56 protein-coding genes (2 of these 56 running past the window's edge) are annotated in these 55,563 nt (G+C 66.9%); 13 read left to right on the top strand and 43 right to left on the bottom strand.

Features of this window, described 5'->3' with window-relative positions; all coding sequences use genetic code 11:
- The 10 genes from BXA00_RS06945 to BXA00_RS06900 form a co-directional block, all read right to left on the bottom strand.
- Positions 1–245 carry the 5' portion of a glutathione S-transferase gene (locus tag BXA00_RS06945; protein WP_076517405.1) on the bottom strand. It extends 355 nt beyond the left edge of the window, so 245 of the gene's 600 nt are visible here — the first part of the coding sequence; it begins with the start codon at positions 243–245; its stop codon lies beyond the left edge, outside the window.
- 24 nt (positions 246–269) lie between these two features.
- Positions 270–1,976, bottom strand: a complete 1,707-nt coding sequence (locus tag BXA00_RS06940) for an FAD-binding protein (RefSeq protein ID WP_076517403.1) — start codon at positions 1,974–1,976, stop codon at positions 270–272.
- Between the two features lie 5 nt (positions 1,977–1,981).
- Positions 1,982–2,710, bottom strand: coding sequence for an SDR family NAD(P)-dependent oxidoreductase (locus BXA00_RS06935; RefSeq protein WP_076517401.1), 729 nt, complete (start codon positions 2,708–2,710; stop codon positions 1,982–1,984).
- A gap of 9 nt (positions 2,711–2,719) precedes the next feature.
- Complete coding sequence (locus tag BXA00_RS06930; RefSeq protein ID WP_076517400.1) at positions 2,720–3,472, bottom strand: SDR family NAD(P)-dependent oxidoreductase; 753 nt, start codon at positions 3,470–3,472, stop codon at positions 2,720–2,722.
- A 19-nt stretch (positions 3,473–3,491) separates the two neighbouring features.
- On the bottom strand, positions 3,492–4,211 hold the full coding sequence (locus BXA00_RS06925) for an ABC transporter ATP-binding protein (protein ID WP_076517398.1): 720 nt from the start codon (positions 4,209–4,211) through the stop codon (positions 3,492–3,494).
- Positions 4,204–4,968: an ABC transporter ATP-binding protein gene (locus tag BXA00_RS06920; protein ID WP_076517396.1), complete on the bottom strand. Its 765-nt coding sequence runs from the start codon at positions 4,966–4,968 to the stop codon at positions 4,204–4,206. Before BXA00_RS06920 ends, BXA00_RS06925 begins: the two co-directional genes overlap by 8 nt.
- Complete coding sequence (locus BXA00_RS06915; protein WP_076517394.1) at positions 4,965–5,966, bottom strand: branched-chain amino acid ABC transporter permease; 1,002 nt, start codon at positions 5,964–5,966, stop codon at positions 4,965–4,967. Before BXA00_RS06915 ends, BXA00_RS06920 begins: the two co-directional genes overlap by 4 nt.
- Complete coding sequence (locus BXA00_RS06910; RefSeq protein ID WP_076517392.1) at positions 5,963–6,865, bottom strand: branched-chain amino acid ABC transporter permease; 903 nt, start codon at positions 6,863–6,865, stop codon at positions 5,963–5,965. The genes BXA00_RS06915 and BXA00_RS06910 overlap by 4 nt, the downstream gene beginning before the upstream one ends.
- Positions 6,866–6,932: 67 nt before the next feature.
- The gene (locus BXA00_RS06905) at positions 6,933–8,147 is read right to left on the bottom strand and encodes an ABC transporter substrate-binding protein (protein WP_076517390.1); all 1,215 of its coding nucleotides are present in this window, start codon (positions 8,145–8,147) and stop codon (positions 6,933–6,935) included.
- Positions 8,148–8,228: 81 nt separating this feature from the next.
- Positions 8,229–9,023 (bottom strand): SDR family NAD(P)-dependent oxidoreductase, encoded by a 795-nt coding sequence (locus tag BXA00_RS06900; RefSeq protein ID WP_076517388.1) that lies wholly within the window; start codon positions 9,021–9,023, stop codon positions 8,229–8,231.
- A gap of 205 nt (positions 9,024–9,228) precedes the next feature.
- Between BXA00_RS06900 and BXA00_RS06895 the strand changes: the two genes are divergently transcribed.
- Complete coding sequence (locus BXA00_RS06895; protein WP_076517386.1) at positions 9,229–9,906, top strand: GntR family transcriptional regulator; 678 nt, start codon at positions 9,229–9,231, stop codon at positions 9,904–9,906.
- A 51-nt stretch (positions 9,907–9,957) separates the two neighbouring features.
- Here the strand turns inward: BXA00_RS06895 and BXA00_RS06890 are convergent, their stop codons facing one another.
- On the bottom strand, positions 9,958–10,608 hold the full coding sequence (locus tag BXA00_RS06890) for a carbonic anhydrase (protein ID WP_076517384.1): 651 nt from the start codon (positions 10,606–10,608) through the stop codon (positions 9,958–9,960).
- A gap of 183 nt (positions 10,609–10,791) precedes the next feature.
- Complete coding sequence (locus BXA00_RS06885; RefSeq protein ID WP_076517383.1) at positions 10,792–11,142, bottom strand: FxLYD domain-containing protein; 351 nt, start codon at positions 11,140–11,142, stop codon at positions 10,792–10,794.
- Between the two features lie 241 nt (positions 11,143–11,383).
- On the opposite strand from BXA00_RS06885, the gene BXA00_RS06880 reads away from it, so the two are divergent.
- The 3 genes from BXA00_RS06880 (at position 11,384) to BXA00_RS06865 (ending at position 14,217) form a co-directional block, all read left to right on the top strand.
- On the top strand, positions 11,384–11,710 hold the full coding sequence (locus BXA00_RS06880; RefSeq protein ID WP_076517381.1) for a PsiF family protein: 327 nt from the start codon (positions 11,384–11,386) through the stop codon (positions 11,708–11,710).
- 109 nt (positions 11,711–11,819) lie between these two features.
- Positions 11,820–13,048 (top strand): IS3 family transposase gene (locus BXA00_RS06870; protein ID WP_092582907.1). Its coding sequence is split into 2 segments (ribosomal slippage): positions 11,820–12,167 and positions 12,170–13,048, totalling 1,227 coding nucleotides; the frame shifts between segments, so codons are not numbered across the junction.
- A gap of 77 nt (positions 13,049–13,125) precedes the next feature.
- A complete protein-coding gene (locus BXA00_RS06865) occupies positions 13,126–14,217 on the top strand; it encodes a YhcG family protein (RefSeq protein ID WP_369825610.1) in 1,092 nt (363 codons plus the stop codon).
- A gap of 156 nt (positions 14,218–14,373) precedes the next feature.
- On the opposite strand, the gene BXA00_RS06860 is transcribed toward BXA00_RS06865, so the two are convergent.
- The 6 genes from BXA00_RS06860 to BXA00_RS06835 form a co-directional block, all read right to left on the bottom strand.
- Positions 14,374–15,414, bottom strand: a complete 1,041-nt coding sequence (locus tag BXA00_RS06860) for a cyclase family protein (RefSeq protein ID WP_076517375.1) — start codon at positions 15,412–15,414, stop codon at positions 14,374–14,376.
- A gap of 5 nt (positions 15,415–15,419) precedes the next feature.
- Positions 15,420–16,199, bottom strand: a complete 780-nt coding sequence (pcaD, locus tag BXA00_RS06855; protein ID WP_076517373.1) for a 3-oxoadipate enol-lactonase — start codon at positions 16,197–16,199, stop codon at positions 15,420–15,422.
- A 52-nt stretch (positions 16,200–16,251) separates the two neighbouring features.
- Positions 16,252–16,548 carry a YciI family protein gene (locus BXA00_RS06850; RefSeq protein WP_076517371.1) on the bottom strand — a complete coding sequence of 99 codons (297 nt, stop codon included), beginning with the start codon at positions 16,546–16,548 and terminating at the stop codon, positions 16,252–16,254.
- A 12-nt stretch (positions 16,549–16,560) separates the two neighbouring features.
- Positions 16,561–16,836 carry a muconolactone Delta-isomerase gene (catC, locus tag BXA00_RS06845; protein WP_076517370.1) on the bottom strand — a complete coding sequence of 92 codons (276 nt, stop codon included), beginning with the start codon at positions 16,834–16,836 and terminating at the stop codon, positions 16,561–16,563.
- Positions 16,837–16,944: 108 nt separating this feature from the next.
- Entirely contained in the window at positions 16,945–17,589 is a 645-nt protein-coding gene (locus tag BXA00_RS06840; RefSeq protein ID WP_076517368.1) for a 3-oxoacid CoA-transferase subunit B, read from the bottom strand.
- Positions 17,586–18,275, bottom strand: a complete 690-nt coding sequence (locus BXA00_RS06835) for a 3-oxoacid CoA-transferase subunit A (RefSeq protein WP_008167144.1) — start codon at positions 18,273–18,275, stop codon at positions 17,586–17,588. Before BXA00_RS06835 ends, BXA00_RS06840 begins: the two co-directional genes overlap by 4 nt.
- Before the next feature lie 193 nt (positions 18,276–18,468).
- On the opposite strand from BXA00_RS06835, the gene BXA00_RS06830 reads away from it, so the two are divergent.
- Entirely contained in the window at positions 18,469–19,251 is a 783-nt protein-coding gene (locus BXA00_RS06830; RefSeq protein ID WP_076517367.1) for an IclR family transcriptional regulator, read from the top strand.
- A gap of 53 nt (positions 19,252–19,304) precedes the next feature.
- Here BXA00_RS06830 and BXA00_RS06825 read toward each other — a convergent pair whose 3' ends face one another.
- The 6 genes from BXA00_RS06825 to ppc form a co-directional block, all read right to left on the bottom strand.
- On the bottom strand, positions 19,305–20,033 hold the full coding sequence (locus BXA00_RS06825) for an SDR family NAD(P)-dependent oxidoreductase (protein ID WP_076517365.1): 729 nt from the start codon (positions 20,031–20,033) through the stop codon (positions 19,305–19,307).
- Between the two features lie 27 nt (positions 20,034–20,060).
- Positions 20,061–21,401 carry a short-chain fatty acid transporter gene (locus tag BXA00_RS06820; RefSeq protein ID WP_076517363.1) on the bottom strand — a complete coding sequence of 447 codons (1,341 nt, stop codon included), beginning with the start codon at positions 21,399–21,401 and terminating at the stop codon, positions 20,061–20,063.
- 175 nt (positions 21,402–21,576) lie between these two features.
- The gene (locus BXA00_RS06815) at positions 21,577–22,512 is read right to left on the bottom strand and encodes a 3-hydroxyacyl-CoA dehydrogenase family protein (protein WP_076521833.1); all 936 of its coding nucleotides are present in this window, start codon (positions 22,510–22,512) and stop codon (positions 21,577–21,579) included.
- Between the two features lie 670 nt (positions 22,513–23,182).
- Positions 23,183–23,581, bottom strand: coding sequence for a VOC family protein (locus BXA00_RS06810; protein WP_076517361.1), 399 nt, complete (start codon positions 23,579–23,581; stop codon positions 23,183–23,185).
- A 79-nt stretch (positions 23,582–23,660) separates the two neighbouring features.
- On the bottom strand, positions 23,661–24,473 hold the full coding sequence (locus BXA00_RS06805) for an alpha/beta fold hydrolase (RefSeq protein ID WP_076517359.1): 813 nt from the start codon (positions 24,471–24,473) through the stop codon (positions 23,661–23,663).
- Between the two features lie 11 nt (positions 24,474–24,484).
- Positions 24,485–27,334: a phosphoenolpyruvate carboxylase gene (ppc, locus tag BXA00_RS06800; RefSeq protein WP_076517357.1), complete on the bottom strand. Its 2,850-nt coding sequence runs from the start codon at positions 27,332–27,334 to the stop codon at positions 24,485–24,487.
- A 166-nt stretch (positions 27,335–27,500) separates the two neighbouring features.
- Between ppc and queC the strand changes: the two genes are divergently transcribed.
- Positions 27,501–28,220 (top strand): 7-cyano-7-deazaguanine synthase QueC, encoded by a 720-nt coding sequence (gene queC / locus BXA00_RS06795; protein WP_076517355.1) that lies wholly within the window; start codon positions 27,501–27,503, stop codon positions 28,218–28,220.
- 109 nt (positions 28,221–28,329) lie between these two features.
- On the opposite strand, the gene BXA00_RS06790 is transcribed toward queC, so the two are convergent.
- The 3 genes from BXA00_RS06790 to BXA00_RS06780 form a co-directional block, all read right to left on the bottom strand.
- The gene (locus BXA00_RS06790; protein WP_076517353.1) at positions 28,330–28,770 is read right to left on the bottom strand and encodes a lysozyme inhibitor LprI family protein; all 441 of its coding nucleotides are present in this window, start codon (positions 28,768–28,770) and stop codon (positions 28,330–28,332) included.
- Between the two features lie 187 nt (positions 28,771–28,957).
- Positions 28,958–30,196, bottom strand: a complete 1,239-nt coding sequence (locus tag BXA00_RS06785; RefSeq protein WP_076517351.1) for an MFS transporter — start codon at positions 30,194–30,196, stop codon at positions 28,958–28,960.
- The gene (locus BXA00_RS06780; RefSeq protein ID WP_076517349.1) at positions 30,193–30,738 is read right to left on the bottom strand and encodes a GNAT family N-acetyltransferase; all 546 of its coding nucleotides are present in this window, start codon (positions 30,736–30,738) and stop codon (positions 30,193–30,195) included. The genes BXA00_RS06785 and BXA00_RS06780 overlap by 4 nt, the downstream gene beginning before the upstream one ends.
- A gap of 158 nt (positions 30,739–30,896) precedes the next feature.
- On the opposite strand from BXA00_RS06780, the gene BXA00_RS06775 reads away from it, so the two are divergent.
- The 5 genes from BXA00_RS06775 to BXA00_RS06755 all read left to right on the top strand — a co-directional run bounded on the left by BXA00_RS06775 (position 30,897) and on the right by BXA00_RS06755 (position 36,556).
- A complete protein-coding gene (locus BXA00_RS06775; protein ID WP_076517347.1) occupies positions 30,897–31,796 on the top strand; it encodes a LysR family transcriptional regulator in 900 nt (299 codons plus the stop codon).
- Between the two features lie 174 nt (positions 31,797–31,970).
- Complete coding sequence (gene ilvD / locus BXA00_RS06770; protein ID WP_076517345.1) at positions 31,971–33,839, top strand: dihydroxy-acid dehydratase; 1,869 nt, start codon at positions 31,971–31,973, stop codon at positions 33,837–33,839.
- A gap of 197 nt (positions 33,840–34,036) precedes the next feature.
- Positions 34,037–34,297, top strand: a complete 261-nt coding sequence (locus tag BXA00_RS06765) for a helix-turn-helix domain-containing protein (RefSeq protein ID WP_076517343.1) — start codon at positions 34,037–34,039, stop codon at positions 34,295–34,297.
- Positions 34,298–34,299: 2 nt separating this feature from the next.
- Positions 34,300–35,655: a type II toxin-antitoxin system HipA family toxin gene (locus tag BXA00_RS06760; RefSeq protein ID WP_076517341.1), complete on the top strand. Its 1,356-nt coding sequence runs from the start codon at positions 34,300–34,302 to the stop codon at positions 35,653–35,655.
- A gap of 19 nt (positions 35,656–35,674) precedes the next feature.
- Positions 35,675–36,556, top strand: coding sequence for a LysR family transcriptional regulator (locus BXA00_RS06755; protein WP_076517339.1), 882 nt, complete (start codon positions 35,675–35,677; stop codon positions 36,554–36,556).
- 83 nt (positions 36,557–36,639) lie between these two features.
- Here the strand turns inward: BXA00_RS06755 and BXA00_RS06750 are convergent, their stop codons facing one another.
- The 11 genes from BXA00_RS06750 to BXA00_RS06700 all read right to left on the bottom strand — a co-directional run bounded on the left by BXA00_RS06750 (position 36,640) and on the right by BXA00_RS06700 (position 48,762).
- Positions 36,640–37,281, bottom strand: a complete 642-nt coding sequence (locus BXA00_RS06750) for a hypothetical protein (RefSeq protein WP_156902763.1) — start codon at positions 37,279–37,281, stop codon at positions 36,640–36,642.
- 121 nt (positions 37,282–37,402) lie between these two features.
- Positions 37,403–38,800 (bottom strand): dihydrolipoyl dehydrogenase, encoded by a 1,398-nt coding sequence (lpdA, locus tag BXA00_RS06745; protein WP_076517335.1) that lies wholly within the window; start codon positions 38,798–38,800, stop codon positions 37,403–37,405.
- A gap of 8 nt (positions 38,801–38,808) precedes the next feature.
- Entirely contained in the window at positions 38,809–40,128 is a 1,320-nt protein-coding gene (locus BXA00_RS06740; RefSeq protein WP_076517332.1) for a pyruvate dehydrogenase complex dihydrolipoamide acetyltransferase, read from the bottom strand.
- Between the two features lie 10 nt (positions 40,129–40,138).
- On the bottom strand, positions 40,139–40,627 hold the full coding sequence (locus tag BXA00_RS06735; protein ID WP_076517330.1) for a VOC family protein: 489 nt from the start codon (positions 40,625–40,627) through the stop codon (positions 40,139–40,141).
- Positions 40,624–42,807, bottom strand: coding sequence for a thiamine pyrophosphate-dependent enzyme (locus BXA00_RS06730; protein ID WP_076517328.1), 2,184 nt, complete (start codon positions 42,805–42,807; stop codon positions 40,624–40,626). The genes BXA00_RS06735 and BXA00_RS06730 overlap by 4 nt, the downstream gene beginning before the upstream one ends.
- Positions 42,808–42,848: 41 nt before the next feature.
- Entirely contained in the window at positions 42,849–43,661 is an 813-nt protein-coding gene (locus BXA00_RS06725) for an SDR family NAD(P)-dependent oxidoreductase (RefSeq protein ID WP_076517326.1), read from the bottom strand.
- A 35-nt stretch (positions 43,662–43,696) separates the two neighbouring features.
- Positions 43,697–44,416: an ABC transporter ATP-binding protein gene (locus BXA00_RS06720; RefSeq protein WP_076517323.1), complete on the bottom strand. Its 720-nt coding sequence runs from the start codon at positions 44,414–44,416 to the stop codon at positions 43,697–43,699.
- Positions 44,413–45,165, bottom strand: coding sequence for an ABC transporter ATP-binding protein (locus BXA00_RS06715; RefSeq protein ID WP_076517321.1), 753 nt, complete (start codon positions 45,163–45,165; stop codon positions 44,413–44,415). Before BXA00_RS06715 ends, BXA00_RS06720 begins: the two co-directional genes overlap by 4 nt.
- The gene (locus BXA00_RS06710) at positions 45,162–46,442 is read right to left on the bottom strand and encodes a branched-chain amino acid ABC transporter permease (RefSeq protein WP_076517318.1); all 1,281 of its coding nucleotides are present in this window, start codon (positions 46,440–46,442) and stop codon (positions 45,162–45,164) included. The genes BXA00_RS06715 and BXA00_RS06710 overlap by 4 nt, the downstream gene beginning before the upstream one ends.
- A complete protein-coding gene (locus BXA00_RS06705; RefSeq protein ID WP_076517316.1) occupies positions 46,439–47,380 on the bottom strand; it encodes a branched-chain amino acid ABC transporter permease in 942 nt (313 codons plus the stop codon). Before BXA00_RS06705 ends, BXA00_RS06710 begins: the two co-directional genes overlap by 4 nt.
- A 146-nt stretch (positions 47,381–47,526) precedes the next feature.
- A complete protein-coding gene (locus BXA00_RS06700; RefSeq protein ID WP_076517313.1) occupies positions 47,527–48,762 on the bottom strand; it encodes a branched-chain amino acid ABC transporter substrate-binding protein in 1,236 nt (411 codons plus the stop codon).
- A gap of 503 nt (positions 48,763–49,265) precedes the next feature.
- Here BXA00_RS06700 and BXA00_RS06695 point away from each other — a divergent pair.
- Together BXA00_RS06695 and BXA00_RS06690 are read left to right on the top strand one after the other, a co-directional pair.
- Positions 49,266–50,003, top strand: a complete 738-nt coding sequence (locus BXA00_RS06695; protein WP_076517310.1) for an SDR family NAD(P)-dependent oxidoreductase — start codon at positions 49,266–49,268, stop codon at positions 50,001–50,003.
- Between the two features lie 151 nt (positions 50,004–50,154).
- Positions 50,155–50,901 carry a FadR/GntR family transcriptional regulator gene (locus tag BXA00_RS06690; protein WP_076517307.1) on the top strand — a complete coding sequence of 249 codons (747 nt, stop codon included), beginning with the start codon at positions 50,155–50,157 and terminating at the stop codon, positions 50,899–50,901.
- Positions 50,902–50,926: 25 nt separating this feature from the next.
- Here BXA00_RS06690 and BXA00_RS06685 read toward each other — a convergent pair whose 3' ends face one another.
- The 5 genes from BXA00_RS06685 to BXA00_RS06665 all read right to left on the bottom strand — a co-directional run.
- Positions 50,927–52,264 carry an NAD(P)H-dependent oxidoreductase gene (locus BXA00_RS06685; RefSeq protein WP_076517305.1) on the bottom strand — a complete coding sequence of 446 codons (1,338 nt, stop codon included), beginning with the start codon at positions 52,262–52,264 and terminating at the stop codon, positions 50,927–50,929.
- Positions 52,265–52,345: 81 nt separating this feature from the next.
- Complete coding sequence (locus BXA00_RS06680; RefSeq protein WP_076517303.1) at positions 52,346–52,906, bottom strand: 5'-3'-deoxyribonucleotidase; 561 nt, start codon at positions 52,904–52,906, stop codon at positions 52,346–52,348.
- Between the two features lie 36 nt (positions 52,907–52,942).
- Positions 52,943–53,473 (bottom strand): RNA 2',3'-cyclic phosphodiesterase, encoded by a 531-nt coding sequence (thpR, locus tag BXA00_RS06675; RefSeq protein ID WP_076517301.1) that lies wholly within the window; start codon positions 53,471–53,473, stop codon positions 52,943–52,945.
- Positions 53,474–53,537: 64 nt separating this feature from the next.
- Positions 53,538–54,317, bottom strand: a complete 780-nt coding sequence (cheD, locus tag BXA00_RS06670) for a chemoreceptor glutamine deamidase CheD (RefSeq protein ID WP_076517299.1) — start codon at positions 54,315–54,317, stop codon at positions 53,538–53,540.
- Positions 54,318–54,676: 359 nt separating this feature from the next.
- Positions 54,677–55,563, bottom strand: partial view of an ABC transporter permease gene (locus tag BXA00_RS06665; protein ID WP_076517297.1) — the 3' portion only. It continues 22 nt past the right edge of the window; 887 of the gene's 909 nt are visible here — the last part of the coding sequence; the start codon falls outside the window, past its right edge; its stop codon occupies positions 54,677–54,679.

Below are 55,563 nucleotides of genomic sequence, written 5' to 3'. Positions count from 1 at the left end.
AACGAACCGCCGCCCAGGTCGTTCAGGTATTCGCAGACGACGCGGCTGTCGAACAGCGCCTGGCCTTCATCGGTGATGAAGGTGGGCACCTGGCCCAGCGGATTGCTCGGGATGATGGTCTGGTCGCGGGCGACGGGACCGGCGGCGCTGGGCAGCTTTTCAATGCGGTCGGCCAGGCCCAGTTCGTGGGCGATGACCATGCATTTGCGGACGAAGGGGGAAGCTGGCGAGAAGAAGATTTTCATGGGGTTCCCTGTCTGTGAGAGGCGTCAGTGTTGCGCATGGGCCAGGTGCTGTCCAGCCACCCAGCCAAAAGTCAAAGCGGGGCCGAGCGTAATGCCGGGCGCGGGGTACGCGCCGCCCATCACGGACTGCATGTCGTTGCCGGCCACGTAAAGTCCGGGTATTGGCGCTCCCGCTGGATCGAGCGCCTGCGCGTGCGCGTTGACCGCAATGCCGCAAGCGGTGCCGATGTCGCCCGGGTACACCTTGACGGCGTAATAAGGCCCGTCGCCCAGCGGTGCGAGGCATGGATTCGGCAGGTGTTCCGGATCGCCAAGGTAGCGGTTGTATGCGGTGCCGCCCTTGCCGAAGTCCGGGTCTGTTCCTTGCGAAGCGTGCCGGTTGTAGCGTTCGATGGTGGCCTGGAGCGCGTCGGCCGGCACGCCCATCTGGCTGGCCAGCGTGGCCAGCGAACGCGCTTGCAGCAGGTAACCCTGGTCGATCAGGTGCTGGCGCGGACGCCCGCCGGGAAGGGCCAGTCCCAGGCCCCACGTATCGATGAACCGCTGGTCGCAGATCAGGAATGCCGGGATGCTGGGCGTGGTCTCATTGCTGCGGTACATGGCCTGCACGAACTCATGGTAAGAGGTCGACTCGTTGACGAAACGTTCGCCCGCGCCATTGACGGCAATCAGGCCCGGTTTGGCGCGGTCCCAGACCAGATGCGGGTAATTGAGCGACGTGCCCCCGCCGGTGTCCAGGACGGACACGGGCGCCCAGAACGCCGGGCTGGCGTGGCCGCTTCCGAAGGCGGCCCCCGCCTGTTCCGACAGCCGGATGCCATCTCCCGTATTGCCGCGGGGCGACATCGACCAATCGCCAGTCGGCTGGGGAAAGGTCCGTGCGCGCCGCGCCGGATCCCACGGAAAGCCGCCGGTCGCCATCACGACGCCACGGCGCGTGCGGATGTTCAACGTCTTGCCTGCCCGCGACACCGCGGCGCCCTGCACCCGGCCGGCGGCGTCCCGGTGCAGCGCCACCGCAGGGGCCTGCAGCCAGTATTCGATGCTGCGCGTCGCCAAGCCGTGAAACAACTGGGCAGCCAGCGCATTGCCAAGCAGCAGCCGGGTGCCCCGGTGATAGCCGCGCGCACGGTCGGCGGCATAGCGCAGCACCAATCCCATACTGTGCCGCCAGGCTGCGAGCGAACGCGTGGCGCGCAGCAGATGCCGCACGTCCGTGATGTTGACCATCATGCCGCCCAGCACGGTGAACTCTTTCAGCGGGTCGCGCAGCAAGCGAAAGTGGCGGCCGAGCTTGCGGCCGTCGAATTCAACCGGGTCGAGCGAGCGCCCGCCCATGGCGGCACCCGGCCGGTCGGGGTAGTAGTCCGGCGAGGCGGTGCGCGCGGCAAGCTGCAATAGCCCGCGCGATACCAGGTAATCCATCATGCGCGGACCCGCGTCCAGATAGGCGCGCTTCATTTGCTCCGACGCCGCCGTGCCCACTGTCTGCTCCAGGTAGGTCCACACGTCGTCCATGCTGTCCGGGTGGCCCGCCTGTTCGGTCTGCGCGTTCAGCGGTATCCAAACCGCGCCGCCGGATATCGCAGTCGAACCGCCGATGCGGTCGGTCTTTTCGACCAGCAGCACTTCCAGGCCCTCTTCATGCGCCGTCAGTGCCGCCGCCATGCCGCCCGCGCCAGAACCGACGACGAGCGCATCCACTTCCTTGTTCCATACGATGCGGTCCATGCTGTCTACGCTCCCGAGCCGCCCAACGACTTGCCGCCGTCCACGAAGATGACCTGGCCCGTGATGAAGTCCATGTGCGGCGCCGCCAGGAACGACACGGCATTTGCGATGTCCTCGGGCCGACCTGCGCGGCCGGTGGGCTGCAGGGCCAACTGCGCGGCCATGCGCTCCGGCGTCAGGTTGCGCAGCAGCGGCGTGTCGATGAGACCCGGCGCGACGGCGTTGACCAGGATGCCGCGTTCGGCCAGCTCCATCGCGCATGCGCGGGTGTACCCCACCAGCGCCGCTTTCGACGCGACGTAATGGGGATGGTTTTTCGCGCCCAGATATGCCCGCGACGCGATGTTGACGATCTTCGCGCCCGGCTGCATGACCCGCGCGGCCTCCTGCGTCAGCGTGGCCACCGCCAGCAGGTTGACGTCGAACACGCGGCGGTAGTCTTCGCTCGTGACGTCGAAGAACTTGCGTTCGTCAAAGAGCCCCGCGTTGTTCACCAGCGCGGCCAGCGGCGGCAACGCGCGCACCAGTTCGCGCGCGGCGGCCTCGTCGGCGAGGTCCACGACGCGATGTTCCACGGTCAGCCCCCGGTCGGCAAATGCCCGCGATTCCTTGTCCGCCAGTTCCGCGTTGCGATCGGCCATCACGACGCGAAAGCCGTCGCGCGCCAACCGCTCCACGATCGCCAGGCCCATGCCGCTCGCGCCGCCCGTGACCATTGCCGTACCCAGACTCATGATTTCTCCTTAGACGGCCAGATAGCCGCCGTCCACCGGCAGCACCACGCCATTGACATAGCTGGCCAGATCGGAGGCCAGGAACAGGATGGGGCCGACGATCTCGTCGGCACGCCCCGCACGCGCCATGGGGGCGCGTCGCATGTACCAGTCGGTGCCTGCTGCCTGGGCGCGCTGGCCGGCGGTCATTTCGGTTTCCATCAGCCCTGGGGCGACGGCGTTGACCCGGACGCCGTGAGGCGCGAGGTCGCGGGCCAGCACTTCCGTGAACGAGCGCACTCCCCCCTTGGACACGACATAGCCAGCGGTCGAAATGCCGCAGCCATAGGCCACGATGGAACACAGGTTGATGATGGCGCCTCGCGTGGCCTTTAGCTGCTCGACAAAGGCATGCGTGACGTTGAACGTGCCTTGCAGGTTCACGCTCATCACGCGGTCCCAGATTTGCGGCGTGTGCGGATCGTCGAACGGCGCGCGCGCCGAGATCCCGGCGTTGTTGACCAGGACGTCCAGCGGCCCATGGCTGGCAGCGCAGCCGGCGGCAAAGGCGCGCACGGCGGCTGCATTGGTCACATCCAGCGCCGCATCTTGGGCCTTGCCGCCAGCCTCGATAATGGCCTGCGCCGACGCTGCGGCGAGCTCCGGGTCCAGGTCGGTCACGATCACGCGCGCGCCTTGCCGGGCGAAACCCTGCGCAATGGCGGCGCCCAGCCCGCGGCCGGCACCCGTCACCAGGACGCGCTTGTCTTGCATCGATATCATCGCTTTTCCTTACGGCGCGCTAGGCGCCAAGATAGGCGCGCTGCACGCCTTCGTCGCTGGCGAGCGCGGCCGACTCTCCGTCCAGCGCGATCTCGCCGTTTTCCAGGATGTACGCGTGGCTGGATACCGACAGCGCGAGCTTGACGTTCTGCTCCACCAGCAGAATCGTGATGCCCTGTTCCCGGTTCAGCCGCAGGATGATGTCGAAGATCTGCTCCACCACCAGCGGCGACAGCCCCATCGACGGTTCGTCCATCAGGATCATGCGGGGCCGCGCCATCATGGCGCGGCCGGTCGCCAGCATCTGTTGTTCGCCGCCGGAAAGCGTGGCGGCCTTCTGCTCGAAGCGTTCGCGCAGGCGAGGAAAGGTCTGGCAAACCATATCCATGTCCTGCCGGACCGCCGCTCGGTCGTTGCGCAGATAGGCCCCCATTTCCAGGTTCTCGCGCACGCTCATCTCGCGGAAGATCTCGCGGCCTTCCGGCACCTGAACGATCCCGCGTCCGACGATCGCATCGGCGGGCAGGCGATGGATGGGCTCGCCCGCGAAGCGCACGCTGCCCGCGGTCGGCGCGACGAGGCGTGAAATCACATTCAAGGTGGTGGATTTGCCCGCGCCGTTGGCGCCCAGCAGCGCCACGATGGCGCCTTGGGGCACCTTCAGTGAGACATCCTGCAATGCACGGATGTTGCCGTAGGCGGCCGACACCGCATCGACTTCAAGCAGAATTTCAGCCACCGGCGGCTCCCTTGCCCAGATAGGCCTCGATGACGCGGGGGTTGCTGCGCACCTCCGCGGGCGTGCCTTCAGCGATTTTTTCGCCAAACGACATGACGGTGATGCGATCCGATATCGACATCACCAGTTGCATCACGTGTTCCACCAGCAGCACGGTGATGCCGTCACGCTCGCATAGCTCGCTCAGGAGCCGGTCGAGCGTTTCGATTTCCCGGTTGCGCAGGCCCGCCGCGGGCTCGTCCAGCAGCAGCAGCCGGGGCGATATGGCCAGGGCACGCGCCAGTTCCAGCATCTTCTGGCGCCCGAAGTCCAGGCTGCACGCAGGCGTGTCCAGGAAGTCGGCCAGCCCCACGCGCTCGAGCAGGTGCTCGACCCGTTCGCGGGCCTCGGCGGCTGCCGGCCGCAACAGCTTCCCGGCGGTGTTGGCGCCGTGCGCGTACGTGCCCAGCAGCGCGTTCTCGCGCACACTGAGGGCGCCGAAAAGCTCCAGGTTCTGGAACGTGCGCGCCACGCCCAGCGCCGCCATCTCATGGGGCTTCTTGCTCGTGATGTCAGCGCCATCGAACCGGATGCTGCCGCTCGTGGGGCGGTAGTAGCGCGATATGCAATTGAAGGTGGTGGACTTGCCGGCGCCGTTCGGTCCGATCAGCGCATGGATGCGCCCACGCTCCACCTGCATGGACAGCCCGTTGATGGCGGTCAGGCCGCCGAACTTCACCGTCAGGCCCTGCACGTCCAGGTAGGGATGGGTGCTCATGCTGCGCTCCTTTGCGTGGACTTGGATGCGGTGGCCGAGGCCCGCGAGGCCGCCGGCAAGGGCGCGGCCGGCGGCGGCGCGCGACGCGCCGCACGGCTGGCGAACAGGCCCTTGGGCGCGAACATCATGAAGCCCATCAGGATGAAGCCGTAGATGATCTCCTGGAACGAAAGCGCCTGCCGCAGCAACTCGGAGATCAGGCCGAAGGCCAGCGCGCCGGCAATCGAGCCGCGCACCGATCCAATCCCGCCGACCACGACCATGGTCAGGATCAGGATGGTGGTCTGGAATCCCAGGCTCTCGGGGTGGATGAACGACGCAAACAACGTGTACATGCCGCCGGCGATGCCGGCATAGGCGGCGGACAAGGTGAAGGCGGTCCGCTTGATGGCGTTGACGTTCACGCCCATCGCCTGCGCCGCGATGTCGCTCTCGCGCACGGCGCGAAAGGCCGACCCCAGTTGCGAACGCGACAACGCCACGGTGGCCCACAGCAAAAGCGCAGCGATCAACACCACGAACGGGTAGGCCTTCACGTCCGACACCAGTTCGTAGCCGAACAGGGTGGCCGGCGATATGCGGAACCCATTGGATCCGTTGGTGACCGACTGCCAGTTCAGGAACACCCATTGCATGGCTTCACCGAATGCGAACGTGGACAGCGCCAGATAGATGTCCCGCATGCGCAGCGCCAGCGCGCCGATCAGGTAGCCCAGGGCGGCGGCCAGCAATCCGCCCGCGACGATCGAGATGAAGAACGGCGGATGCCAAAGGTTGTTGATGAGGCCGGCGGTATAGATGCCCACGCCATAGAAGGCCGCGTGCGACAGCGCAAACTGCCCGGTCTCGCCGATGACCAGGTGCAGGCCCAGCGCAAGCACGACGAACACCATCAGCAGATTGACGACGTAGACGACATAGCCGCTTGCCAGGAACGGAAGCGCGGCCAGCACGATGGCCATGAGCGCCAGCAGGACGCGATCGATCTTGTTGTTCATACTTTTTTCACCTGCAGTTTTCCGCCCAGCAGCCCTTGCGGACGCACCAGCAGCACGACCATGATTGCCACGAAGGGCGCCACCACGATGGCATTGGTGGAAATGAACAGTCCAACCAGGTTCTCGGCGATGCCGATCACGAAGCCGCCGACCACTGCGCCGGGCAGGCTGGTGATGCCGCCCACGATCGCGGCCGCGTAGGCCAGGATGGCGATGTGGCCGATGTCCGGCGTAATAAGGATCTTGGGCGTGATGAGCAGCGCCGCAACGGCCGAGATCAGGCCGGAAAGCGCCCATACCATCATGCGGATCCGTGTCAGGTTCACGCCCGCCAGCCGCGCGGCCTTGGGGTTCATGCCCACGGCGCGCATGGCCCGGCCGACGCGCGTGTAGGCGAACATCCCGAAGAGCAGCAGCATGACGGTGACCGCGACGGCAAAGATCAGCAGATCCAGCCGCGTGAGCACGGCGTCGCCGATGATGACGGCGTCGGTCGGCGCCAGCGGCGGCAGGGAGCGGGGCGTGTCGCCCAGTCCCGACGTCCGTACCAGCCCCTTTAGGGCATACGCCAGCCCGAGGGTGGCGATCACCATCTGCACGCCCACGCCCTTGGACGCGATGACGCGTTCCATGACCACGCGTTGGAAGAGGCCAGACAGCATGGCCACCGCGGCGAGCGTGACGGGGATGACCGCCAGGTACGGCCAGCCCATCACCAGGATCAGGAAAAGCGCGATATAGCCCCCCACCATGAAGATCTCGCCCTGGGCGAAATTCGGCACATCGGTGGTCTTGAAAATGATGACGACGGCGACGGCCAGCAGCGCATAGACGCTGCCCGTCACCAACCCTGACAGCACCCCCTGCTGCAGGAACAACCAGATATCGGCAAAGCTCATGATGTTCTCCGGCCGCCCGCGCGATGCTGCGCCACCGCGCGGGCACGGCCCGTGATGGGCCGCGGGTTTACTGCTGGTACTTCCAGGTGCTCTTGAAGGCGCCGGGTACGAGTGTCATGGTCGAACCGTCGAACTTGATGTAGATGGCTGCTTCCTGCGCCGCCCGGTCGCCCGGGCCGAATTCGATGGGTCCCGCCATCACGCCGGAATCGAATTTCATGGTTTCCAGCGCCTGCAGCACTTTTTCGCGCGTGGGTTGCGGGCCGGCCGCCTTCAGCGCGTTCACGACTGCCATCGCGGGCGGCAGGCCATAGGGCATGTAGGTCTGTGGATGTCCGGGCTTGGCGGCGAGGTCGGGATAGGACTGCTTGTACATGTCGTATACCCACGTCAGCTTCGGTCCGCCCGGCAGGTCGGCCAGCACGTCCTGGATATAGACATTCTTGAAGGCATCCTTGTTGCCGACGTTTTCCACAAGCTGCTTGAGGTCCGCGGTGCCGTTGACCGCCAGTACGATGGGCTTGTTCCAGCCCAGCTCGTGCGCCTTCTTGATGATGAGCGCGGCGGGGCGGGCGTAGGTGGTCAGCAGCAGGACATCGGGATTGGCGGCACGGATCTTCAGCATGGGCGCCGTCACATCGGTGATGTTCGGGTTCACCGACTGCACCTGCAACGCCGGATCGCCCAGCTGCTTGGCCTGCGCTTGGGCGGCCTCCAGATTCCAGCCGCCGTAGGCGTCGTCGTGATTGATGTAGCCGATCTTCTTCGCTTTCAGGTGTTCGGAGGCGAACTGCACCATCGACCCGCCGACGGCGTGCTGCGAGATGGAGAAGGCGCCGTAGATGTACTTGGACGGCGGATAGAGCGCCCCGTCGCCCGAAGCGTTCAACATGACCAGCGGCACTTTTTCGCGCTCGATGTATTCGCGCGACGCGACGACGGCTGCCGAGCAGGAACCGCCGTTCAGCAGAAAGACCTTGTCCTGCTCGGTCAGCTTCTTGACCGCGGCGACCAGATCGTTGGCATTGCAGCGGTCGTCTTCGACGACCAGTTCGATCTGGCGGCCGTTCACGCCGCCTTCCTTGTTGACCTTGGCGTACCACATCTTGGCCGCGTTCAGCACGTCAAAGCCATAGGCCATGCCGCTGCCCGACAGCGGCGCAAAGACGCCGATCTTGATGGTCTTGTCCGTGATCCCAGGTTCCTGCTGCGACTGCGCGACGGCCGAAAAGGCCAGCGCGCAAAGCGCGGCTGCGGCCGCATAGCGACGACGTTGTTTCATGCTTTGTCTCCCGTTTTTTTTGGATGCGCGTCTTTGGTGGATGACGCTTTGCTACGTTGACGGCCAGCCCGTCCTTGACCCTTACTGCATGCGGTATCCGCCGTTCACGTCGATGACGCTGCCGGTGATGTATCCCGCCTCCTCCGAAGCGAGAAACCGCACCGCTGCGGCAACGTCCCCCACGGTGCCGATGCGGCCCAGCGGGATGGCCTGCGCGGCCGCGGCCAGCGCGCCGCTGCTGGTGACGGTGCTGCGCAGCATGTCGGTGTCGATCAGTCCGGGCGCGATGCCGTTGACCGTGATGCCCAGATGGGCGGCTTCGCGCGCCATGGCCTTGGTCAGGCCCATTACGGCCGATTTGGCCGCAATGTACGAGGCGCTGGAGCGGTAGCCGCCGAGTTGCGCGGCAACCGAGGTGAAGGTGATGATCCGGCCGTGCTGCAGCGGAGCGGCTTCGCGCCGGCGCAGGTAGGCGCGTCCGCACAGGAACACGCCGCGTGCATTCACGGCAAAGCTGCGTTCCCAGATGTCGAGCGACGTGTCCTTGATGAGCGGCCGTTCGCCGTTTTCCTGGAACAGCAGCAGTCCGGCCGCGCTGACCAGCACGGCGATGGGGCCGTGCTGACTTTCGATCTGCTCAAACGCGCCCTCGACGGCCGCCTCGTCGCTGACGTCGAAGGCGTGCGCCGCATGCGGCGCACCCAGCTCGTCGGCCACGCGGCTCGCGCGCTTCGGGTCCACGTCCGACACCACCACACGCAGGCCGGCCTGGGCCAGTTCGTGGCAGATGGTGGCCCCGATACCGCCGCCACCGCCGGTCACGAGCGCGAGTCGGGAAGCGGGGCCGGGAGCATCCGGCTTGGATACATTGGACATGCTGTCTCCTCGGTGGCGAGGCGTCCGCCATGGGTATGACGTCGATCGCCGATTTAATTTTTTGCGATTATGTATACATGGCCTGGGCGCAGGTATAGGTGGTTACCCTAAACGACGTTCGATTTACAGCGAATTCACTAGGGGAAGCCCTGGGGGTGCGATCTTAGTGGCATCCGCATGTATTCTTCATGTATACAATTGGCGCATGGATACGCTATCTCAACATGTCACCGATACGCTGCGGGACTGGGTGCTCCACGGCAAATTCAGCCCGGGCGCGCGGCTGGAAGAAATCCCGCTGGCCGAGAAATTGGGGGTATCGCGCACGCCCGTACGCGCGGCGCTCGCCACGCTGGGCAACGAGGGGCTGCTGGAACACCTGCCCAAACGCGGCTACACCGTGCGGGCCTATGACATCGGGGAGATCGTGGCGGCGTATGAAGTGCGAGCCGCGTTGGAAGGCCTGGCCTGCCGCCAGGCGGCGCAGCGCGGACTGTCGAACGACGCGGTGGCGGTGCTGAAGAATTGCCTGGACGAGGGCGACCGGATTCTCGCCAAAGGCGAGCTGCTGCCCGACGATCACCTGCCGTACCAGCAGGTGAACATCACGTTGCATAACGCCATCCTGGAGGCGGCGGGCAATCCGTGGGTGAGGCGGTTCGCGACGCAGGCGCAGGCGATTCCGTATGCCTCCGACCGGATCATCCTGTGGGAGGACCACGGCATCATCCTGCGCTCACACGACGATCACCATCGTATCGTAAGCGCCATCATCGCCCGCGACGGCGCGCGGGCCGAGGACCTGATGCGCGAACACGTGTACTACGCGGGCATCATCCTGAAAAACAACTACGAGCGGCTCGCCCAGGCGTATCGGGTCTGAGCGACCCGACCCGCGCCTGCCGGCGAGCAGAACGGACGATCGGCGCGCCGCTTACTCCGTCACGCCCGTTTCCACGCAGGGATTGAATTCCCCCGTCGCCGGGTCGCGCAGGAACAGCACGCCGGTGGCCACGCCGAAGTACGTGCCGTGCAGTTCCAGTTCGCCCTTTTCGACGCGGCGGCGGATGGACGGGAACGTCATCAGGTTGTTCAGGCTGTGCTCGACGGTGGCCAGTTCCAGGCGCTTCAGGTTGGCCTGGCGGTCGCCGGTGCCGCGGTCCAGGCGCTTGGCGACGGGTTCGATCTGGGACATCCACTTGCCGATGAAGTCGGCCTTGGCCAGCGGCTTGGCGTCGTCAAAGAAGAAACGGATGCCGCCGCAGGACGCGTGGCCCAGCACGACGATGTGCTTGACGTTCAGGCCGCTGACCGCGAATTCGATGGCGGCGCTGGTGCCGTGGTACGACGATTCCGAGTCCGGATCACAGGGCGGAACGAGGTTGGCCACGTTGCGCACCACGAACATTTCGCCGGGGCCCGCGTCGAAGATGACTTCGGGCGACACGCGCGAGTCGCAACAGCCGATGATCAGGATTTCCGGGCTTTGGCCGATTTCGGCCAGCTTTTGATAGCGGCTGCTTTCCGTCTGGAAGCGGCCGTCCAGGAAAGATTGGTAGCCTTCAGAGAGTCTTTTGGGAAACATGATCTTCACTTCCTAGTATCGAGGCCAGGCTTGCTGGCGCGCCGGCAGACGCACGAAGGGGCTTCGTGTGGAAGCCCCTTTTATCGAGCCGGCAGCCAGGATTTTCCCATAACTGGCCTGATAGCCGCCTGTCTAGACCCTGATTCGAAAAGGGTTTTTTGATCCGTCCGGGCGCCGCCGGCGCTAGCGGGCGGCCACGTCCAGCGCGTTGACGCGGGTGAATTCCAGGGGCGTGATGGCCTTGACCACCTTGATCTGGCCGGGCGCCAGGGGGCCGACAACGTCCTCGCGCACCCGGCCCACTTCGCGGTCCTGCGCGTCGTAGAGGACGTAGGTCAGGAGCACGCTGTTGACGGCGCGGTCGGACTGGTTGGCAAGAAAGCCGGTGATGGTGGAGACGTTGCGGGTGGTGTCGCGCACGGCCTGGACGTTGCCGAGCGTGATGCCGTAGGCAAGACTCTGCGCGCCGGCGGAGCCGGACAGGCCGGTCAGGCCGGCCAGCAGGGCCAGCGTGGCAAGGACGAGTGGCTTCATGGTTGTCTCCTGAGGCGCGCGGTCTGGCGTTCGTGGCATGGCGCGGCGCGGGTTATGCGTATCTCACTCCTTTCCGGGCGGGGAGACAACGGGCCAGAGGGATGAATGGGTAACAGGTTGCGGCGGATGTTGCGAAGGCGCGGGGATTGTCCGATGATGACCGGGCCGGCGCCTTGGCCGGCGGACCGTGCCGCCCGCGTTGCGCGTGCCTCACGCTCGTGGGCGCTCAAGGGAGGAATTCATGCTTTCCCGTATCAGCCAGCTGGCTTCGGCCATTCTGTTGTCCGCATGTTTCGCCGGCGCGCAGGCGCAGACCCCCGCCGCCCCGTCAACCGCCAAGACGCCAACGCCGCAGCAGCAGCGCATGTCGGACTGCAACAAGGCCGCGGAGGGCAAGAAGGGCGATGACCGCAAGGCCTTCATGAGCAGTTGCCTGAAGGGCGAAGAGCCCGCCAAGCAACTGACGCCGCAGCAGCAGAAGATGAAGGACTGCAACGCCAAGGCCGCCGAGCAGAAACTCACCGGCGATGCGCGCAAGACGTTCATGAGCAACTGCCTGAAGGGCTGATGGCCCGGGAAGGAAAAAAGCGCCAGATTGCTGTCTGGCGCTTTTTTTTTGTTTCATGACCCGTCCTGGAATTGGTTGACACCTTTTTGAGAGAAAAAGGGAGAGTCAATTGGAATCAAGGATCAAGCGCACCCAGCGGGACTACAGCCTGGCTTTTAAACTGTCCGTTGTCGAGCAGGTGGAAAAAGGCGAGCTGACGTACAAAGAGGCTCAGCGCCGCTATGGAATCCAAGGTCGGTCGACGGTGCTGGTGTGGCTGCGCAAGCATGGTCGGCCGGGACTAAGCGGCTGGAGCCTGCCGACGGTCAGAGGAGTGGACATGGATCGTCAAGGCAAAGTGCTTACCCCCGAGCAGCGGATCAAGGAACTGGAGATTCAGCTCAAGGAAGCCCGCGAGAAGGCGCAGTTGTTTGAGGCCGTGGTCAATGTGTTGGAGAAGGATTACGGGGTACGCGTCGTAAAAAAGCCTTTGGGCAAGTCCTCACGCAAAAGCTCGTCCAAGGGCTGAGCGTGGCAAGGGCTTGCCGTTACATGGGCCATAGCCGCCAGGCGTATTACAAGAGCAGGCATAAAGAGCGCGAGCGCCAGCAGCAGGCATGCCAAGTGGTATCAATGGTCACCGCGCTGCGGGTACGTCAACCGAAGTTGGGTACGCGCAAGCTGCATCACGTGCTGGGCCAGCCGCTACGCGAGGCGGGGATCAAGGCCGGGCGCGATGCGCTGTTCGACATCCTGCGCAGCGCCCGGATGCTGGTGCGGCCGCGCCGGGCGTATCACAAGACCACAGATAGCCATCACCGCTTCCGACGCCACCCGAACCTGCTCAAGGCAGGCGAAGGCCAAGTGGTGCCGACGGGCCCCGAGCAGGTCTGGGTAGCCGACATCACCTACCTGCCGACCGCCCAGCGGTGCACCTACTTGAGCTTGGTGACTGACGCCTACTCGCGCAAGATCGTGGGGTACCACGTGGCAGAGAATCTGCAAACCGAGGGGGTGCGCCGCGCACTGGAGATGGCGCTGCGCTCGCGGCGCTCGAGCCAATCGCTGGTGCACCACTCGGATCGAGGAATCCAGTATTGCTCAACGTACTACCAGCGCCTGCACGCGCGGCACGGCATCCGTTGCTCAATGACTGACGGCTACGACTGCTACCAGAATGCCTTGGCAGAACGGGTCAACGGCATCCTGAAGGGAGAGTTGTTGCTCCACAGGCCCGCTGATCTGGCCCAAGCCCGGCTCATGGTCAAGCAGTCCGTCGATATCTACAACACCGAGCGACCGCACCTGTCCCTACAATGCAAAACACCCGATGAAGTTCATCGGGTGTTCAGTCCGTAGCCTGCTACGGATACCGTGCCGTAGGTGTCAACCTATGGCAGGACGGGTCATCACGATGACTCTAGTACCGCAATTCGCTGGACTACGCCAAGGCTAGATACAGCAGGTTTATCAATCGCTTAGGCGAGTTCAACATATGCCGGTGCTTTCCGGAACTTGACCCGGCTTCCCTTCGCGTGGCTCCCATGCGGCTCTTGGAAACCGGGCTTTCCGAGGAGTCATCATGGCGAAAATCAAGCTCACTGACGGCCCGGTTCGGGCGCGGGTTCAGCCCGGACAACCTGGAGAACATGCGGCGTTTCTTCGTCGCTTACCCCCTTGAGGCAATTTCCGAGACACTGTCTCGGAAATCTGGAGACGGACTGCCCATCGAGAATTCCGAGACAGTGTCTCGGAAATTCGACCTCTCCGAATTGGTCCAGGTCTTCACGCTACCCTGGTCGGCCTATGTCCGGCTGCTGTCGGTCAAGGATGACCATGCCCGTCAGTTCTACGAGGCCGAGGCGCTGCGTGGGGGCTGGAGCGTGCGCCAGCTCGATCGGCAGATCGGTAGCCAGTTCTACGAGCGCACGGCCTTGTCAAAAGACAAGGCGGCGATGCTGGTCAAGGGTTCGGTGGCCAAGCCAGAGGATGCCGTCGCGCCCAATGACGCCATCAAAGACCCGTATGTGCTGGAGTTCCTCGACCTCAAGGACGAGTATTCGGAATCCGACCTGGAAGCGGCCTTGATCCAGCGGCTGGAAGACTTCCTGCTGGAACTGGGCGAAGGCTTTACCTTCGTCGGGCGGCAACGTCGGTTACGTATCGACCAAACCTGGTATCGGGTGGATCTGCTGTTCTTCCATCGCAAGCTGCGCTGCCTGGTCATTATTGACCTGAAACTGGGCAGCCTGACCCATGCCGATGTAGGACAAATGCATATGTACTGCAACTATGCCAAGGAGCATTGGGCCTACCCGGATGAGAACCCGCCGGTGGGCCTGATCCTGTGCGCTGACAAGGGCCATGCCCTGGCGCGGTATGCATTGGATGGTCTGCCGACCAAGGTGATGGCGGCCAACTACCGGACAGTGTTGCCCGACGCCGAGTTGCTGCAAAAGGAACTGGAGAACACGCGGCGGCTGCTCGAATCTCGCGGAACGCTGTCCCTCAAGGACGACAAGCCATAGTTATACGTCCCGGCGTACCGCCGTCGGGCTCGTGACCCTAACCCCGAATTAGTCCGGATCAGAAGTAGAGATTTCCGGCGTTACAGGGGGGGCCTGACACCCACTTGGCGCCGGTTCAGGATGGCGTGTGGGTGTCAGACACCCGCACCAGGGGCCTCAAGCGGTCGCAATCGGCGTGACCGGCGATCCGATCGCGTGCGGCAGCCGCAGCGGCGGCGCGGTCAGCATGAAATGGTGGCGTCCGTTGGCGTGCAGGAACGCTGCCAGGTCCTTCAGATACCAAAGTTCGGCCAGCGGCAGACCCAGCTTGAAGAGGCAATGGTGGTGCAGCGGCAGCATGGGGCGCGCGCCGGCCTTTTCGCGGGCGGGGTAGGCTTCCACCGCGTAGTTGTCGGCGCAGAGGGCGGCGATGCCGCTGTCCGTGATCCATTGCAGCAGCGCGTCGTCGGTGCCGTCCAGCGCGGCGCCATAGGTGTGCAGCACGTCGGGGTCCGGCGTGCCGTTCATGGCGACCACGGCTTCGGCGTAGCCCGTGCGCAGCACCAGCATGTCGCCGGGCTCGACGGTGATGCGGTCCGTTTCCAGGACGTGCATCAGTTCGGCGTGGCCGATCAGTGTGCGGCCCGGGCCGTAGTGGCGGAACAGGTCCACCAGCACGCCGCGGCCCTGCATGCCTTTCTGCGCCAGGTTTTCGATGCCGAGCTTGAGCGCGGCGGAGGGGCCGCCGCTGTTGCAGCCGCAGCCGGTGTGGTCGCCATCGGCGGGGCCGACGACGTCCACGCCGGCCTGAAAGCCGTTGTAGTAGCGCAGCTCGGGCTTGCCGTCGCCATCGGCGTCGAACAGGGCGCCCACGTGCGCCAGCGCATCCCACTGCGTCGAATACTGCATGGACAGCAGCACCTGGTCATCGCTCAGCACGTCCAGCGCGTCCGGGTTGACGTTCTTCAGCGGAAAGTTCAGGTACGGCGTGTCCTTGAGCGTCGTGGGGCTCAGGCGCGGGGGATGGCGGCGGGGGTTCAGGACGTTGCCGCCCGGCAGGTCCAGCGGCAGGGACAGGCAGAAGGTCTTGCCCGCGCGGATCTCGCGTGCGCCTTTCAGGACCTGTTCTTCGGTGATGAGATTCAGGCGGCCGAGTTGGTCGTCGGGCCCGAAGTCGCCCCAGTTGGAGCCTTCGGGCCGTTGCTTCCAGCGTTGCATGCGGCTCACTCCGACAGGAAGTCGACGACCGCGCGGGTGAAGGCTTCCGGCTGTTCCCAGTTCGAGATGTGGGAGGTGTCCAGTTCGACATAGCGCGCGCCGGGAATGGCGGCGGCCAGTTCGCGGCCTTGCGCGGGCGTGGCGGCCAGGTCGTGCGTGCTGGAGATGACCAGCGTGGGCGCGGTGATGGACGCCACCTGTTCGCGGAAGTCGGCATCGCGCAGCGCGGCGCAATTCGCGGAATAACCGGCGTCCGGCGTGCGGCGCAGCATGTCGATCAGGACTTGCGTGAGACCCGGTTGCGCGGCGCGGTAGCCATCGGTCAGCCAGCGCTCGACGAGCGTGGGCGCCATCTTTTCCAGCGTCTGCTCGGCGACCGCGGCGATGCGGGTGCTCCAGCCTTCGGCCGAGCCGATGCGCGCGGCGGTGTTGCACAGGATCAGCTTGCCGACGAGTTCGGGCCGCGCAAGCGCAAGCCACAGGCCGGTCGGGCCGCCCATCGACAGGCCGCAGAAATGCGCGCGCTTGATGTCCAGGTGGGCCAGCAGTTCCGCGACGTCGTTGCCCAGCTGTTCAAAGCTGTACTCGCCTTCGGGGGTGGAGGACTTGCCGTGGCCGCGGGTGTCGTAGCGCAGGACGCGGAAGTGCTTGGTGAGCTCGGGGATCTGGCGGGCCCACATGTCGGCGCAGGTGCCCAGCGAATTGGAGAGCACGAGCACCGGCGCGTCGGCGGGGCCATCGATGACGTAGAACAGCCGTGCCTGGCTGAGATCGGCATAAGACATGTGGGATTCCTCGGGGAAAGCCGCGGCCGCGCGTGGGGCGGCCGCGCGGGTATTACAGGTGGCAGACGCCGTCGACGTAGGCTTTGCGCCAGCGGGTGATGGTCACGCGGTCGAACAGGTCGGCTTGCGCGAACGGGTCGGCGTCGATGAACTGCTGCGCGGCGTCGCGCGTTTCCACGTCGACGATGTACAGGCCGCCGCCGGCGTCCTTGCCGTCATCCTGCAGCTTGGCGCCGCACGCCAGCAGCAACTGCTTGTTGGCGTCCAGGTATTCCAGGTGCTTGGCGCGGTGCTGCTGGCGGACTTCCTGGTGGTTGGGCTTGTCGAAGGTTTCGATGATGTAGGGCATGCCAGGCTCCTGTCAGATCGCCGAGGGATGGCGCGCGAGCGCGGTGACTTCGATATCCATGTACGGAAAGAGCGGCAGCGACGACAGCAGCGTGTGCAGCTCGTCGTTGCTGTCGACGTCGAAGATGCTGACGTTGGCGTAGCGGCCGACGACGCGCCACAGGCTCTTCCATTTGCCGTCGCGCTGCAGTTGCTGCGCCAGGGCCTTTTCGTCGGCCTTGAGCTTGTCGGCGCGCTCGGCGGGCATGTCGACGGGCAGATTGACTTGCATTTGAACCATGAACAACATGATGGACTCTCCATGATGCCGCCCCGGCGCGCGGGGCGGTGTATCGGCAACATTGGCGGCTGGCGGTCCAGCGCGCCGATTCAAACGGAAAACTTCAGCGGGAAAACGTCAGTTCGCAAATTTCAGCGGCAGGCCGGTCAGGCGCAGCAGGTCGTCGGCGGTGGTGTCGCCGAAGATGTCGGTGACCGTCACGCCGTTGGCGTTGATGTCGAACACCGCCACGTCCGTGTACACGCGCGACACGCAGCGCACGCCGGTCAGCGGGTAGGTGCAGGTCTCGACCAGCTTGCTCTGGCCTTCGCGCGTTTGCAGTTCCATCATCACGAAGACGTCTTTGGCGCCGATGGCCAGGTCCATCGCGCCGCCCACGGCGGGGATGGCGTCGGGCGCGCCGGTGTGCCAGTTGGCCAGGTCGCCGTGCTGCGAGACCTGGAAGGCGCCCAGCACGCAGATGTCCAGGTGGCCGCCGCGCATCATCGCGAACGAATCGGCGTGATGGAAGAACGAGCAGCCGGGCAGTTCGGTGACGGGCTGCTTGCCGGCGTTGATGAGGTCATAGTCTTCCTCGCCCTTGGCGGGCGCGGGGCCCATGCCCAGCATGCCGTTCTCGGTGTGCAGGATGACTTCGCGGCCCGCCGGCAGGTGGTTGGCGACCAGGGTGGGCAGGCCGATGCCCAGGTTGACGTAGGCGCCTTCGGGGATGTCCTGCGCGACGCGGGCGGCGATCTGGTCGCGGGTCAGTTTGGTGCTCATTGCTGCTCCTTGGCGGCCGGCTGGCCTGCGATCTGCACGACGCGCTTGACGAAGATGCCGGGGGTGACGACGGTTTCGGGGTCCAGCTCGCCCAACTCGACGACTTCGCGCACCTGGGCCACGGCCACGCGCGCGGCGCTGGCCATGATGGGGCCGAAGTTGCGGGCGGTCTTGCGATAGACCAGGTTGCCCCAGCGGTCGCCGCGCTCGGCCTTGATGAGCGCGTAATCGGCGTGCAGCGGATATTCCAGCACGTACTGGCGGCCGTTGATCTCGCGGGTTTCCTTGCCGTCGGCCAGCGGCGTGCCGTAGCCGGTGGGCGTGAAGAAGGCGCCGATGCCGGCGCCGGCGGCGCGGATGCGCTCGGCCAGGTTGCCTTGGGGCACCAGTTCCAGTTCCAGCTTGCCGCTGCGGTACAGGCCGTCGAAGATCTGCGAGTCCGCCTGGCGCGGGAACGAGCAGATGATCTTGCGTACCCGATTGGCGCCCAGCAGGGCGGCCAGGCCCGTGGTGCCGTTGCCGGCGTTGTTGTTGATGATGACCAGGTCCTTGGCGCCCTGTTCAAGCAGGGCGTCGATCAGTTCCATGGGCTGGCCGGCGGTGCCGAAGCCGCCGATCATGACGGTGGCGCCGTCCGGGACGTCCGCCAGGGCGGCGGCAGCGCTTGCAACAAGCTTAGAGATCATGATGTTCGCTCATAGGTGGCGTGTCATAATTTGTTCTTCATTAGAACTTTCGTTCTTCTGAAGAACATCGTTTCATGGGGAACGCGAAGGCGTCAAGGCATGCCGCACACCGCACTCTCCATCGTTCGGAGTCGTCCGCAAGGGGCGACGCAAGGCTCGCCGGGGCGGGCCTTTTACTCTTGGAACCAGACGGATGGCCGAGCAAGATCCCCAGCAACCCAGCGACAGCTACGTGCAATCCTTCGCGCGCGGGCTGTCGGTGATCCGTGCCTTCGGTCCGGAACGTTCGCAGATGACGCTGTCCGAGGTCGCCGCGGTGACGGGCCTGACCCGGGCCGGCGCGCGCCGCATCCTGCTGACGCTGGAGCACCTGGGCTACGTCACGGTTGATGACCGCAAGTTCGCGCTCACGCCGCGCATCCTGGAACTGGGCTACGCCTATCTGTCGGGCACGCCGCTGTGGAACCTGGCGCTGCCCTACATGGAAGAAGTCGCCGAGCTGACGCGCGAGTCGTGCTCCGTGTCGGTGCTGGAAGGCGCCGACATTGTCTACATCCTGCGCCTGTCCACGCATAAAGTCATGACGATCAACCTGGCGGTGGGCAGCCGCCTGCCGGCATGGGTGACGTCGATGGGCCGCGTGCTGCTGGCCGGCCTGCCGGAGGCGGAACTGGACCGGGTGCTGGCGATGAGCCAGATCCGGGCCTACACCGAGCACACGGTGACCGACGTGGCCGAGCTCAAGCGCGTGCTGGCCGGCGTGCGCGCCGATGGCTACGCGTGCGTGGCGCAGGAACTGGAGCCGGGCCTGCAATCCGTGGCGGTGCCCATCCTGGATCGCAGCGGCCGCGTGATCGCGGCGATGAACGTCAGCGGCCACGCCAACCGGTTCTCGCGCGAGGCGATGCTGGAGGCCTTTCTGCCGCCGCTGCGCCGCGCGGCCGACCAGATCAACCACGCGCTGCTGCGCCGCTAGGCGGCGCCTGCGGGCGGCGGCGAGGTCGGGCCGGACGGACATGGCGGCCGCGCTCAGATGGGCGCGACGCCGAGCGTCGTGCCGCCGCAGACATACAGCATCTGGCCGGTGACGAAGCCGTTGTCGGGCGACAGGAAGAACATCGCGGCGCGCGCCACGTCTTCGGGCGTGCCCAGGCGCTTGACGACGATGCTGTTGATGATGCGCTCGGTCTGCGGCGCGCCGGCCGGATTGCTCTTGGTGAAGAGGTCGGTGGCGATGGGGCCGGGGCCGATGGCGTTGACGGTGATGCCGTCGCCGCCCAGTTCCATGGCGAGCGTGCGCGTCATGCCCACCAGGCCGGCCTTGGTGGCCGAGTAGACGACGCGGTCCGGCTTGCCCAGCGCGGCGCGCGACGACATGTTGACGATGCGGCCAAAGCCGGCTTCGCGCATGGCGGGCAGCGCCGCCTGTACCAGGATGAGCGCGGTGCGCAGGTGCAGGTTCACCACATAGTCCAGGTCCGCCAGCGTGGCCGTGTCGGCCGTGCCGGGGCGGGTGGCGCCAGCGTTGTTGACCAGGCCCACGATGTTGTAGGCGCTGGTGACTTCGCGGGCGACTTCCTGGGTGCGCGCTTCATCGGTCAGATCGGCCTGATACGAGACCAGACCCGCCGGGGGATTCTCGGGCAGCTTGTAGTCGATGTTGACGACTTTGTGGCCGGCATCGAGCAGCATGCGGATGATGGCGGCGCCGATCCCGGCGCTGCCGCCGGTGACGAGATATGCGGTGGGTTTGGTCATATCGGTTTCCGTTCAGTGTTCAGGAACTCAATGGGTCAAATAGCCCCATGCGAGGACGGCGGTGATGTGGATCACGCCGACCCACAGCATCATGATGACGGTATAGCCCATGACGTCGCGCAGTTTCAGCTTGGACAGGGCCAGCGCCGGCAGGATCCAGAAGGGCTGCACCAGGTCGTTCCAGGCGTTGCCCAGCATGACGGCCATGGTGGTCTGGTTGAGCGCGCTGCCGATTTCCTTGGCGGCGTCGATCATGAACGGTCCCTGGATGACCCAGTGGCCGCCGGCGGACGGCGCGAAGAAGTTGATGACGAACGAGCTGATCAGGCCCCAGAACGGCAGGGTTTCGGGCGTGGCGACGTCGACGAAGACCTTGGAAATCGAGGTGACCAGGCCCGACGCGGCCATGATGGCCATGATGCCGGCGTAGAACGGATACTGCAGGATGATCCCGGAGATGGTCTTGATGCCCTCGGTCAGCTTGGCGACGTAGGCGGCCGGCGTGCCCAGCAGGATGATGCCCAGGAACAGGATGATGAAGTTGATGAGGTTCAGGTCGAGCGAGCCGCCGTCCATGAAGTGGAAGACGACATAGGCCACGCCCAGCGCGCCGATGAGCAGGCTGAGCAGGCGGCTGTTGTTGAGCTTGGAGGCGAGGGTGCCTTTTTCCAGCAGGTCGTCGGCGGCGCTGGTGGCGTTGGCGTCGCGGTCGATGTTGGGGTCGACTTCGACGATCTTTTCGCCGTTCTTGGGGTGCAGCCAGGCGTTGAGCAGCGGCAGCGTGACGATGATGACCAGGCTGGTGATCAGCATGGGCACGGAGAAGATGGTTTCCGACAGCGGAATGGTGCCCATCTGCGCGGCGGTGGGATGGCCAGGCGTGGCGACGAGCACGGGGATGCTGGCCGACAGGCCCAGGCCGTACATGGTGAAGCCGCTATAGGCCGCGGCGATGATCAGGGGATAGTGCACGCCCTTGACCTTCAAGGCCAGTTTCTTGGCGACGATACCGCCGATGACCAGGCCAAAGCCCCAGTTCAGGTAGCTGCCCACGCCGCCGACCAGGGTGGCGACGATGATGGCGCTGTGCGGCTTGTGGACGTGGCTGACGATGCGGTTGAGCAGGCGGTCGGTCAGCGGCGCGGTGGCCAGCACGTAGCCCATGGCGAGGATGACGGCCATTTGCGTGGTGAAGGCCAGGAGGCTCCAGAAGCCCTTGCCCCAGGCGCGGGTGACGTCGCCAATGCCCTGGCCTTCGATGCCCATGGCGAGCAGCACGGTGAGCAGGGTCAGGGCGATCGCAAAGACGAAGGGATCGGGCAGATACTTGCGCATCAGCTCGGTAAAGAATGAAGCCAATTTATTCATGGTGCCTCCAACAACTCCGTAAGGCGGTTCTCTGGTGTCCGGCGGCGCGCGTCATCGGGTGACGGTGCGGGCGCGCCGGACGATTGCTTTTCTTTGTGTGGCTGGGCTCGTGGCCCGGTGGCGCGGTCGGTCATGGCCGCCGCGCCTTGTGTTTGGAATCGGGGCGTGCCGGCGCTCAGGAGTCGCCGGCCTTGCCGTTCAGCCAGGCGGCCAGTTCGCCCAGGGCGGCGCTTTTTTCGCGCAGGACGCGCTCGCGGCGTTCGGGGCTCCAGGTGTAGAAGCCCTGGCCGCTCTTGGCGCCGAGCTGGCCGCTGTCGACCTTGCTTTTGAGCAGATCGGACGGTTCGGTGCGGTTTTCGAGGTCTTTGTAGAGGTAGCTGGCGATGGCGTAGTGGACGTCGATGCCGTTCATGTCGCGCTGTTCGAGCGGGCCGGACAGGGCGAGGCGGATGCCGAGGCTCCACTTGACGACTTCGTCGATGTCCTCGGCGCTGGCGACGCCTTTTTCCAGCAGCGAGATGGCTTCGCGGGCGAGGGCGTGCTGGATGCGGTTGGCGATGAAGCCGGGGATGTCCTGGCGCACGAGGACCGGACGCTTGCCGGCAAAACGCAGGGTGGCCATGACTTTGGCGACGGTGTCCTCGGAGGTGTCGTCGTTGCGGACGACCTCGACGAGGGGGATGACGTCGGCGGGCGTGAAGAAGTGGGCGCCGACGAATCGGTCGCGGCGCAGGACGGCGCTGGCGATGGCGTTGATGGACAGGCCGGAGGTGTTGGTGGCGAAGACGGTGTGCGCGGGGCACAGGGCGTCGAGCTTGGTGAAGATGCCGCGCTTGAGGTCCAGGTTTTCAGGGACGGCTTCGATGACGAGGTCGCTGGCGGCGGCGGCTTCAAGGCCGGGTTCCAGGCGGATGCGCTGGATGGCTTGCTGGACCTGGCCGGGGGCGTAGACGTTCAACTGGCGGTCGATGGTCTTCAAGGCCCGCTCGAGGGCGCCTTCCATCGGGTCGATGAGGACGACGTCGAGTCCCTTCGAGGCAAACAGGGCGGCGATGCCGCTGCCCATGGCGCCTGCGCCGATGATGGCGACGTTCTTGAGGGGAGTTTCCATGATGGCTCGCTGGATGCTTGCGGCGGGCGGCTTGCAGGCGGGCACGCGGGGGATCAGGGTGAACTCTGTCTCGTCCAGGGGTGCCTTTCTGTGCGCGCTCGGCCAGAAAAATCGTTTTGTTCTATATACGAACATTTGTGCGTATATAGAATTTCTGTCGGGGATAGTACTAAAAGTCGCTGGGGGTGGACAAATGGGGGATGGGGGGTGTTCGGTGGGTGGACGGTGAGGGACTGGCTTAGGGGTGAGGTCTTTTGGCGCCGGGCCGGCGGCTGGCGCGGGAGCGTGTTCTTCTGACGCCCGGCGCGTCGGCGGCCTGGGGCGCGCGGGGCTACGATTGCGGTCCGGAGCCTTCGCTCCGGACTGCCCCTTCCTCATCCTCGTCATCGCCTTCGGCGATTCCTTCGGATTCCGTCGGGCGCATCTACACGCCCCGCGCACCCCAGGCCGCCGCCACGCCGGGCTCTGTGGTTTGAGCTTGGCGGCCGCTGGGGCCAGATGGGTTCTTTAGGTTCTTTGCTGCGGCGGCGTGGATTTGGAGCGGCTTGCGGGGCCCGCCCCACGGCGGCCGCGCGGGCGGCCTGGTGGGGCTTACGCGGTGTCTTGCGTCGGAGCGGGGACGCTGCGCGCTTGCGGCGGTGGGGCGGAGGTTGTCGTGGGTTTGGCGGCGCTACGCTTCAGTGGCGCTATGACAGGCCACGCATAGCTTGTTGCCATCCGGATCGCGGAAGTAAGCGCCGTAGTAATGCGCGTGATACTCGGGCCGAAGACCCGGCGGGCCCTCGCAGGTGCCGCCGTTCTCAAGGGCGGCTTGGTGCGCCCGCCGCACCGCGTCCCGGGAATCGGCCATGAACGCGACCATCTGCCCATTGCCCGGTTCATGCGGCAAACCGTTGTGGGGCCTGCAAATCACGAAATACGGGCGCTGCTGGTTGCTGCTTTGCCATCCGGCCCACGGCCGGTCTCTGTCGCAGAATCGCGATTCGACCCCAAGGGTTTCAAACATGGCGCTGTAGAAGCGCAGGGCGCGGTCGAAGTCGCTGACGCTGACGAAGATGTGCGAGAACATGGGTGGACACTTCCTGGAAGGGCGCTTCGATGCGCCGGGTGTCTGGTTCGTCCGTGGCCCAGGTGGGACCCCGCACGGATCAGGTGCAGCGCTTGACCAGCTGGTTGAGCAGTTCGGTCACCTCACCGGGCTGCTCCAGACCGGGCAGATGGGCGACGTCCCGCAGCGCGTGGGCTTGCGCATTCGGCAACAAGCGCGCCACCGTTTGAGCGCGCTGCTGGATGTGGGGAAAGTCCAGCTCTCCCCATATGACCGAGGCCGGGACGTCGATGTTTCCTAGTTGATCAAAGGGCTGGCCATCATCGCGGTTCGTTCCCGAGGGGGCGGCGGCCAGCGCGATGGCGTTCATCTCCAGGAACAGGCGCCGTGTCTGGCCGGACACGCGTCCTTCGGGAGCCAATGGCCCGTCAAGGAACAACCGCGCTTTGATCTCGTTGAGCCGGGCGAGGTCCCGGCCGGATTCCGCCTGTTGTTGGTGCGCCATCATTTCCTGGATTTCGGGGGGATAGACCGGTGCGGGCGCGCCGTTCACGGTGGGCGATATCAGCATCAGGCCGCGTACCCGGGCGGGGTGCATCAGGGCTGCATTCAAGGCGATGTTGGCGCCTTGGGAGCAGCCGGCCAGGATCACCGGGACGGAGCCGGCTGTGGCGTCGATGACGGCAAGCAGGTCGGCGACGGCGGAGTGGTCTTCCGCCTTGGTCCGTGTCTGCCCGAAGCCGCGCCGGTCATAGGCGATGGCCTGGTAGTTCGAGCCGCCGGCCTGCAACGGGGCGTGCCACATGCGCCGGTCGCAGACGTTGGCGTGGAGGAACACCACGGGCATGCCGCTGCCGGCCGTTTCGGCCGCGATCGTGGCGGCGCCGGAGACAACCTGCAAGGTCGTGTTCACGTGGCCGTCCCTTACCCCGAATTCCTCAACCCCGCCGCGATCCCGTTGATTGTCAGGTGGATGGCGCGCTGCACGCGCTTGTCGACCTCGGCGGCGGGGTTCTTCTGGGCGGCGCGGTGGCGGCGGATGAGGTCGATCTGCAGGTAGTTCAGCGGGTCGATGTAGGCGAAGCGTTCGCGCAGGGAGGCTTGCAGCGTGGGGTTGTCGGCCAGCAGTTCGCGCTGCGTCAGGAGCTTGAGCATGGCGAGCGTGCGGCCGTGTTCGGCGCTGATGGCGCCGAAGATGCGTTCGCGCAGGGCGCGTTGCGGCACGAGCTGGGCGTAGCGGGCGGCGATGGCGAGGTCGGATTTGGCCAGGACCATTTCCATGTTGGAGAGCAAGGTGCGGAACGCGGGCCAGTCGCGGGCCATTTCGCGCAGTTGCGCGAGGCGGCTGCGGCGGGAGCGGGGGGCGTCGGGCGCGCCGGTTTCCAGGTAGGCCTCGATGGCGGAACCCATGCCGTACCAGCCGGTGAGCATGAGGCGGCACTGGGCCCAGGAGAATCCCCAGGGAATGGCGCGCAGGTCTTCGATGCGCTGGCCTTTCTTGCGGGAGGCGGGGCGCGAGCCGATGTTCAGCCCGGCGATTTCGCTGATGGGCGTGGCGGCGAAGAAGTAGTCGGCGAAGCCGGGGGTGTCGTAGACAAGGCCGCGGTAGGTGCGCTGCGCGGTGTCGGACATGAAGGACATGGCGGGGCCGTGGTGGGCCATGTGGGCGTCTTCGGCGCTGGTGGCTTCGGCGCGGGGCGCGAGGCTGGATTCCAGGGTGGCGGCGACCAGCAGTTCAAGGTGCCAGCGGCCGACTTCGGCGTCCTTGTATTTGCTCTGGATGACTTCGCCCTGTTCGGTCAGGCGGATCTGGCCGGCGACGGTGCCGGGGGGCTGGGCGAGGATGGCGTCGAAGCTGGAGCCGCCGCCGCGGCCGACGGAGCCGCCGCGCCCGTGAAAGAGGCGCAGGCGCACGTTGCGGCTGGAGAAGACGTCGACGAGCGCGCGTTCGGCCTGGTAGAGCGACCAGTTGGACGTGAGGAAGCCGCCGTCCTTGTTGCTGTCCGAGTAGCCCAGCATGACTTCCTGCGCGCCGTTCTGCGCGCGTTTCACGCGCTGGCGGATTTCGGGCAGGTCGAGCCAGGCGGCCATGATGTCGGCGCCGCGCTGAAGGTCGGGGATGGTTTCGAAGAGCGGCACGACCATGAGGCCGTCTTCGGGGAGGATGTCCTGGCCGGCGGGCGCGATGAGGCCGGCTTCTTTTTGCAGGACCATGACTTCGAGCAGGTCGCTCAGGGTCTCGGTGTGGGAGACGATGGTCTGGCGCACGGCCTGCTTGCCGTAGCGCGCGCGGCCGGCGGCGGCGGCGCGCAAGACGGCGAGTTCGCGGGTGGTGTCTTCGCTGTAGGCGATCCAGGGCGAGGCGAGCGGGCGCGCCTGGGCGAGTTCGGCGCGCAGCAGCGCGACGCGTTCGTCTTCGGACAGCGCCAGGTAGTCCAGGGGCTTGCCGTCGTGCGTGACGCCGGCGCGGGAGAAGAGTTCGGCGAGCGCGTTTTCGTGGACGTCCGAGCTTTGGCGCAGATCGACCGTGGCGAGGTGAAAGCCGAAGACTTCGACGGCCTGCTGCAGGCCGGACAGGCGCAGCTTGGCGACGGGGGCGCCGTGGTGGGCGGCAAGCGAGGCGGCGATGATGGCCAGGTCGGCCGCCAGCTCCTGGGGCGCGTCATAGGCGGGCGCCGCGACGGTGCTGCGGCGGGCGAGGTTCTGGCCGGTCAGGCGCTGCGCGGTGGCGGCAAGGCGGGCGTAGATGCCGACGAGGGCGCGGCGGTAGGGTTCGTCGCGGCGGTGCGGCGAGTCGTCGCCGCTGCGCTCGGCCAGCGCCAGCAGTTGCGGGTCGACGGCGATGAGCAGGGTGGTGATGGACAGTTCGGCGCCCAGCGCGTGGACTTCCTGCAGGTAGTGCTCGAAGAGGACGGTGGCCTGGCGCAGCAGGGCGCGTTCGAGGGTGGCGGCGTCGACGTTGGGGTTGCCGTCGCGGTCGCCGCCGATCCAGCTTCCCATGCGCAGGAAGGGCTCCAGGGGCGGGGCCGGCGCGGCGAAGGGCTTGGCGGATTCGCGGTTGAGCAGCTTGGACAGGTCGCCGTACAGGCGCGGGATGACCTGCAGGAAGGTGCTGCGGTAGTACGAGAGCGCGTTTTCGATTTCGTCGGCGACCGTCAGGCGCGTGTAGCGCAGCATGCGGGTCTGCCACAGGGTGGCGACGCGGCCGAGCAGGGCGGTGTCGAGCTCGGCCAGCTCGTCGGGCGTGAGCTGGGCTTCGCGCTGCGCGAGCGCGGTGGAGATCTCGCGGTGCACGTCCAGGGTGCTCTTGCGCTGCACTTCGGTGGGATGCGCGGTGAGCACGGGCATGACGCAGGCTTCGGCCAGCAGCCGGCGGATGCGCGCGAGGCCAACGCCTTGTCCGCCCAGGATCTGGATGGCTTCGCGCAGGCTGCCGCGCGCGGGCGTGGCGTCGGTCAGGGCGCGTTCGCGCTGGCGGCGGTTCTGGTCGCGGTCTTCGGCGATGTTGGCCAGGTGCAGGAAGTAGCTGAAGGCGCGCGCGACGGAGTTGGGGTCGCTGCCCTGCAGCCGCTTGACGCGCTGTTCGAGCAGCTTGCTGTCGGCGTCGTCGCCTTCGCGGCGGAACTTGACGGCGGTGCGGCGCAGGGTCTCGATGGTGTCGAAGACGCGCTTGCCTTCGCATTCTTCGATGACCTCTCCTAACAGTCGGCCTAACAGCCGGATATCGTGACGCAAGGGTGCTGCGGAATCGGACTGCGTGCGCTTGGCATTCATCGTGCGGAGATCCGTAGGGAGGCCGTTGGAAAGGGAAAGGTCTAAGGGGACGTTGCGGACAAACCTGGAAGTCGATCGGTCGATTTTACGCAGCGTTCCTTACGGGCAAGCCCATTTGCTCGGTTAAAGTTCCAGTTGTCCCTTCGTCATTCCAGAAGCCCCCTTTATGCAAAATCATCAACGTCGCGCGCTCGTGCTGTTTTCGGGCGGCCAGGACTCCACCACTTGCCTGGCCTGGGCGCTGGACCGCTATGCCCATGTGGAAACGGTGGCGTTCGATTACGGTCAGCGCCATCACATCGAACTGTCGGCGCGCCTGAACGTGCTGCGCGACATCCGCGCGAACTTCCCCGACTGGGCGCCGCGGCTGGGCGAGGACCATCTGCTGGACCTGAAGGTGCTGGGCCAGGTGGGCGATACCGCCATGACCAGCGATCGGGCGATCGAGATGCAGGCCAACGGGCTGCCGAACACGTTCGTGCCGGGACGCAATCTGCTCTTCCTGACGCTGGCCGCGGCGCTGGGCTATCGGCGTCAACTGGACGTGCTGGTGGGTGGCATGTGCGAGACGGACTTCTCCGGCTATCCGGATTGCCGCGACGACACGATCAAGGCGCAGCAAGTGGCGCTGGGTCTGGGGCTGGGATCGCGGGTGACGATCGAGACGCCGCTGATGTGGATCGACAAGTCCGAGACCTGGGCGCTGGCGCATGCGCTGGGCGGAGATGCGCTGGTCGAGACGATCGTCGAGGAAAGCCATACGTGCTACCTGGGCGAGCGCGGAGCCCGGCATGACTGGGGGTACGGCTGCGGGGAATGCCCGGCTTGCAAGCTGAGGAAGATCGGATGGGAGAAGTGGGTGGTGGCGTCTGCTGCCGAGGGGTGAGCGGGTGAGGCCGGCAGGCCCTGGGTGTTTGCGGGGCCTTGGCTTGGCTGCAAGCCGAGTGCGAGGCTTGGGGGTGTCAGGATCCGGATTGCGGCCGGCTCATTGAGCGCTACTTCATGGGCAAGTCGGAAACCAGGTCACGTAGTTGAAGGGCCCGTCTGCCGTTGAGTTCCGCAACGCAAGCCAAACGGCCCATCTCTAGAGCGTTTCCGATTGCTCCTCCGCCCAACGCTGAAGCGAACGCGCATTGCGCGTCGCGGTATTTTCCGAAAGCCTTGTTTGATGCGATGAGTTTGGCTTTGGCTTGGTCCACGTACTTGGAATCCTCATCCCACTTTGTCAGCCGATCGAGCAACTTTTTTTCCGCTTCTTTGAGTTCCACCTCGGTGGCCTGCGCCTTCTTTTGAAGGCATTCCCTTACCCCGGTTAATTCATACGCACATTCAGTGCGCAGTTCCCGTTCGCTCTGAGCATGGGCATCGGGAGACGCCATCGGAACCCGCGGAAAAAGAGCGGTCACAACAAGGATCATCTGCGAAATTTTCTGCATTGGCGGGACGCTGATGTGCGCATTGCATTCAAGATGACGTCCAGTATCGATTCTTGCGCGATCTGCTTGACTGTCGAGGCGTAGCTCCCGATCCAGCCTACCCGAGTTGGCGCGTGCTGAAACTAGGCGCCGTCCTATGCGCTTCGCTTGGACATGGAATGCAGGCAGGGTCTTGCGCGCCAGCCCCTCACACCGTGTCTTGCGCCGCAGCCGCGTCGCCGCGCGCTTGGCCTTCTGCCTGCGTCCCCTCATTCACCCGCCCAATGAACTTCCATCTCAACGCAATGGCCGCGGCCGCGATGAAGGCGGCGAGCGTGGCGGAAATCAGCAGGGCGGCGCGTGCGCCCTGCCATTCGATGATGAACGCGTAGGCGACGGGCGCGGCGGCCGTGAGCAGGAAGCTGGGGATCAGCAGGGAGCCGACCAGCACCCCATAGCTGCGGAAGTCGAAGAGGGCCAAAGGCAGGGTGCCGCGCGTGATGGTCATGAGGCCGTTGCAGGCGCCGTAGAGCAGGGTGTAGGCGGCGGTGGCGTACAGGTGGCCGCCGGGAATCAAGGGCAGCAGAAAGCAGAGCGGCAGCGCAATGCCCACCGCCAGGTTGAGGGTCAAGGGGTGCAGGCGGGCGCCCACGAGGACATCCCCCAGACGAGCGGCGAACTGGCCGATGCCCCACAGGGCGGCCACGCTGACGGCGGCCGCGGCGGCCAGCCCCAGGCCGGTGAGCAGGGAGAAAAGGTGGGCGGCGTTGCCGGCGGCCAGGAAGTTCGTCAGCATGGCCATGACGGCGTACAGGATGCCGGCGAGGCGGCGTTCGCGCGCGGTGCGCGTCAGGCCGGTGGCGGTTGTGCCGGGGGCGGCGGTGGGGGCGGTGTAGCGGCGGCGCGGCAGGGCCAGGTAGAGGGGAAGGGTGGCGAGCGCGAACGCGGCATAGCACAAGGCGGCGCCGCGCCAGCCGAGCCATTCGGCAAGGAAGTGGCCGACGGGCCACATGACGGTGGACGCCAGGCCGCCGAACAGGGTGATCTGCGACATGGGCCGGCGCGCGGCGGGGCCGGCCGCGCGGGCGAGGGCCGCGAAAGCGGCGTCGTACAGGCACAGGCGCATGCCGACGCCCAGCGCCGCCCAGGCCGCGAAGTAGAGGACGTGCGTGTGCGTGATGGCAAGCAGGGCGCAGCCCAAGGCGGACAGCACGGCGCCGGCGGGCATGACGAGGTGGCCGCCCCAGCGGTCCACCGCAGCGCCCGCGGCGGGCGAGACCAGCGCCATCACGACGATGGCGGCCGAGAAGCCGCCGTAGACGGTGGCGGTGTTCCAGCCCAGGTCGGCGCTCATGGCCGGACCCAGGGCGCCGATCAGGTAGAAGGTGACGCCCCAGCCGACGAGCTGGGTCAGACCCAGGCAGACGACGGCGCGCGCTCGGATCATGGCCGCTGCGGCGGCGTGGTGTCGCCTTCGCCCAGGCTGCGCTGCATGAGGACGGTGTCGCGCCACTCGCCGTGTTTGTGACCCACTGACCGCAGCGTGCCAACCGGATGAAAGCCCTGGCTGGCGTGCAGGGCGAGCGAGGCGGCGTTGCGGCTGTCGCCGACCACGGCCAGCATCTGGCGCCACCCGGCGGCCGTGCAGCGCGCGATCAGCTCGGCGAGCAGCTTGCCGCCGATGCCCAGCCCGGCGCGGCCGGCCTTGACGTAGACGGAGTCTTCGACGGTGTGCCGGTAGGCCGGGCGGGGGCGGTACGGCGTGACATAGGCGTAGCCCACGACTTCGCCGTTGATTTCAGCGACCAGGTAGGGCATTTCCTTTTCCAGGACGCCGGCGCGGCGCTGGCGCATCTCGGCGATGGAGGGCGGCTCGAGTTCGAACGAGGCGGTGCCGTGCTCCACGTGGTGCGCGTAGATGGTCTTGATGGCGGGCAGATCGGCTTCCGCGCTGTCGCGGATGAGGACGGTGGGCGAATGGGGCGACATGGGCGGCCGGCGGGTCAGTGCGGATTGAGCGGTGAAAGGGCGATTCAGGATCGGTCCGTCTGGATTTCTTACGGACATGCGCCAGTGTGAGCCAAGCCATTTCATTAATAAAGCTTTGGTCTATTATGATTTTCATAAGAAAAACTTTGGATTGAGTCATGCGTGGCCTGAACCTGGACCATTTGCGCACATTCGCGCAGGTCGTCGAACTGGGCAGTTTCTCCGCCGCCGCCGAGCGGGGCGGGGTGACGCAGCCGGCGGTCAGCCTGCAGATCCGGCAGCTTGAGCGGCGCTTCGGACTGAAGCTGGTGGAGCGGGTGGGAAGGCGCGCGGGACCGACGGCGGCGGGGCTGGAATTGCTGGCCCATATCCGCGTGATCGACGGCGCGCTGGCGCAGGCCGAACAGGCCATGACCGCGCATGCGTCGCAGGTGTCCGGGCGCATCCGGCTGGGCACGGGGGCCACGGCCTGCACCTATCTGCTGCCGCCGGTGCTGGCCGACCTGCGCCAGCGGTTTCCGGCACTGGATATCGTGGCCAGCACGGGCAATACGGCGGACATGCTGCGCGGGCTGGAGGCCAATACGCTGGACATCGTCCTGATCACGCTGCCCGCGCCGGGCCGCATGTTCCAGGTGACGACCGTGATGGAAGACGAGTTCGTGGCGATCTTCCCGGCGCGCGACGCCGCCGCCATTCCCGAGGTCGTGACGCCGCAGTCGCTGGCGCGGCTGCCGCTCGTGCTGTTCGAGCCCGGCGCGCGCACGCGGCGGCTCGTGGACGACTGGTTCGAGGCCGCGGGCGTGGCGGCCAAGCCGATCATGGAGCTGGGCAGCACGGAAGCGATGAAGGAGATCGTCGGGGCGGGGCTGGGGTGCGCGGTGCTGCCTGGACTGGCCGTATCGGGCGCGGGCCGGCGCGAGGCGCTGGCGGTGCGGACCCTGACGCCGCGCCAGTCGCGCGACCTGGCCATCGTCCTGCGCCGCGACAAGCCGCTCAGCCGCGGGTTGCGACACCTGCAGGACGCGTTGCTGGCGCTGCGGCCCCGCACCCCGTGATGCGGCAGCGCGCGGGGCCGGCCGCGCCGGCCAGCGCTTGGGCAGTGCGCGGCGTGGCGTCCGCCTGACGGCCAATCGTCCTTTTCAGGGCGGCCGCGAGGCGGCCGGCCCCGGATCCAGCGTATTATTTACCGTTTTGCCGCCCAAGCTAACAGCACCAGCCCGAGACAGATCATGCCGCACTACCGTTCCCGCACTTCGACCCACGGCCGCAACATGGCCGGCGCCCGCGCCCTCTGGCGCGCCACCGGCATGAAGGATGGCGACTTCGGCAAGCCGATCATCGCCGTGGTGAACTCGTTCACGCAGTTCGTCCCGGGCCACGTGCACCTGCGCGACCTGGGCGCGCTGGTGGCCAAGGAAATCGAGGCCGCCGGCGGCGTCGCCAAGGAATTCAACACCATCGCCGTGGACGATGGCATCGCCATGGGTCACGGCGGCATGCTGTATTCGCTGCCCTCGCGCGAGCTGATCGCGGACTCGGTGGAGTACATGGTCAACGCGCACTGCGCCGACGCCATGGTCTGCATCTCCAACTGCGACAAGATCACCCCGGGGATGCTGATGGCCGCCATGCGCCTGAATATCCCGGTCGTCTTCGTGTCGGGCGGTCCGATGGAAGCGGGCAAGGTCAAGTCGCCCACCGACGGCAAGGTCATCGCCAAGATCGACCTCGTCGACGCCATGATCAAGGCCGCCGACCCCAACGTGTCGGACGCCGAGGTGGCCGAAGTCGAGCGCAGCGCGTGCCCGACCTGCGGCTCCTGTTCCGGCATGTTCACCGCGAACTCGATGAACTGCCTGACCGAAGCCATCGGCCTGGCGCTGCCGGGCAACGGCACCATCGTCGCCACGCACGCGTGGCGCAAGGGCCTGTTCGAGCAGGCCGGCCGCCTGGTCGTGGACCTGTGCCGCCGCTACTACGTCGAAGAAGACGAATCCGTCCTGCCGCGCAGCATCGCCACCAAGAGCGCGTTCCAGAACGCGATGGCGCTGGACGTGGCGATGGGCGGTTCCACCAACACCGTGCTGCACCTGTTGGCCGCCGCGCAGGAAGCCGGCGTGGACTTCACCATGGCCGACATCGACCGCATCTCGCGCAAGGTGCCGTGCCTGTGCAAGGCGGCGCCCGCCACCGACAAGTACCACATCGAAGACGTGCACCGCGCCGGCGGTATCCTGGGCATCCTGGGTGAACTGGCGCGCGCCGATCTGCTGGACCTGTCCTGCGGCAACGTGCACAGCGGCACGCTGGGCAACGCCATCCAGCAATGGGACGTGGCCGGCGGCGCCGGCGAAGCCGCGCAGAAGTTCTACCGCGCGGCGCCCGGCGGCATCCCGACCACGGTGGCCTTCAGCCAGGACGCCACGTTCCTGACGCTGGACACCGACCGCAAGACGGGTTGCATCCGCAGCAAGGAAAACGCCTATTCCAAGGACGGCGGCCTGGCCGTGCTGTACGGCAACCTGGCGGAAAAGGGCTGCATCGTGAAGACGGCCGGCGTGGACGAGTCGCAGTGGGTCTTCACGGGCCGCGCGCGCGTCTTCGAAAGCCAGGACGACGCCGTCGAAGGCATCCTGGGCGACAAGGTCGTCGCGGGCGACGTGGTGGTGATCCGCTACGAAGGCCCCAAGGGCGGCCCCGGCATGCAGGAAATGCTGTATCCCACGTCCTACCTGAAGTCCAAGGGCCTGGGCAAGACCTGCGCGCTCTTCACCGATGGCCGCTTCTCGGGCGGCTCGTCGGGTCTGGTCATCGGCCACGCCTCGCCGGAAGCGGCCGAAGGCGGCACCATCGGCCTGGTCGAAGAAGGCGACACGATCGAGATCGACATCCCCAACCGCAAGATCCACCTTGCCGTGTCTGATGACGAACTGGCCCGCCGCCGCGCCGCGATGGACGCGCGCGCCGACGGCTGGGAGCCGGTGGGCCGCGAACGCGTGGTGTCGCAGGCGCTGCAGGCCTATGCCGCGTTGGCCACGTCGGCGGATCGCGGCGCGGTGCGCGATCTGTCGCAGCTCAAGCTGAAGGGCAAGCGCTGATCGTTTGATGGCGGGTTGATGTGAAAGGCGGCGCACTTCGTGCGCCGCTTTTTTCTTTGGAAGGCATATTCCGCTTACAGGTTCCGGGCTGTAATGTGAAAATACAGCGTATAAATTGTATTCATGAAATACAGCCTACATTGCGTATTTCAGTTTTACAACCTAGAATCTGTAAACCTCCACCATCAAGGGTTGGCATGTCCGACTTCATCGTCCGCACGGCGGACCAGCTTCCCGCCTTGCTCCGGGCCTTCCGCAAACAGGCTGGCCTGACCCAGGCTGCGGCTGCCCTGCGTCTGGGCGTCACGCAGCAAACGCTTTCGGCGTTTGAGCGCAACGCCGGCAAGCTTGGCGCTGACAGGTTGCTGGAGATTCTCGGCATCCTGGGCGTGGAAGTCGTGTTGCGCCAACGTGCAACGTCCTCCGCGTCCAAAGCATCGGCCACGCCGGATTGGTAGCCATGGGCCGACGTTCGCACCACCGCGCGCTGGATCTCTGGATGAACGGGGACTTCGTGGGCGTCTGGAGCGTTCAGCCCCAGATTGGCGAGAGCCTCCAATACGACGCGGCATGGGTCGCCTCCGACCGGGGGCGGCCGCTCTCGCTGTCGCTCCCCTTCACGCCGGGCAACCCGCCGCATCGGGGGCAAGCCGTGCGCAGCTATTTCGAGAACCTGCTGCCCGACAGCCAGAACATTCGCGAACGTGTCGCACGGCGGTTCCAGGTGGGTTCCACCGATGCGTTCTCGTTGTTGGCCGAAGTTGGCCGGGATTGTGTGGGCGCTGTTCAGGTCATGCCCCGCGGCGTCGCGCCTGGGCCCGTGACGCAGGTCGACGCCATTGCGCTCAGCGATGCGCAAGTGGCTCAGGCGCTGCGCGGCACCCTGACGGCCGGACCCTTGGCCGGCCGCAATGCGGACGACGATGACGGGTTCCGCATCTCGATCGCCGGGGCGCAGGAAAAGACGGCCATGCTGTGGCTCGATGGCCGCTGGTGCAGGCCTCACGGCGCCACGCCGACGACGCATATCTTCAAGATGCCGCTCGGCCTCGTCGGCAACTTGAAGTTCGACATGAGCCACTCGGTAGAGAACGAGTGGCTGTGTTCCGAGATCCTCCATGCTTATGGGCTGCCGGTGGCCCGCACCCAGCCGTTGATGTTCGAGGACATGAAGGTGCTGGCGGTCGAGCGGTTCGACCGGACGTGGTGGCGTGACGATGATGGCAAGCGCTGGCTGATCCGGTTGCCGCAGGAAGACATGTGCCAGGCCACGGGAACGCCGCCGCATTTGAAGTACGAATCCGACGGCGGGCCTGGCGTGCGCAGCATCATGAAACTGCTAGGCACCTCGCGCCAGCCTGATCGGGACCGGCGCATTTTTTTCCAGTCGCAGGTCCTGTTCTGGATGCTGCGCGCCACGGATGGCCACGCAAAAAACTTCAGCATTTTCCTGCGTCCCGGCGGTGCGTACGAGCTCACGCCGCTGTATGACGTACTGTCCGCCTATCCCGTCATCGGTACCGGCGCCAACCAGCTGTCGCCGTTCAAGGCACGCATGGCCATGGCCGTGCGAACAAAGAACGCCCACTGGGTCATGCGCGATATTCTCAGGCGGCACTGGCTTGCCGTGGGGACCGAACACGGCGTCGTGACGCCCGACGGCCGCGGGGCGGAGGCGGTGGTCGACGATCTGGTGTCGCGCACGCCCGATGTCGTGCGTCGTGTCCGCGCGATATTGCCCCCGGAATTCCCCCAGCACGTGGCCGACAGTATCCTGGACGGCTTGCAGACGGCGGCCGACAGGCTGGCGAATTAGCCGCAAGGAGCGCTAAACCATGTCCCTGAACTCCGAAGCCTTGCGTCTTTTCCTGGGCGTGGTCGACGCCGGTTCGCTGAGCGCCGCCGCCGAAATGCTCGGCCAGACCGCGTCGGGAGTCAGCCGCGGCCTGCATCGGCTGGAGGAAGACCTGGGCGTCACGCTGCTCAACCGGACCACGCGCCGCATGGAGCTGACCGAAGAAGGCCGGCATTTCCTGCCCAAGGCGCGCCAGATCGTGGCCGCGCTTGAAGAGGCCGAGGAGTGCATGCGCATGGTGCATCAACGCCCGGCCGGCCGCCTGCGCGTGGATGCGTCGGTGCCGGTGATGCTGCACTGCGTGGTGCCGCACGTTGCCGAGTTCCGGCAAGCCTATCCCGAGATCTCGCTGGAACTGACCAGCAACGACCGCATCGTGGATCTGATGGAGCATCGCACCGATGTCGCGCTGCGCATGGGGCCGTTGACGGATTCCACCCTGCATGCGCGTGTGTTTCGCCCATCTCCGCGCTGGCTGATGGCCAGTCCGGACTACCTGGCCCGGCGCGGCGTGCCCAGGACGGTGGAGGATCTGGCGGATCATGAGCTGCTGGGCTTCACCCAGCCGGAAAGCCTGAATGCGTGGCCGCTGCGCCATGCCGGCGGCACCAGCTACCAGGCGACGCCGACGCTCGCCACGTCCAGCGGCGAGACGCAGCGGCAGCTTGCGTTGCGCGGCGTGGGCATCGCCTGCCTGTCGGATTTCGTGGTGCGGGAGGACATCCAGGCTGGCCGCCTGGTGAAGGTGATGGAAAGCGAATACACCGATCAGCTGCAGCCCATGCACGCCGTCTATCACCGCAACACGCAGCTTTCGCGGCGCATTGCGTGTTTCCTGGATTTCTACGTGGAAAGGATTTGAGGCTGGCGCGAGGCGCGCCGTCCCGCCACTTCTTGGGCGCATCAATCCAGGCACAACAATCCAGGCACATCACTCCAGGCGCATCACTCGTCGCGCGTGCAGCCTGCAAGATCCACGGGGAGTTCGCGGTGGTTGGGCAGGTACCGCGTCGTCCAGTGATGGTGGGTCACGACGAACGGCCCGAGGTACGTCACGTTCCAGACCGGGCACGTCCAGGACTGATGGGACGCGTGCTGCCAAGGGGTGTCTTCGGCTACCGGCCTTCCGTCAGTGTCGACCGGAACCCTGCGCGTCTCCTGGGCGATGTAGTGTCCCCACACGAGCGCGCCCGCATGGTCCAGGTGCTGGCGGCGCGTGGCCCAACGCTTGATGGGCAGGTACTCGACGCTTTCGAGCACCCAGTAGTCGTAGACCTGGTCAGCGTCAGGCGTGGCGAATCGCTGCTGGAAGTACAGGGGCCAGCACACCAGGGGCAACAGAAAGCCGACCCAGGCGGCTAGCCAGGGTCGGCGTCCCAGTCTGGCAAATGCCAGATAACAGGCGGCGGGCGCGAAGAGCAGCATGCCTGCCCACATGCCGACGTGCGCCCCGTGGAGGAAGTCCGCATACGGGTCGGCGGCCAGCGCCATTGCGCTGGCCGCCGTGATTGCCAGGCCCAGATAGGCGGCCAGTCGGCCTGCCCATGCGCCCGGTCGGGAGGCGGGTCTTGCGGTGGCTTGATTCATTCAGGATCTCGGGGATCCTGAGAGAGGGACGTTCGCGTGCGCAGGATCGGAAACGCAAGAAAACCAAGTAATGGTGTCCCAGCGGTGGGTCCGATGGCATCGAAAAGTTTCGAATTCCGCCCTACGCGTGCAGCGCCCGCCCAAATGCCGACAGCACCGATTCGTGCAGCGTTTCCGACAGCGTCGGATGCGCGAACACCGTGTGCATCAGGTCTTCCTCTGTAGCCTCGAGCGACGCCGCGACCCCGTAGCCCGTGATGAGTTCGGACGCTTCGGGATGGATGATGTGCGCGCCCAGCAGTTCGCCCGATGTCGCGTCGAACACCGTCTTGACCAGCCCCTGGTCCTCGCCCATGGCGATGGCCTTGCCGTTACCGGCGAAGGTGAACCTGCCCACGCGGATTTCGCCGCCCGTCTGCTTTGCGTGTTCGCGGGCGCGGGCTTCGGTCATGCCGATGCTGGCCACCTGCGGATAGGAATAAGTGCAGGCCGGGATGCGCAGCGGGTCGATGGGATGCGCGGGCAGGCCGGCGATGGCGTCCACGCACAGCACGGCCTCGTGGCTGGCCTTGTGGGCAAGCCAGGGCGCGCCGGCCACGTCGCCGATCGCATAGACGCCCGCCTCGCCCGTGCGGCACAGCCCATCGGTGACGATGTGCGTTTTCTCGACCTTGACGCGGGTCTGCTCCAGCCCCAGGTTCTCGACGTTGCCGACGATGCCGGCGGCGACGATGACGCGGTCGAACTCCTGGTTCGACGGTTTGCCGTCATGTTGCAGCGTCACCTTGACGCCCGTGGCGGTGGGCGAAGACGCCGTGACCGCGCAGCGGGTCAGCACGCGGATGCCCTGTTTTTCGAAGGCCTTGCGCGCGAGCTGCGAGATTTCCGCGTCTTCCTGCGGCAGGATGTCGGCCGTCATGTCGATCAGCGTGACGTCGGCGCCGACCGCGCGGTAGAAGCTGGCGAACTCCGCGCCGATGGCGCCCGCGCCCACCACCAGCAGCGATGCCGGGATCTCGGCGGGCGCCAGCGCCTGCCGGTAGGCCCAGATGCGCTCGCCCACGGGCAGCGCCGGCAGCTCGCGGGCGCGCGCCCCGGTGGCCAGGATGATGTGGCGGGCCGACAGCGTGGCGCCGTTATCCAGCGCCAGTTTGCCGGACCCGGCAAGCCTGGCGCTGGCGGCGAACACGGTCACCCCGTTCTTCTTCATCAGGTGCGCCACGCCCTGGCCCAGGCGGCCGGCGACCTTGCGGGACCGGGCGACCATGGCGCCCAGATCGGGACGTGCCTCGCCCGCGCCCGCCACGCCATAGTGCGCGGCCTCGCGGCAGGCGCGCAGCACCGTGGCGCTGTGCAGCAGCGCCTTGGTGGGAATGCAGCCCCAGTTCAGGCAGATGCCGCCCAGTTCGGCGCGTTCCAGCAGCGCCACCGACATGCCAAGCTGCGCGGCGCGGATGGCGGCGACGTAGCCGCCGGGGCCGCCGCCCACCACGGCCAGATCAAAACTTGTCTTCGTCATGGCGGAACTCACAGCAGGATGCGCACGGGGTTTTCGATCAGCGCGCGGAAGGCGGCCAGCCAGCGCGCGCCGACGGCGCCGTCCACCACGCGGTGGTCGGCCGACAGCGTCACGGTCATCACGGTGGCGGCGGCAAGCTGCCCGTCCTCGTCCACGACCGGCCGGCGCTCGGCCGCGCCGACGGCCAGGATCGCGGCCTGCGGCGGGTTGATGATGGCGGCGAACTGGCTGATGCCGTACATGCCCAGGTTGCTGACCGTCAGCGAGCCGCCGGTGAATTCCTCGGGCTTGAGGCGATTGACCTTGGCGCGTCCGGCCAGCTCGGCGATTTCGCCCGAGATGGCGGACAGCGGCTTGACGTCCGCGTCGCGCACGATGGGCGTGACCAGGCCGCCGTCGGTCGCCACTGCCACCGAGATGTCGGCGCCAGCGTGGAACTCGATGTCGTCGTCGTGCCAGGAGGCGTTCACTTCCGGCACCTCGCGCAGGGCCAGCGCGGCGGCGCGCACGATGAAGTCGTTGACCGACAGCTTGATGGCGCCGCCGTGATTGGCTTGCGCGCGCAGGGCCAGCAGCGCGTCCATGCGGCAATCGACCGTCAGGTAGAAGTGCGGCACGTGCTGCTTGCTTTCGGTGAGGCGGCGGGCGATGGCGCGGCGCATGCCGGTATGCGGCACGCGGCGCGCGGCGGGGCGGGCGGCGCTCGACGAGGCCGGCAGGGCCACGGCGGGTGCGCGGTCGCGCGCAGCTTCCACGTCGCGGCGCACGATGCGGCCGTGCGGGCCGGTGCCGGTGACGCCCAGCAGATCGACGTGCCATTGGGCGGCAAGGCGGCGGGCCAGGGGGCTGGCAAAGAGGCGGCCGCCGGGGATCGGCGCGCTGGCGGCCTTGGCCGGCGACGCCGCAGACGATGGGGCTCCCGCCGGTTGCTGCGCCACGGCCGACGCGGGGGCGCGGTCAGGCGATCTCCCGCCGGCCGGTGCTGCGGAAGCCGGCGCTGTGGCAGCCGGTGCCCCGGCAGCCGAAGCCGCGACAGCCGCGCCGCCTTGCTCGGCCAGCGCGCGGTCAATGGCCGCCGCGTCCTCGCCGTCCGCGACCAGCACGCCGATCACGGTGTTGATGGGCACCGACGCGGGTCCGGCCTGGACCACGATGCGGCCCAGCACGCCCGCCTGCTCGGCGTTGATCTCGACGATGGCCTTTTCAGTTTCGATTTCCGCCAGTGCATCGCCCACGGCGACGCGCTCGCCTTCCTGCTTGAGCCACTGGTGCAGCACGCCGCCCGAGGCGTCGGCGGCAACAGAGGGGAGCTTGATGAGGTATGCCACGATGTTCTTCCTATTCAGCGGAGGCGGCCAGGTCGGGCCGGTAGGCGGCGGGATCGTCGTATTCGACCAGTTCGAGCACATTGCCTTCGGGGTCGCGGAAGAAGGCGAGCCAGGTGCCAGTCCGCACTTCCATCGGCGCGGGGGCGCTGTCGAAGACGACGCCCTTCGCCTGCAGGGCGCGCACCACGCCGGGCAGGTCGCGCACGATGAAGGTCAGGTAGGCGGCGCCCTGGCGGTCCAGGATGGCCGCGCCGCGCACGGCGGGCTCCGGAGCGACGGCCGGTTGCAGCAGCTTGATGCGCTCGCCGTAAGGGGTCTGCAGGCGCGCCACGTCGTAGCCGTGCGGCGACAGGCCCGTGGCGCGGGCCTTGTCGGCGGGCACGGTCACGCGATTCACCAGCGTCAGGCCCATCACGCCTGTGTAGAACGCAAGCTGCGCATCCAGGTCCGCGCAGCACAGGCCGACCTCCATCGGCACGGTCATCGAGAGCGCGCTCATGCCCGTTCTCCCAGGTCCGCCAGCACGTCGGCCAGGCCCGCGACCACCTCATCGGTGTCGGCGAATGCCGCGCGTTCCAGCACCTTGGAGATGCTGGGCGAAGCCTCGCCGCCGGTGACGCGCTTGATGGGCTGGTCCAGCCAGTCGAAGTAGCGGCGCTGGATTTCGTCGGCCAGCATGGCGCCGTAGGACGTGCCGCGCGCGCCTTGCTCCACGATCAGCACGTTGTTGGTCTTCTGGATGCTGGCGCCGATGGTGTCCCAGTCCAGGCTGGCGCGGTCCAGCGTGCGCAGGTCGATGACTTCCGCGTCTACGCCAGCCTGCTCCGCGGCCGCGAGCGCGCGGCTGACCATGGACAGGTAGGTCAGGATGGTGACCTTGCCGCCTTCGCGGCGCACGCGGGCCTTTCCGAACGGAATGGCGTAATCCAGGTCGCCGTCGGGCACCTCGCCCGACGAGGCGTACAAGTCCACGTGCTCGATGACCAGCACCGGGTCCTTGGAGGCCAGCGCCGTGTTCATCAGGCCGACGTACTCGTAGGGCGTGGAGGGCGCGACGATGCGCCAGCCGGGCGCGGTGGCGAAGATGCCGGCCGGGTCCATCGAATGCTGCGAGCCATAGCCCGTGCCCATCGCGACCTTGGTGCGCAGCACGAAGGGCACGTCGATGTCGCCGCCAAACATGTGGCGCGCCTTGCCGATCTGGTTGAAGATCTGGTCCGCCGCGACCCACATGAAGTCCGGGTACATGAATTCCACGACGGGCCGGTAGCGGCCGTCCATCGCCAGCCCGCCGCCCAGCCCGGCGAAGGCGTTCTCGGAAATCGGCGTGCCCAGCACGCGATCCGGATACTTGTCTTTCAGGCCGCGCGTGGCGCCGTTGGTGCCGCCCTTCAGGCGGTGCACGTCCTCACCCAGCACCACGACCCCCGGGTCCGTTTCCATGCGGCGGTCGAGCACATCGGCGACCGCATCGACGAATTTGCGTTCGACCATTGCACCGGCGTGGTCCGCGGCCTCCTGGTAGCGCAGGCCGTCCAGTTCCGCGCCGTCGCTGCGCAGGCCCACGTCGCGAAAGTCCGGGCTGGGCCACAGGTCGGCGCGCACGCGGCGCTTGCCGCCGTCCGCCGCTTCCGTCAGGCGGCCGGACACGTCTTTCATCACGTCCTTGCAACGCTGGCGCAGCGCGTCCACGTCGGCCTGCGTGACCAGTTTGCGGGCAATCATCTCCGACGCGATGCGGTCCAGCGGGTCGCGCAGGCGCCACGCTGCCTCCTCGTCCTTGGTGCGATAGCCGAAGGCGCTGCCAGGGAAGGGGCCGTTCTGGTGAAAGAACCGGTAGACGTCCACTTCGACGATGGTCGGACCCTTGCCGGCGCGCATGTGCGCCACGGCTTCGGACATGGCCAGGTGCACGGCCAGCGGGTCCATGCCGTCGACCTTCCAGGACGGGATGTTGAAGGCCAGGCCGCGCGCCGACAGGCGCGGTTCGGCGGTGGATTCCTCCACGGTGGTCGACACGGCGTAGCGGTTGTTCTCGATGAAAAAGCACAGCGGCGTCTTCCACGCGGCGGTGAGGTTCATCGTTTCCAGCACGGAGCCGATGTTCACCGCGCCGTCGCCGAAGTACGTCACGGCCACGCGGTCGGTGCCCGCGTGCTTGTGCGCCCAGGCCGCGCCGGCCGCCAGCGGCACGCCGCCGCCGACGATGGCGTTGGTGCCCAGCGCGCCCGCTTCCAGCCAGCGCAGGTGCATGCTGCCGCCGCGGCCGCGGCAGTAGCCGTCCGCCAGGCCCATGATCTCGGCCAGGGTCTTGTGCAGGACCTCGTCGATGGCGGGCGTGAGGGGGTTGCGCGGGTCCAGGCCCTGCGGCGCGACGTGTTGCAGCGCCTTGGCCAGGAACTGATGATGGCCGCGGTGCGAGCCGTTGATCTGGTCGCCGGCGCCCAGGGCCAGCACCGAACCGACGGCGCCGCCTTCCTGGCCCACTGACGAGTGCGCGGGGCCGTGCACCAGGCCTTCGGCGGCCAGTTCCAGCACGGCTTCTTCAAAAGCGCGGATCCAGTGCAGCTGCGTCAGCATCGTGCCGAGCAGCGCGGCGTCCGCCTGCTGCCAGTCCGAGGCCTCGGCCGTCAGTTGCCGCCAGGGCGCCTGGGGCTCGAGCGGTTGGTAGGTGGCCATGAGTGAATCTCCAGTGTTTTTGTGCGTCGGTGCGGTTAGCGTCAGAGGTAGCTGTAGCGGCTCCAGCCGCCGTCGGCCACCAGGGTGTGTCCGGTGATGTAGGCGGCCTGGCGCGAGGCCAGGAAAACCGCCAGGTCGGCCATTTCGGCCGGCTGCGCCAGACGGCGCAGGGGCGTGCGTTGCTTCAGGCGTTCGGGGTCCAGCCGGCCGCGCGCGGCCAGGTCGCGCACCAGGTCGGTTTCGACGTAGCCGGGCGCCAGCGCGTTGACGCGCACGCCCATCGGGCCCCATTCCACCGCCAGGGTCTCGGTCAGCAGCACCACCGCGCCCTTGGTGGCGCAGTAGGCGGCGCGGTCGGGGGCCGCCACCACGCCGTACATCGAGGCCAGATTGATGATGCAGCCCGCGCCCGCGGGCACCATGCGCCGGCCCGCGGCCTGCGCGCACAGGAAGACGCCGGTCAGGTTGATGTCCACGGCGCGGCGCCATTCGTCCACGGTGACGTCCAGCGTGGGCTTGTTGGCCGAGATGCCGGCGTTGTTGACCAGCACGTCGATGCCGCCCCAGGCCTGCTCGACCTGGGCGAAGGCGCGCTCGACGGCGTCGGCATCGGTGACGGACGCCTGCACGGCCATGGCCTGCGCGCCGGTGCCCGCGCCAATTCCCGCGCCGGCCTCCGCCAGACCGGCGACGGCGGCATCCAGCGCGTCCGGGTCCATGTCCAGCAGCGCGACGCGCGCGCCCTGGCGCGCAAACGCCAGCGCGGTGCTGTAGCCGATGCCCTTTGCGCCGCCGGTGATGACGACTGCCTGGCCGCGCAACTCCGGATGGATGACTTCAGTGGTGTTGTCCACGATGTGTGCCTGTAAAGGATGAGTACGTAGGCGGGCTAGACCGCCAGCCATTCCTGGACGACGTCCTGGCGCTCATGCAGTTGCGCGGGCGGTCCTTCGAACACGATGCGGCCGTGGCCCATCACGCTGACGCGGGTCGACACCTTCAGCGCGATCGTCAGCTTCTGTTCCACCAGCACCACCGACACGCCCTGCTTGTGGATATCCCGGATGACATCGGCGATCACCTCGACGATCTTGGGCGCCAGCCCTTCGGTGGGTTCGTCGATCAGGATGACCTTGGGGTTGCCCAGCAGCGACCGGCACATGGTCAGCATCTGCTGCTCGCCACCCGACAGGTTGCCGGCGCGGGTGTCGCGGCGTTCCTTCAGGCGCGGGAAGTAGTCGAACATCTGCGCCACCGTCCAGTACGGGGCGTCGTCGCGCCGGGGCTGTTCGCCCATGCGCAGGTTCTCGTCCACCGTCAGGTTGGCGAAGACCTCGCGTTCCTCGGGCACGAAGGCCAGTCCGGCGCGCGCGATCTCGAAGGGGCGCTTGTTGGTGATGTCGCGGCCTTCGATGGCGATGCGGCCGCCGGTCACGTCCACCAGCCCCATGACGCTCTTCATGGTGGTGGAGCGGCCCGCGCCGTTGCGGCCCAGCAGGCTGACGACTTCGCCGCGTCCGATCGACAGGTCGATGCCGTGCAGGATGTGGCTCTTGCCGTAATGGGCATGCACGCCTTGCAGCGACAAGAGGGGGGATTGCGTCGTCATACCGTTTCCTCTCCCAGGTAGGCTTCGCGCACGCGGGCATCGCCGCGAATGGCGTCGGGCGTGCCGGTCGCCAGGATTTCGCCGTAGACCAGCACGCTGATGCGGTCCGCCAGCGAGAACACCACCTGCATGTCGTGCTCGACGATCAGCAGCGTGCAGTCGCGCGTCACGTCCTTGATCAGTTCGACCGTGTAGTCGACCTCGTGCTGCGACATGCCGGCCATGGGCTCGTCCAGCAGGATGACCTTGGGGCGCGAGGCCAGCGTCATGCCGATTTCCAGCGAGCGCTGCTCGGAGTAGTTCAGGTCGCCGGCGGCAGTGTGCTGCCTGGCCGTCAGCCGCACCTTTTCCAGCAGGCGGTCCACGTCCTCGTTCACGGCGCGGTTGCGCGCGATGGGCCGCCAGAAGTTGTAGACCAGGCCATGCATGCGCTGCACCGCCAGCCGCAGGTTCTCGCGCACGGACAGGCGGGGGAACACGTTGGTGATCTGGAACGAGCGCGCCAGCCCCAGCCGGTTGATGGCTTCGGGGGCCAGGCCGCCGATGGAACGAGAGCGCAGATTGATGTCGCCCGACGTCGGCGCGAACGAGCCGGACATCAGGTGGAACAGCGTGGACTTGCCCGCGCCGTTGGGACCGATGACGGCATGGCGTTCGCCGGCTTCGATGGCCAGGTTCACGCCGCGGATGATCTGCGCGTCGCCAAAGGACTTGCGCACGTCGGTCAGGGTCAGGATGTCGTGGCTCATTGGGCGGGCTCCAGCAGGGGGGCGGCTTCGCCGGCGTCGCGCCACAGGGCCAGGGCCCAGCGGCAGGCCGCAAGGCCCGCGGCGAACAGGGCCAGCGGCACCAGCCAGGTCGATACGGCAAGGGGCGCCCAGTCGTGGCCGAACAGCGGGATGGCGGGCCAGCCCGCCTCGGGGTTCATGGCGAGCAGGGCGCGGTAATCGCGCGCGAACATGCGTTGCAGCAGCTCCACGGTGAAGACCGTGGCGCCGGTCAGCAGCAGGCCGCCGGCCACCGACACCGCGGCGCGCGGCAGCCAGTTGGCCAGCCCGCGCTCGCGCAGCGACTTGGCGGCGCGCTGCACCAGCCCGACCAGGCCGTCCGGCACGAACAGCATCACCAGCACGAACAGGATGCCCTGGTACAGCAGCCAGGACCGCGTGATGTCGGCCAGCGTCTGCGACAGGAAGGTGAGGATCGAGGCGCCCAGCACGGGGCCGAGGAACGCGTTGACGCCGCCGATGTAGGCGAACAGCACCGCATCCGTGGACAGCTTGACCTCGAACAGCACGTAGTTGCCCGCTTCGATGTTCAGCGCCTGCAGGCCGCCCGCGATCCCGGCGAACATGGCCGACAGCGCGAACACCATGGTCTTGAGCGCATGCGGCCGGTAGCCCAGGTAACGCAGGCGGCTGGCGTTTTCGCGCAGCCCCAGCGTCAGCCGGCCCAGCGGCGTGCGCGTCAGCCCATACAGCGCCGCCAGCGACACCAGCACCCAGGCCAGCACCAGGTAATACACCTCGATGTCGGAACCGAACGTGAAGCCCCAGGCCGGCATGCGCATGGCGGATACGCCGGCTTCGCCGCCAAACACGCTTTTCAGGTGCGGCGCAAGCGCGTGCAGCAGCTCGGCCAGCGCCAGCGTGATCATCGAAAAGTACACGCCCGACCGCATGGTGGCGAACCAGCCCGCGATCACGCCGAACAGCAGCCCGGCCACGCCGCCGATGAGCGGCATCAATGGCGTGGGCAGCAGCCCGGCCCCGCCCAGCGCATTCATCGCATGGATGGTGGCGAAGGTGCCGACGCCAAAGTACGCGGCATGGCCGAAGGACAGCATGCCGCCCTGGCCGGCCAGCAGGTTGAAGGCGCAGGCGAACAGCGCGGCGATCAGCATCTGCACGGCCGCCACAAGCTGGCCGGCAGGCAGCAGCCATGGCAGCGCACACAGCGCGGCCACGCACAGAATCAACAGCAGCGCGCCCGTGGCGCGACGCGTGGAAGTCGCGGTATGGCTCATGCCTGCTCTCCCTTCAGGCCCGACGGCTTGACCAGCAGCACCACCAGCATCAAGAGGAACGGCAGCGTCGCGGCCAGGCTGGATACCTTCACGGTCATCAGGCCGCCCACGCTTTCGGCCCATTCCCCGGCGCCGAACAGGCCGAACAGGGTGGCCAGGCTGGCGTCGATGCCGACCGAGAACGAGCTGATCAGGCCGATCAGGAGCGACGCGATCATCGCGCCTTCCAGCGAACCCAGGCCGCCCACCACGACCACCACGAACACCAGCACGCCCAGCTCCAATGCCATGTTCGGGTTGGTGGTGTAGAACGCGCCCGCCACCGCGCCGGCCAGTCCGGCCATCGCGGCGCCCACGCCGAACACGCTCATGAAGACGAGCGGCACGTTATGGCCCAGCGCCTCGGCCATGCGCGGCCGGTAGATGGCCGATCGCACCACGATGCCCACGCGGGTGCGCGACAGCAGCAGGTAGATGGCCGCGAACATCGCCAGCGACACGCCGCCCATCAAGAGGCGATAGAACGGATAGTCGGCGTCAAACACGCGGAACGCCGCGAAGTTCAGGAACTGCGGCACCCGGTAGTCGACGGGAAAGTCGCCGTAGAACAGCTTGATGAGTTCGGCGACGATGAACGCCAGGCCGAAGGTCACCAGCAGTTCCTGCGCGTGGCCGAACTTGTGCACGCGGCGCAGGAAGAAGCGTTCGACGCCCATGCCCAGCACCCCGGCGATGACCGTGGCCAGCACCAGCGCCGTCCAGAAGCCCGTGACGGGCGTGAGGGTGTAGGCGGCATACGCGCCGATCATGTAGAACGAGGCGTGCGCGAAGTTCAGCACACCCATCATCCCGAAAATCAGTGTCAAGCCTGCCGACACCATGAATAGCAGCAGGCCGTAGATCACGCCGTTCAACAGCGAGACGGTAAAGTATTCCATGTCCGCTCCAGGATTCTTGCGCGGGACGCCGGGCGTCCCGCGATCTATTGCGCACGTTGTTTTTGCCCGGCCCGCGCCGGGTGCGCGCTTGTCATGTGCCCAGGGCGGCCCGCGCGCGGGTCAGCGCACGGACCGCCGCAAGGGCATCACTTCGGGCGTTGCATCTTGCAGGTGGCCTGCACCGGCGAGGACACGTCCGCCGCGGCCAGCACCTTGACGGGCGCAAAGCCCATGTCGGTGCCGTCGGCCTTGTACTTGGCATCCTTGCTGACCTTGGACACCACCATCGGCAACTGCACCTGGTGGTCTTCGGCGCGCATGGTGTAGTCGCCCAGCGCCGACTTGTAGGTGACCTTCTCCAGCGCGGCGGCCAGTGCCGGCACCGGCAGCTTGCCGTCCTGCGGCTTGACCTGCTTCAAGGCTTCGCCCAGGAAGCGCACGCCGATCACGGTCTGCGGTTCGGTGTAGCTGGGGTAGTGGCCGGTCTTGGACTTGTAGTCCTCGGCGAACGCCGCGCCTTCCTCGCCGGCCGCTTCGATGTTGTACGGGTGCGCGATGTAGTGGCCCAGCGCGACCTCGCCGGCGTTGGCCAGGTTGCCCACCTGGTCCAGGAACACCGTGGCAAAGCGCACCTTCAGGCCGCCCGCCTGCGTGGCCTTCATGAGCAGCAGCAGGTCGTTGGACCAGTTGCCGGTGATCACCGTGTCGGGCGAGGCCGAGCGGATGCGCGCGACGTAGGGCGCGAAGTCCTGGATCTTGTTGACCTCGTGCAGCGTCTTGCCCACGACCTCGTAGCCATACTGCTTGGCAAAGCGCTCGGTCGCGCCTTCCATGTCCTGGCCCCAGGAGTAGTTCTGGTTGATGGCGTACACGCGCTTGCCCAGCGTGCCGTCGGCCGACATCACCGAGGTCAGCGCCTTCACGCGCAGGTCGGCGTTGGTGGTGAAACGGAAATGGTAGAAGTGGCACTTCTGGCCGGTCAGCTCCAGCGCCTCGCCGCCCACGTTCAGGAACACGATCTCCTTGCCCGGGTTGCGCAGGTTGTGCTTGCGCACGTCTTCGGTGAGCTGGCCGGAAATCGCCGACGACGAGCCCTGCACCAGCACCTGCACGCCCTCGGCGGCCGCGGCGCGGAAGCGGTCCGAGGCGCCCACGGGGCCGCCCTGGTTGTCGAACTCCACCAGTTCCAGCGGCTGGCCGTTCCAGCCGCCGGCCGCGTTGATGCGGTCCAGCTCGTATTTGACGGCGGCGCGGAACATCAGGCCGGTCGAGGCCTGCGGCCCGGACAGGGTTTCGATCAGGCCGATCTTGACGGGCGCGGCGTGGGCCGTTGCGGTAAGTCCTGCCAGGCACAGCAGGCCGGTGGTGAAAGCCAATTTCATGCGTGTCTCCTCCGTGGGACGGGAGTGTGTGATTGCGTTGATCAGGCAGGCGCGCAGGCCGCCACGCCCGCATGCCGCTGGGGCGTGGGGGTGTAGCTGCGCGTGGATGCGGGAATGGCGGGGACCGCGGGCGGCCGATGCGCCGGGCCAGCGTGCCGGCCGGACGCAACATGGGGCCGCCGGAGCGTCTGGAGTTGCGCCGTCGGGCGTGCCGATGGCGCGGATGCGGTCGTGCTGCCGGTGAAGTTCACCTGGTTGTCCCCTGCCTGTTTATGCGGCGTGACGCCGTGTTTTTCTGACGGACTTGCCGGGAAGCGCGGGTTGATTTAAGCTTTCCGTACAAGTTGTCAGGCAACTTTATAAAGTTGTCCGATAAATCATAGGTCAAGCGTTTTTCTCGTGTCAAGCAACGGATTCAGGCGTTCAATCTGATCACCGGGGCGGTGCGCGAAAAACCCGCGGACCGCGTGTAGCGCAGACTCAAAACAGCTTCAGGAGACAGGATGATTTCGTTCGAAGGGCAGGTTGCCGCCATCACCGGCGCGGGCAATGGCATCGGGCTGGCCACGGCGCGCCTCATGGCCGCGCATGGCGCGCGGCTGGTGTTGACCGACATCGACAATGCGCGGCTGCAGGACGTTGCGGCGGAACTCGATCCCAGCGGGCAGCGCGTGTACACGCACGCGCTGGACGTGTCGGTCTCGCATGATTGCGAACGGGTCTTCGAGGCGGCGGCCCGGCATTTCGGCGGGCTGGACCACCTGGTCCACTGCGCGGGCATCTATCCCGAACAGCTCGTGAAGGACACCAGCGACGAGGCCTGGCGCACGCTGATGCGCATCAACCTGGACGGCACGTTCTACGCGTGCCGCGCGGCGCAGCGCCACCTGCGCCACGACGGCTCGATCGTCCTGCTGACGTCGCTGGCCGCGCAGCGCGGCAGCTATGCGCACGCCGCCTACGCCGCCTCCAAGGGCGCGGTGCAGAGCTTTACCCGCAGCCTCGCGCTGGAACTGGCGCCGCAGATCCGCGTGAACGCGGTCGCGCCCGGCATCATCGCCACGTCCATGACGCACGACCTGATCGGGCAGAAGGGCGCCCAATTGCTGGAAAGCACGCCCCTGCGCCGCTTTGGCACGGCCGAGGAAATCGCCGGGACGATCGCCTTCCTGTGTTCGCCGCTGGCGGCGTTCGTGACGGGCGAGGTCATGCAGGTCAATGGCGGGATCTACATCGCGTAAAGTGGCAAGACGCGACGCCCTGGAAAAACCGGCAAATCTATAATTTTCCGGGACGCCGCCGCGCACGAGCCTGTCGGGACCACCACGCGAGACATTCCTATAACCACGGCCGCCGCGTCCGCGCGCGGCCCTCACGTACCAACGATTCCACATGCAGCCCAGTCAAGAACCCGATCCGACGCGCGCCGCGCCCCGCAGCTCGCTGTCCGCGGCGGTGGCGGAGGCCCTGGCCGAGCAGATACGCCAAGGCGTGCTGGCCCCCGGCGACCGCCTGCCGACCGAAAAGCAACTGACCGAAATGCACTCGGTCAGCCGCGCGGTCGTGCGCGAAGCCCTGGCCCGCCTCAAGTCCGAAGGGCTGATCACCTCGCAGCAGGGCAGCGGCGTGTTCGTCGACCCCAATTTCCAGAAAAACGCCTTTCGCATCGCCGCGCCCACGCCGGGCGACAACCAGGACCTGGAACACATCCTGGAGCTGATGCTGTCCATCGAGGTCACCGCCGCGCGCTATGCGGCGCAGCGGCGCACCGAGCCCGACTTGAAGAAGATGCGCCAGGCGCTGGTGGGCATGGAGTACGCGCTCATCAACGACAAGCTGGGCGACGAGGAAGACTACCAATTCCACCAGGCCATCGTGCAGGCCACGCACAACCCGCATCTGGTGGCGCTGAACGATTACCTGGAAGCCAACGTGCGCCGCGTCATCCGCAGCGCGCGCAACAACACGGCGCGGATGTACGCCGAGCGCATGGCCGCGGTGCAGAGCGAGCACCAGGCCATCTTTGCCGCCATCGAATCCGGCGATCCGGACGCGGCGGGCCGCGCGGCGGAACAGCATCTGCGCAATGCGGCAGACCGGCTGCGGCTGTTCCAGGCGGAGCGGCCGGCGCCGGTCTGAGCGGGGCCGCCCGCGCCGTCGCCGCCTAGGCGAAGGTCTGTTCCATCTCGCGGCGGAACTGCACCGCGGTGGACCGCTCGTCGTATTCCACGTCGCGCCAGCGGATCGCCTGCGACTGGCGCACCGGATTCTTCAGCTTGACCTTGTGCGACAGCCCCAGCGGCAGATAGCCCTCCTCGACGGAATCGGGCGCGGGCATCAGGCGGCCGTACACCGTATAGCCGCCTTCGCCGTCCAGGATCTGGCCGGGCTGCAGGTCGCGTTTGGCGGTCGCCACGACGTCGCCGTGCCAGCCGGCCGGCGCGCCCGTGGGCTCGCGCCGCAGGCCCACGCTGGCCACGCTGATGCCGAGCTCCAGGCCGATCAGGTGGTAGGGCTTGTACATGGCGGTGAAGTTGCCGCTGGGATCGGTGACCAGGCCATATTCCTGGAAGCAGCGCCGCACGTAGTCGCTGTCGGCCGCCAGCGTGACATAGACGCCCCAGCGCAGGTCGCGGAACACCGGCCGGCCGTCGCGCTCCAGCGACGAGATCACTTCGACCTGTCCGCGATGATGCAGCATGCCGCCGTCCTCGCGCGGACGCAGCACGCGCGCCAGGTCGTCCACGCCGCAAGGGGGGAAATGCAGGCCGGACGGCGAGGGCAAGAGACCCGTGGCGTTGGACACCGCGGCCATCTCGATGGCGCTCTTGGTGCCGTCCAGGAAGCTGTTGAACATCTGCGCGTTGAAGTCTCCCGCCGCCACCATTTCGGCGGTGAAGCCGTAATAGGGCCAGACGGTGTCGGGCGTGGAGGTGTGGAATTCCGGCAGGTACTTGGTGCCCTTGCCGGCGGCCATGACTTCAAAGCCGCTGGCTCGCGCCCAGTCCACCATTTCGCAGATCAGGGCCGGCTGGTCGCCGTAGGCCAGCGAATAGACGATGCCCGCCTCGCGCGCGCGGCGCGCCAGCAGCGGGCCGGCCAGCGCGTCGGCTTCGACGTTGACCATGATGATGTGCTTGCCGTATTCGCAGCAGGTCAGCACATGGGTGATGCCGGCGGCGGCCTGGCCGGTGGCGTCGATGACGATGTCCACGTCGGGACTGGCGATGACGGCGCGCGCGTCGTCGCAGAAATAGACTTTGCCGCTCTTGTACGCCTCATTGATGCTGCCGGCGTTGAGCGCGCTGGCGGGCCAGCCTACGCGGGTCAGCGCGGCGCGGGCGCGGTCGGGCATCAGGTCCGCCACCGCCACCAGGCGGATTCCCGGCGTGCGCGGGGCCTGGCTCATGAACATGGCGCCGAACTTTCCGGCGCCCAACAATGCAACTCGCAACGGCTTGTGGTCGGCCTCTCGCTGCTTGAGCAGACGGTACAGATTCATGGCGCGGGCTCCTCCTGGGTGGGGCGTACGACTCCACAGGATAGTCCCAAACGATGACGGTTGGACAGGACTCAGCCGGACTCAGGCATCTGCCGTATAGAGCTCGCCGGCCAGCACGCCGCGCCAGTTCTGCCAGTTGATGCGCGGGCGGTCCGTGACCTCGCGGTTATAGGGCGCGTCGAACAGGATGTGCTTCCAGCGCGGGCGCGCCGCGCCTTCGATGTGGGGCTTGTCGTCGATCAGCAGGTGGCCCTGCACCAGGGTCTTGTCCTTGGTGAGGATCAGCCGGCTGGTGGCGTCGCGGCCCAGGTGTTTTTCCACCCACAGGTATTTTTCCGCCACGCAGTTCTCGAATTGCGACAGCGGCGACGAGCAGATGCGCACGTCCATGCCCAGCGCCAGCAGTTCCTTGACCGCGTCCAGCGCGCCCGGCACGGGCGGCAGGTTGCGGATGAAGCCCGGCGCCGTGTAGATGGCCTCGGCCATGCCGCGTAGTTCGGGGGCGTAATCCTCGCGGATGTAGAAGGATTTGCGGTCCTCGAAGGCCACGGGCGCAATGTCCGGATGGCGCTCGCGCCACGCATCGATGAAGGCGTGTTCGAAATCGGCCAGCACGCCGTCTTGATCCAGCAGGATGATCATGGGGAACCCAGGAGTTGGCAACCTTGGGATTGTGCCCTAGCCGTCCAGCGGGCGCGATTGCGCCACGATGCGGTAGCGGCTGCCGCCGGTCAGCGATTCGGACGCCACCAGCACCATGCGGTCATAGCGCCACGCTAGCGGCGCGGGGGGCTCCTCGGGCGGGTGGGCGTGAACGATGTTGCGCAGCAAGGTGACGTGCGGGCGGAACGGCTGCGGGGGCGGCGCCAGTCCGTAACCGGACAGCCACTGCCACAGGTCGTCATGCGCGGCCTGCAGGCCGGCAGGCGTTTGCGCCGGTCCCGCCCAGAGGATGCGCTGGCGGCCAAAGACGCCGTACCGTTCCAGCGGCGCCTCGCCCGGGGTGAGCCGATGTCCAGGCGTGGCGGCGGCCAGTTCGTCAGCCAGCGCGCTGTCGACCGGACCCAGGAAGGCCAGCGTCAGGTGCAGCGTCTCGGTGCGCATGGCGCGCCCGCCGCAGGTCAGGCGGGCCTGTTCCGCCCACCCGGCCAGCGACGCCGCCAGGGCGGGAGAGGGCCACAGCGCGAAAAAGAGGCGGATCGTGGACATGCGGTGATTGTAGGGGCCGGGCGGCGGGTCCGTCCGCCGTCGGCCAGAACCAGCCGCTGCGCGTTTACTTGCCCGCGGTTTCGGGCTTGGGTCGGCGGGTCAGGGCGGTGTCGAAGCGCTCGACGCCGGGACGGGCAGGGCGGTCGAAGCGTTCGACGCCCGGACGGTTCAGCCGTTCGACCCCCGGACGGCTGCTTTCCACACCCGGCCGGTTGAAGCGTTCCACGCCGGGCGCGGTGAAGCGCTCGACGCGCTGCGGCGTGGCCGTCTTGGCCGCCGCACTCTGCGCCGCGGCCTGTTCGCGCTTGGCGATGATTTCTTCGGCGCGCTGGTGGTGCGGCGCCATCTTGCGCACCATGACGCGCCCGTCGTGCGGGAAATAATTGATGCGGCGCGCGTGCACGTCGCCCAGATCCTGCGCCTTGACGGGAATGCCTTCGAGCTTGAGATAGTTCAGGACGAACTCGCCGTTGCGTTCGCCGATGTTCATCTGTTGCATCGCCGCCAGCACCGCGCCGCCGCCGAACACCTTGGCTTCCAGGCGGTCGCGCGAGGCGCCCGCCTTGAGCAGTTCGTTGATCAGCACTTCCATGGCGAACGCGCCATAGCGCATGGTGGCCGAGGCGGGCGATTGCATGTCGCCCTCGGGCAGCATGAAGTGGTTCATGCCGCCCACGCGCGTAACCGGGTCGTGGATGCACGCCGCGACACAGGACCCGAGCACGGTCGAGATCATCAGGTTTTCATTCGTGACGTAGTACTCGTTGGGGAGCACCTTCACTGCCTGACATTGGAACGCGCTGTCGTAGTAGTGACGTGTTGCGCGGGCTTCAAGAGCGGCCATTGGACTGATATCTGGGCAAAAACGGCGATTGAGACACTGGAAATGCAGGAAGAAGCAGGCTTTGTATCAAAACATGTACAAAAATGTCGCTTTATTCTTGCATATCCCGGCAGTCCATGGGAGAAAACTATGTAAACAAGACCAAAGCGTCGTTTATTGGAACTTCCCTATGCCGCCCGCTCGCGCGACGCCTGCGCGAAGGGCTGGCAGCCATCGTACACAGGCTTTTTGCGGTCTTTCCCCGGATCACGGGGACGAAGGGGGGTCAAACGGAGCTTTAGACCCGCCGGTCGGTGGGCAAGCCCGGCGCAGGTCCGGGCAGGCCGCCCGGATTCCCGCGTCGGGCGGGGCCGGCCGGGCTAGAACCGCGTGCTGCGGGTGACCGACCAGCGCGCGGACAGGGCGCCCAGCGCGGCGGCGGCGATGACGGCGCCGATCAGGACCGGGGCGCCGGGCAGGTGCAGGGCGAACTCGGCGCCGTAACTGCGGGCCAGGCCCAGCAGGGCGTCATTCAGGGGGGACAGTGCGACCGCCGCCACCCCGATGGCCAGCACCGAGGCCAGGGCGCCGGACAGCGCGCCCAAATACAGGAAGGGGCGGCGCACGAACGATTCGGTGGCGCCGACCAGCCGCGCCACGCCGATTTCCTCGCGCTGCGACAGCGCCTGCATGCGCACGGTGTTGAACACCGTGGCCAGCACCACGACCGCCACGCAGGCCGCCAGAAAGCCCAGGCCGATACGGGCAAATCGCAGGATGGCTTCCAGCCGCTGGACCCAGGCGCTATCGAGCTGCACCAGGTCCACGTGGTTCCATTGCTTCCAGGCCGAGGCCAGCGTGTCGGCGCGCCCGGCGAGGTTGTCGCCGTCGGCCAGCGTGACCACGACCGCGTCCGGCAGCGGATTGCCCGGCAGCACGGCCAGCGCCTCCTGCCAGGCCGGATTGGCGCGCAGATCGGCCAGGGCGCTGTCGCGGCCCACGACACGGACGGCGCGCACCTCCTGCGGGTACTCGTCCTTGATGCGCTTGGCCACGTCCGCGGCGGCGCCCGAGGGCGCGTCCACCCGCATGAAAACCGTGACCTCGGGGGTGACGGACATCTGCCGCGCCACCGGCTGCACGGAGACCAGGATGGCGCTGCCCAGCAATGGCAGCGCCAGCGCCAGGGCCATCACCAGCAGATTGGCGAGCGAGGAGAAGGGCTGCTTGATCAGCCGGCGCAGGGTGACCAGCAGCGCGTAGCGGT

Source organism: Achromobacter sp. MFA1 R4 (assembly GCF_900156745.1).
Lineage (GTDB): Bacteria > Pseudomonadota > Gammaproteobacteria > Burkholderiales > Burkholderiaceae_B > Achromobacter.
This window is presented reverse-complemented; position numbering and strand designations above follow the sequence as displayed.

Coding starts and splice junctions, on each gene's coding strand:
- cheD (WP_076517299.1), bottom strand. CDS start 54,317: ATGGCCGCTCTTGAAGCCCGCGCAACACGTCACTACTACGACAGCGCG.
- BXA00_RS06830 (WP_076517367.1), top strand. CDS start 18,469: ATGGCCGAGCAAGATCCCCAGCAACCCAGCGACAGCTACGTGCAATCC.
- BXA00_RS06810 (WP_076517361.1), bottom strand. CDS start 23,581: ATGTTCTCGCACATCTTCGTCAGCGTCAGCGACTTCGACCGCGCCCTG.
- lpdA (WP_076517335.1), bottom strand. CDS start 38,800: ATGACGAAGACAAGTTTTGATCTGGCCGTGGTGGGCGGCGGCCCCGGC.
- ilvD (WP_076517345.1), top strand. CDS start 31,971: ATGCCGCACTACCGTTCCCGCACTTCGACCCACGGCCGCAACATGGCC.
- BXA00_RS06815 (WP_076521833.1), bottom strand. CDS start 22,512: ATGGAAACTCCCCTCAAGAACGTCGCCATCATCGGCGCAGGCGCCATG.
- BXA00_RS06710 (WP_076517318.1), bottom strand. CDS start 46,442: ATGAGCCATACCGCGACTTCCACGCGTCGCGCCACGGGCGCGCTGCTG.
- BXA00_RS06780 (WP_076517349.1), bottom strand. CDS start 30,738: ATGTCGCCCCATTCGCCCACCGTCCTCATCCGCGACAGCGCGGAAGCC.
- ppc (WP_076517357.1), bottom strand. CDS start 27,334: ATGAATGCCAAGCGCACGCAGTCCGATTCCGCAGCACCCTTGCGTCAC.
- catC (WP_076517370.1), bottom strand. CDS start 16,836: ATGTTGTTCATGGTTCAAATGCAAGTCAATCTGCCCGTCGACATGCCC.
- BXA00_RS06765 (WP_076517343.1), top strand. CDS start 34,037: ATGTCCGACTTCATCGTCCGCACGGCGGACCAGCTTCCCGCCTTGCTC.
- BXA00_RS06695 (WP_076517310.1), top strand. CDS start 49,266: ATGATTTCGTTCGAAGGGCAGGTTGCCGCCATCACCGGCGCGGGCAAT.
- BXA00_RS06895 (WP_076517386.1), top strand. CDS start 9,229: ATGGATACGCTATCTCAACATGTCACCGATACGCTGCGGGACTGGGTG.
- BXA00_RS06885 (WP_076517383.1), bottom strand. CDS start 11,142: ATGAAGCCACTCGTCCTTGCCACGCTGGCCCTGCTGGCCGGCCTGACC.
- BXA00_RS06930 (WP_076517400.1), bottom strand. CDS start 3,472: ATGATATCGATGCAAGACAAGCGCGTCCTGGTGACGGGTGCCGGCCGC.
- BXA00_RS06860 (WP_076517375.1), bottom strand. CDS start 15,414: ATGCAACGCTGGAAGCAACGGCCCGAAGGCTCCAACTGGGGCGACTTC.
- BXA00_RS06915 (WP_076517394.1), bottom strand. CDS start 5,966: ATGAACAACAAGATCGATCGCGTCCTGCTGGCGCTCATGGCCATCGTG.
- BXA00_RS06785 (WP_076517351.1), bottom strand. CDS start 30,196: ATGATCCGAGCGCGCGCCGTCGTCTGCCTGGGTCTGACCCAGCTCGTC.
- BXA00_RS06825 (WP_076517365.1), bottom strand. CDS start 20,033: ATGACCAAACCCACCGCATATCTCGTCACCGGCGGCAGCGCCGGGATC.
- BXA00_RS06790 (WP_076517353.1), bottom strand. CDS start 28,770: ATGCAGAAAATTTCGCAGATGATCCTTGTTGTGACCGCTCTTTTTCCG.
- BXA00_RS06715 (WP_076517321.1), bottom strand. CDS start 45,165: ATGAGCCACGACATCCTGACCCTGACCGACGTGCGCAAGTCCTTTGGC.
- BXA00_RS06850 (WP_076517371.1), bottom strand. CDS start 16,548: ATGCCCTACATCATCGAAACCTTCGACAAGCCCAACCACCAGGAAGTC.
- BXA00_RS06920 (WP_076517396.1), bottom strand. CDS start 4,968: ATGAGCACCCATCCCTACCTGGACGTGCAGGGCCTGACGGTGAAGTTC.
- BXA00_RS06890 (WP_076517384.1), bottom strand. CDS start 10,608: ATGTTTCCCAAAAGACTCTCTGAAGGCTACCAATCTTTCCTGGACGGC.
- BXA00_RS06680 (WP_076517303.1), bottom strand. CDS start 52,906: ATGATCATCCTGCTGGATCAAGACGGCGTGCTGGCCGATTTCGAACAC.
- BXA00_RS06900 (WP_076517388.1), bottom strand. CDS start 9,023: ATGTCCAATGTATCCAAGCCGGATGCTCCCGGCCCCGCTTCCCGACTC.
- BXA00_RS06730 (WP_076517328.1), bottom strand. CDS start 42,807: ATGGCCACCTACCAACCGCTCGAGCCCCAGGCGCCCTGGCGGCAACTG.
- BXA00_RS06700 (WP_076517313.1), bottom strand. CDS start 48,762: ATGAAATTGGCTTTCACCACCGGCCTGCTGTGCCTGGCAGGACTTACC.
- BXA00_RS06760 (WP_076517341.1), top strand. CDS start 34,300: ATGGGCCGACGTTCGCACCACCGCGCGCTGGATCTCTGGATGAACGGG.
- BXA00_RS06935 (WP_076517401.1), bottom strand. CDS start 2,710: ATGAGTCTGGGTACGGCAATGGTCACGGGCGGCGCGAGCGGCATGGGC.
- BXA00_RS06840 (WP_076517368.1), bottom strand. CDS start 17,589: ATGAGCACCAAACTGACCCGCGACCAGATCGCCGCCCGCGTCGCGCAG.
- BXA00_RS06690 (WP_076517307.1), top strand. CDS start 50,155: ATGCAGCCCAGTCAAGAACCCGATCCGACGCGCGCCGCGCCCCGCAGC.
- BXA00_RS06685 (WP_076517305.1), bottom strand. CDS start 52,264: ATGAATCTGTACCGTCTGCTCAAGCAGCGAGAGGCCGACCACAAGCCG.
- BXA00_RS06705 (WP_076517316.1), bottom strand. CDS start 47,380: ATGGAATACTTTACCGTCTCGCTGTTGAACGGCGTGATCTACGGCCTG.
- queC (WP_076517355.1), top strand. CDS start 27,501: ATGCAAAATCATCAACGTCGCGCGCTCGTGCTGTTTTCGGGCGGCCAG.
- BXA00_RS06755 (WP_076517339.1), top strand. CDS start 35,675: ATGTCCCTGAACTCCGAAGCCTTGCGTCTTTTCCTGGGCGTGGTCGAC.
- BXA00_RS06880 (WP_076517381.1), top strand. CDS start 11,384: ATGCTTTCCCGTATCAGCCAGCTGGCTTCGGCCATTCTGTTGTCCGCA.
- BXA00_RS06735 (WP_076517330.1), bottom strand. CDS start 40,627: ATGAGCGCGCTCTCGATGACCGTGCCGATGGAGGTCGGCCTGTGCTGC.
- pcaD (WP_076517373.1), bottom strand. CDS start 16,199: ATGTCTTATGCCGATCTCAGCCAGGCACGGCTGTTCTACGTCATCGAT.
- BXA00_RS06835 (WP_008167144.1), bottom strand. CDS start 18,275: ATGATCTCTAAGCTTGTTGCAAGCGCTGCCGCCGCCCTGGCGGACGTC.
- BXA00_RS06775 (WP_076517347.1), top strand. CDS start 30,897: ATGCGTGGCCTGAACCTGGACCATTTGCGCACATTCGCGCAGGTCGTC.
- BXA00_RS06820 (WP_076517363.1), bottom strand. CDS start 21,401: ATGAATAAATTGGCTTCATTCTTTACCGAGCTGATGCGCAAGTATCTG.
- BXA00_RS06910 (WP_076517392.1), bottom strand. CDS start 6,865: ATGAGCTTTGCCGATATCTGGTTGTTCCTGCAGCAGGGGGTGCTGTCA.
- BXA00_RS06940 (WP_076517403.1), bottom strand. CDS start 1,976: ATGGACCGCATCGTATGGAACAAGGAAGTGGATGCGCTCGTCGTCGGT.
- thpR (WP_076517301.1), bottom strand. CDS start 53,473: ATGTCCACGATCCGCCTCTTTTTCGCGCTGTGGCCCTCTCCCGCCCTG.
- BXA00_RS06720 (WP_076517323.1), bottom strand. CDS start 44,416: ATGACGACGCAATCCCCCCTCTTGTCGCTGCAAGGCGTGCATGCCCAT.
- BXA00_RS06750 (WP_156902763.1), bottom strand. CDS start 37,281: ATGAATCAAGCCACCGCAAGACCCGCCTCCCGACCGGGCGCATGGGCA.
- BXA00_RS06905 (WP_076517390.1), bottom strand. CDS start 8,147: ATGAAACAACGTCGTCGCTATGCGGCCGCAGCCGCGCTTTGCGCGCTG.